Source organism: Ktedonobacteraceae bacterium, from assembly GCA_035653615.1.
Taxonomy (GTDB): Bacteria; Chloroflexota; Ktedonobacteria; order Ktedonobacterales; family Ktedonobacteraceae; genus DASRBN01.
The window spans coordinates 115,344-173,014 of record DASRBN010000039.1 but is presented as its reverse complement, the minus strand read 5'-3'; the positions used below and the strand labels follow the sequence as shown (position 1 = coordinate 173,014).

Annotated in this window: 57 protein-coding genes (2 of these 57 cut by a window edge); 31 read left to right on the top strand and 26 right to left on the bottom strand. The window is 52.2% G+C overall.

What is annotated here, in order from left to right; all coding sequences use genetic code 11:
• The 4 genes in view from VFA09_24460 to VFA09_24445 are tightly spaced (at most 28 nt apart) and all read left to right on the top strand, a layout consistent with a single transcriptional unit that may run on beyond the window.
• On the top strand, window positions 1-269 hold the 3' portion of the coding sequence (locus tag VFA09_24460; GenBank protein HZU70447.1) for a hypothetical protein. The gene continues 769 nt to the left of window position 1, outside the view; 269 of the gene's 1,038 nt are visible here — the last part of the coding sequence; its start codon lies off the left edge, out of view; it ends in the stop codon at window positions 267-269.
• 28 nt (window positions 270-297) lie between these two features.
• The gene (locus VFA09_24455) at window positions 298-432 is read left to right on the top strand and encodes a hypothetical protein (GenBank protein ID HZU70446.1); all 135 of its coding nucleotides are present in this window, start codon (window positions 298-300) and stop codon (window positions 430-432) included.
• Between the two features lie 11 nt (window positions 433-443).
• Complete coding sequence (locus VFA09_24450; protein HZU70445.1) at window positions 444-1,973, top strand: hypothetical protein; 1,530 nt, start codon at window positions 444-446, stop codon at window positions 1,971-1,973.
• Window positions 1,964-3,184 (top strand): glycosyltransferase family 2 protein, encoded by a 1,221-nt coding sequence (locus VFA09_24445; GenBank protein ID HZU70444.1) that lies wholly within the window; start codon window positions 1,964-1,966, stop codon window positions 3,182-3,184. Before VFA09_24450 ends, VFA09_24445 begins: the two co-directional genes overlap by 10 nt.
• Window positions 3,185-3,416: 232 nt before the next feature.
• Here the strand turns inward: VFA09_24445 and VFA09_24440 are convergent, their stop codons facing one another.
• Both VFA09_24440 and VFA09_24435 read right to left on the bottom strand, forming a co-directional pair.
• Window positions 3,417-4,337 (bottom strand): class I SAM-dependent methyltransferase, encoded by a 921-nt coding sequence (locus tag VFA09_24440; protein HZU70443.1) that lies wholly within the window; start codon window positions 4,335-4,337, stop codon window positions 3,417-3,419.
• Window positions 4,334-4,477, bottom strand: coding sequence for a hypothetical protein (locus VFA09_24435; GenBank protein HZU70442.1), 144 nt, complete (start codon window positions 4,475-4,477; stop codon window positions 4,334-4,336). The genes VFA09_24440 and VFA09_24435 overlap by 4 nt, the downstream gene beginning before the upstream one ends.
• Before the next feature lie 165 nt (window positions 4,478-4,642).
• Between VFA09_24435 and VFA09_24430 the strand changes: the two genes are divergently transcribed.
• Window positions 4,643-5,680 (top strand): hypothetical protein, encoded by a 1,038-nt coding sequence (locus VFA09_24430; protein ID HZU70441.1) that lies wholly within the window; start codon window positions 4,643-4,645, stop codon window positions 5,678-5,680.
• Between the two features lie 263 nt (window positions 5,681-5,943).
• Here the strand turns inward: VFA09_24430 and VFA09_24425 are convergent, their stop codons facing one another.
• From VFA09_24425 to VFA09_24410, 4 genes are all read right to left on the bottom strand, one after another.
• The gene (locus tag VFA09_24425; protein HZU70440.1) at window positions 5,944-7,413 is read right to left on the bottom strand and encodes a hypothetical protein; all 1,470 of its coding nucleotides are present in this window, start codon (window positions 7,411-7,413) and stop codon (window positions 5,944-5,946) included.
• 160 nt (window positions 7,414-7,573) lie between these two features.
• The gene (locus tag VFA09_24420) at window positions 7,574-8,740 is read right to left on the bottom strand and encodes a glycosyltransferase family 4 protein (protein HZU70439.1); all 1,167 of its coding nucleotides are present in this window, start codon (window positions 8,738-8,740) and stop codon (window positions 7,574-7,576) included.
• Window positions 8,741-8,820: 80 nt separating this feature from the next.
• Window positions 8,821-10,470: a flippase gene (locus VFA09_24415; protein HZU70438.1), complete on the bottom strand. Its 1,650-nt coding sequence runs from the start codon at window positions 10,468-10,470 to the stop codon at window positions 8,821-8,823.
• A 16-nt stretch (window positions 10,471-10,486) separates the two neighbouring features.
• On the bottom strand, window positions 10,487-11,080 hold the full coding sequence (locus tag VFA09_24410; GenBank protein ID HZU70437.1) for an acyltransferase: 594 nt from the start codon (window positions 11,078-11,080) through the stop codon (window positions 10,487-10,489).
• Window positions 11,081-11,429: 349 nt separating this feature from the next.
• On the opposite strand from VFA09_24410, the gene VFA09_24405 reads away from it, so the two are divergent.
• The 4 genes from VFA09_24405 to VFA09_24390 all read left to right on the top strand — a co-directional run bounded on the left by VFA09_24405 (window position 11,430) and on the right by VFA09_24390 (window position 15,119).
• Complete coding sequence (locus VFA09_24405; GenBank protein HZU70436.1) at window positions 11,430-12,677, top strand: glycosyltransferase; 1,248 nt, start codon at window positions 11,430-11,432, stop codon at window positions 12,675-12,677.
• Between the two features lie 66 nt (window positions 12,678-12,743).
• Window positions 12,744-13,463: a nucleotidyltransferase family protein gene (locus tag VFA09_24400; protein HZU70435.1), complete on the top strand. Its 720-nt coding sequence runs from the start codon at window positions 12,744-12,746 to the stop codon at window positions 13,461-13,463.
• 5 nt (window positions 13,464-13,468) lie between these two features.
• The gene (locus VFA09_24395; GenBank protein ID HZU70434.1) at window positions 13,469-14,512 is read left to right on the top strand and encodes a hypothetical protein; all 1,044 of its coding nucleotides are present in this window, start codon (window positions 13,469-13,471) and stop codon (window positions 14,510-14,512) included.
• A complete protein-coding gene (locus tag VFA09_24390; GenBank protein HZU70433.1) occupies window positions 14,484-15,119 on the top strand; it encodes a D-sedoheptulose 7-phosphate isomerase in 636 nt (211 codons plus the stop codon). Before VFA09_24395 ends, VFA09_24390 begins: the two co-directional genes overlap by 29 nt.
• Window positions 15,120-15,146: 27 nt before the next feature.
• Here the strand turns inward: VFA09_24390 and VFA09_24385 are convergent, their stop codons facing one another.
• From VFA09_24385 to VFA09_24370, 4 genes are all read right to left on the bottom strand, one after another.
• Window positions 15,147-16,349 (bottom strand): glycosyltransferase family 4 protein, encoded by a 1,203-nt coding sequence (locus VFA09_24385; GenBank protein ID HZU70432.1) that lies wholly within the window; start codon window positions 16,347-16,349, stop codon window positions 15,147-15,149.
• 23 nt (window positions 16,350-16,372) lie between these two features.
• Window positions 16,373-18,310, bottom strand: coding sequence for an asparagine synthase (glutamine-hydrolyzing) (asnB, locus tag VFA09_24380; protein HZU70431.1), 1,938 nt, complete (start codon window positions 18,308-18,310; stop codon window positions 16,373-16,375).
• A gap of 31 nt (window positions 18,311-18,341) precedes the next feature.
• A complete protein-coding gene (locus VFA09_24375) occupies window positions 18,342-19,040 on the bottom strand; it encodes a class I SAM-dependent methyltransferase (protein HZU70430.1) in 699 nt (232 codons plus the stop codon).
• A gap of 260 nt (window positions 19,041-19,300) precedes the next feature.
• Window positions 19,301-20,683 (bottom strand): polysaccharide deacetylase family protein, encoded by a 1,383-nt coding sequence (locus VFA09_24370; GenBank protein HZU70429.1) that lies wholly within the window; start codon window positions 20,681-20,683, stop codon window positions 19,301-19,303.
• A 252-nt stretch (window positions 20,684-20,935) separates the two neighbouring features.
• On the opposite strand from VFA09_24370, the gene VFA09_24365 reads away from it, so the two are divergent.
• The 3 genes from VFA09_24365 to VFA09_24355 are packed head-to-tail and all read left to right on the top strand — an operon-like array spanning window position 20,936 to window position 23,388.
• On the top strand, window positions 20,936-21,538 hold the full coding sequence (locus tag VFA09_24365) for an acyltransferase (protein ID HZU70428.1): 603 nt from the start codon (window positions 20,936-20,938) through the stop codon (window positions 21,536-21,538).
• Window positions 21,539-21,593: 55 nt separating this feature from the next.
• A complete protein-coding gene (locus tag VFA09_24360) occupies window positions 21,594-22,487 on the top strand; it encodes a lysophospholipid acyltransferase family protein (GenBank protein ID HZU70427.1) in 894 nt (297 codons plus the stop codon).
• A 10-nt stretch (window positions 22,488-22,497) separates the two neighbouring features.
• Entirely contained in the window at window positions 22,498-23,388 is an 891-nt protein-coding gene (locus VFA09_24355) for a lysophospholipid acyltransferase family protein (protein ID HZU70426.1), read from the top strand.
• Here VFA09_24355 and VFA09_24350 read toward each other — a convergent pair.
• From VFA09_24350 to VFA09_24325, 6 genes are all read right to left on the bottom strand, one after another.
• The gene (locus VFA09_24350) at window positions 23,369-24,157 is read right to left on the bottom strand and encodes a CehA/McbA family metallohydrolase (GenBank protein HZU70425.1); all 789 of its coding nucleotides are present in this window, start codon (window positions 24,155-24,157) and stop codon (window positions 23,369-23,371) included. The two genes, VFA09_24355 and VFA09_24350, sit on opposite strands and share 20 nt — an antisense overlap.
• Window positions 24,158-24,172: 15 nt before the next feature.
• Complete coding sequence (locus VFA09_24345) at window positions 24,173-25,342, bottom strand: glycosyltransferase family 4 protein (GenBank protein HZU70424.1); 1,170 nt, start codon at window positions 25,340-25,342, stop codon at window positions 24,173-24,175.
• Window positions 25,343-25,810: 468 nt separating this feature from the next.
• Entirely contained in the window at window positions 25,811-27,787 is a 1,977-nt protein-coding gene (locus VFA09_24340; protein HZU70423.1) for an acetoacetate--CoA ligase, read from the bottom strand.
• A gap of 197 nt (window positions 27,788-27,984) precedes the next feature.
• Window positions 27,985-28,815 carry a phosphatase PAP2 family protein gene (locus tag VFA09_24335; protein HZU70422.1) on the bottom strand — a complete coding sequence of 277 codons (831 nt, stop codon included), beginning with the start codon at window positions 28,813-28,815 and terminating at the stop codon, window positions 27,985-27,987.
• A gap of 134 nt (window positions 28,816-28,949) precedes the next feature.
• Window positions 28,950-29,546, bottom strand: coding sequence for a hypothetical protein (locus tag VFA09_24330; protein ID HZU70421.1), 597 nt, complete (start codon window positions 29,544-29,546; stop codon window positions 28,950-28,952).
• 288 nt (window positions 29,547-29,834) lie between these two features.
• Window positions 29,835-31,130: a phospholipase D-like domain-containing protein gene (locus VFA09_24325; protein HZU70420.1), complete on the bottom strand. Its 1,296-nt coding sequence runs from the start codon at window positions 31,128-31,130 to the stop codon at window positions 29,835-29,837.
• A gap of 310 nt (window positions 31,131-31,440) precedes the next feature.
• On the opposite strand from VFA09_24325, the gene phaC (VFA09_24320) reads away from it, so the two are divergent.
• The 5 genes from phaC (VFA09_24320) (at window position 31,441) to phaC (VFA09_24300) (ending at window position 37,028) form a co-directional block, all read left to right on the top strand.
• The gene (phaC, locus tag VFA09_24320) at window positions 31,441-33,273 is read left to right on the top strand and encodes a class I poly(R)-hydroxyalkanoic acid synthase (protein ID HZU70419.1); all 1,833 of its coding nucleotides are present in this window, start codon (window positions 31,441-31,443) and stop codon (window positions 33,271-33,273) included.
• A 23-nt stretch (window positions 33,274-33,296) separates the two neighbouring features.
• Window positions 33,297-34,358 (top strand): phosphotransferase family protein, encoded by a 1,062-nt coding sequence (locus VFA09_24315; protein ID HZU70418.1) that lies wholly within the window; start codon window positions 33,297-33,299, stop codon window positions 34,356-34,358.
• A 129-nt stretch (window positions 34,359-34,487) separates the two neighbouring features.
• Window positions 34,488-34,892 carry a poly-beta-hydroxybutyrate-responsive repressor gene (gene phaQ / locus VFA09_24310; GenBank protein ID HZU70417.1) on the top strand — a complete coding sequence of 135 codons (405 nt, stop codon included), beginning with the start codon at window positions 34,488-34,490 and terminating at the stop codon, window positions 34,890-34,892.
• Window positions 34,889-35,896, top strand: coding sequence for a hypothetical protein (locus tag VFA09_24305; protein ID HZU70416.1), 1,008 nt, complete (start codon window positions 34,889-34,891; stop codon window positions 35,894-35,896). Before phaQ ends, VFA09_24305 begins: the two co-directional genes overlap by 4 nt.
• A gap of 58 nt (window positions 35,897-35,954) precedes the next feature.
• Complete coding sequence (gene phaC, locus VFA09_24300; protein HZU70415.1) at window positions 35,955-37,028, top strand: class III poly(R)-hydroxyalkanoic acid synthase subunit PhaC; 1,074 nt, start codon at window positions 35,955-35,957, stop codon at window positions 37,026-37,028.
• Between the two features lie 35 nt (window positions 37,029-37,063).
• Here the strand turns inward: phaC (VFA09_24300) and VFA09_24295 are convergent, their stop codons facing one another.
• Complete coding sequence (locus VFA09_24295; protein HZU70414.1) at window positions 37,064-37,201, bottom strand: hypothetical protein; 138 nt, start codon at window positions 37,199-37,201, stop codon at window positions 37,064-37,066.
• A 305-nt stretch (window positions 37,202-37,506) separates the two neighbouring features.
• Between VFA09_24295 and fabG the strand changes: the two genes are divergently transcribed.
• The 4 genes from fabG to VFA09_24275 all read left to right on the top strand — a co-directional run bounded on the left by fabG (window position 37,507) and on the right by VFA09_24275 (window position 39,775).
• A complete protein-coding gene (gene fabG / locus VFA09_24290; protein ID HZU70413.1) occupies window positions 37,507-38,253 on the top strand; it encodes a 3-oxoacyl-[acyl-carrier-protein] reductase in 747 nt (248 codons plus the stop codon).
• Between the two features lie 218 nt (window positions 38,254-38,471).
• Complete coding sequence (rpsU, locus tag VFA09_24285) at window positions 38,472-38,657, top strand: 30S ribosomal protein S21 (GenBank protein ID HZU70412.1); 186 nt, start codon at window positions 38,472-38,474, stop codon at window positions 38,655-38,657.
• 135 nt (window positions 38,658-38,792) lie between these two features.
• Complete coding sequence (gene ybeY / locus VFA09_24280) at window positions 38,793-39,377, top strand: rRNA maturation RNase YbeY (protein ID HZU70411.1); 585 nt, start codon at window positions 38,793-38,795, stop codon at window positions 39,375-39,377.
• Entirely contained in the window at window positions 39,374-39,775 is a 402-nt protein-coding gene (locus VFA09_24275) for a diacylglycerol kinase family protein (GenBank protein HZU70410.1), read from the top strand. The genes ybeY and VFA09_24275 overlap by 4 nt, the downstream gene beginning before the upstream one ends.
• Here VFA09_24275 and VFA09_24270 read toward each other — a convergent pair.
• The 4 genes from VFA09_24270 to VFA09_24255 all read right to left on the bottom strand — a co-directional run bounded on the left by VFA09_24270 (window position 39,704) and on the right by VFA09_24255 (window position 43,185).
• A complete protein-coding gene (locus VFA09_24270; protein ID HZU70409.1) occupies window positions 39,704-40,972 on the bottom strand; it encodes an MFS transporter in 1,269 nt (422 codons plus the stop codon). The genes VFA09_24275 and VFA09_24270 overlap by 72 nt on opposite strands.
• Before the next feature lie 7 nt (window positions 40,973-40,979).
• Window positions 40,980-41,546 (bottom strand): elongation factor P, encoded by a 567-nt coding sequence (efp, locus tag VFA09_24265; GenBank protein HZU70408.1) that lies wholly within the window; start codon window positions 41,544-41,546, stop codon window positions 40,980-40,982.
• A 155-nt stretch (window positions 41,547-41,701) separates the two neighbouring features.
• Window positions 41,702-42,496 carry a hypothetical protein gene (locus VFA09_24260; protein ID HZU70407.1) on the bottom strand — a complete coding sequence of 265 codons (795 nt, stop codon included), beginning with the start codon at window positions 42,494-42,496 and terminating at the stop codon, window positions 41,702-41,704.
• Window positions 42,497-42,597: 101 nt separating this feature from the next.
• Entirely contained in the window at window positions 42,598-43,185 is a 588-nt protein-coding gene (locus VFA09_24255; protein ID HZU70406.1) for a hypothetical protein, read from the bottom strand.
• A 363-nt stretch (window positions 43,186-43,548) separates the two neighbouring features.
• On the opposite strand from VFA09_24255, the gene VFA09_24250 reads away from it, so the two are divergent.
• From VFA09_24250 to VFA09_24235, 4 genes are all read left to right on the top strand, one after another.
• The gene (locus VFA09_24250; GenBank protein ID HZU70405.1) at window positions 43,549-44,025 is read left to right on the top strand and encodes a MerR family transcriptional regulator; all 477 of its coding nucleotides are present in this window, start codon (window positions 43,549-43,551) and stop codon (window positions 44,023-44,025) included.
• A gap of 40 nt (window positions 44,026-44,065) precedes the next feature.
• Window positions 44,066-45,400 carry an MFS transporter gene (locus VFA09_24245; GenBank protein ID HZU70404.1) on the top strand — a complete coding sequence of 445 codons (1,335 nt, stop codon included), beginning with the start codon at window positions 44,066-44,068 and terminating at the stop codon, window positions 45,398-45,400.
• Window positions 45,375-46,160: a hypothetical protein gene (locus VFA09_24240; protein ID HZU70403.1), complete on the top strand. Its 786-nt coding sequence runs from the start codon at window positions 45,375-45,377 to the stop codon at window positions 46,158-46,160. The genes VFA09_24245 and VFA09_24240 overlap by 26 nt, the downstream gene beginning before the upstream one ends.
• Before the next feature lie 79 nt (window positions 46,161-46,239).
• A complete protein-coding gene (locus tag VFA09_24235) occupies window positions 46,240-47,076 on the top strand; it encodes a PIG-L deacetylase family protein (GenBank protein ID HZU70402.1) in 837 nt (278 codons plus the stop codon).
• 70 nt (window positions 47,077-47,146) lie between these two features.
• On the opposite strand, the gene VFA09_24230 is transcribed toward VFA09_24235, so the two are convergent.
• Window positions 47,147-47,503 (bottom strand): hypothetical protein, encoded by a 357-nt coding sequence (locus tag VFA09_24230; protein ID HZU70401.1) that lies wholly within the window; start codon window positions 47,501-47,503, stop codon window positions 47,147-47,149.
• Window positions 47,504-47,552: 49 nt separating this feature from the next.
• Window positions 47,553-48,350, bottom strand: a complete 798-nt coding sequence (locus VFA09_24225; protein ID HZU70400.1) for a sigma-70 family RNA polymerase sigma factor — start codon at window positions 48,348-48,350, stop codon at window positions 47,553-47,555.
• 201 nt (window positions 48,351-48,551) lie between these two features.
• Between VFA09_24225 and VFA09_24220 the strand changes: the two genes are divergently transcribed.
• The 6 genes from VFA09_24220 to VFA09_24195 all read left to right on the top strand — a co-directional run bounded on the left by VFA09_24220 (window position 48,552) and on the right by VFA09_24195 (window position 53,207).
• On the top strand, window positions 48,552-48,740 hold the full coding sequence (locus VFA09_24220) for a hypothetical protein (protein ID HZU70399.1): 189 nt from the start codon (window positions 48,552-48,554) through the stop codon (window positions 48,738-48,740).
• 216 nt (window positions 48,741-48,956) lie between these two features.
• On the top strand, window positions 48,957-49,220 hold the full coding sequence (locus VFA09_24215) for a glutaredoxin family protein (protein HZU70398.1): 264 nt from the start codon (window positions 48,957-48,959) through the stop codon (window positions 49,218-49,220).
• 23 nt (window positions 49,221-49,243) lie between these two features.
• Complete coding sequence (locus VFA09_24210) at window positions 49,244-49,819, top strand: DUF2085 domain-containing protein (GenBank protein HZU70397.1); 576 nt, start codon at window positions 49,244-49,246, stop codon at window positions 49,817-49,819.
• Between the two features lie 155 nt (window positions 49,820-49,974).
• Entirely contained in the window at window positions 49,975-51,453 is a 1,479-nt protein-coding gene (gene mtaB, locus VFA09_24205; GenBank protein HZU70396.1) for a tRNA (N(6)-L-threonylcarbamoyladenosine(37)-C(2))-methylthiotransferase MtaB, read from the top strand.
• 27 nt (window positions 51,454-51,480) lie between these two features.
• Window positions 51,481-52,008: a GNAT family N-acetyltransferase gene (locus VFA09_24200; GenBank protein HZU70395.1), complete on the top strand. Its 528-nt coding sequence runs from the start codon at window positions 51,481-51,483 to the stop codon at window positions 52,006-52,008.
• 5 nt (window positions 52,009-52,013) lie between these two features.
• A complete protein-coding gene (locus VFA09_24195; protein HZU70394.1) occupies window positions 52,014-53,207 on the top strand; it encodes a hypothetical protein in 1,194 nt (397 codons plus the stop codon).
• 294 nt (window positions 53,208-53,501) lie between these two features.
• Here the strand turns inward: VFA09_24195 and VFA09_24190 are convergent, their stop codons facing one another.
• The 3 genes from VFA09_24190 to VFA09_24180 form a co-directional block, all read right to left on the bottom strand.
• Window positions 53,502-55,547: a S9 family peptidase gene (locus VFA09_24190; GenBank protein ID HZU70393.1), complete on the bottom strand. Its 2,046-nt coding sequence runs from the start codon at window positions 55,545-55,547 to the stop codon at window positions 53,502-53,504.
• Window positions 55,548-55,631: 84 nt separating this feature from the next.
• Complete coding sequence (locus tag VFA09_24185) at window positions 55,632-56,462, bottom strand: hypothetical protein (GenBank protein ID HZU70392.1); 831 nt, start codon at window positions 56,460-56,462, stop codon at window positions 55,632-55,634.
• A gap of 77 nt (window positions 56,463-56,539) precedes the next feature.
• Window positions 56,540-57,671: the end of a hypothetical protein gene (locus tag VFA09_24180; protein HZU70391.1), read on the bottom strand. The gene runs 2,339 nt beyond the window's last position; the window shows 1,132 of its 3,471 coding nt (coding positions 2,340-3,471); the start codon falls outside the window, past its right edge — the gene reads right to left on this strand; it ends in the stop codon at window positions 56,540-56,542.

The following is a 57,671-nucleotide window of genomic DNA, read 5'->3' as shown; positions in this document are numbered from 1 at the left end:
TGCATCATATCCAGCGCGTTGGTCTGCACAATATCTTTAGCGACAAGAATCGCCTGCTGGTCGTTGATCTCCCTGCCATGCTTACCGCCGGTTATAGCTACCTGGCCGCCTGTTTACCCGAGTCGATCATTATCGTTGCGCATTCGCAGATCATCTCTGAGAGCATGTTGAAAGAAACCTATGCGAGGATTAAAGATCTCCCTGTTCGAGGCGTCATTCTCAATCACATGGAAAGCCACGTTCCTCATTGGATACGGCAGATTCTTTAACAGGTACTCGCGTAGCAAAGGAGTCATTATGCAAGCAATTCTGGTATTGTTCGCCGTATTTATTAGCCTGGGCTTGATTTCTCGCGACTATGATAAGAAAACCCGCCTGCTCGTCTTGCTCGTAACCATCAGTATGATCGCCTATGTCACGCTAAAAAAATAAGAAGGGCTATCATGGAGCTTCTTCAACCAACTGCATCACCAAAAAAGCGAGACACCGTCGCTCTCTTGCTCTCTGAGCGCAAGCGGAGTGACCTGGTGCTGTTTCTGTCACTTTTTAGTGGCATGCTCGGCCTTGTATTTTTGCTGGTTGTCGCCGCGGTATCCACCGGATTCTTTCTTGCAGTGCAACTCCTGGTGGTCTCAATCATTCTCGTCCTCACCTTTCGCTGGCCTGTAATTGGCTTCTTTGCCGTACTTAGTTGTACGCTCCTCATTGAGCAAAATCCCTTGCTCGTTTTCGGCGGCACACCCAATGTGTTTGTCTTCTACTGGCCACTGGCCCTCCAAGGATTGCCAGACCGGCCAATCGGTTTCTTCATGCTGTTCGTCTTGCTCGTCATGATCGTTCAAAACCTCCTCAAGCGGCAAAAAATGGTGCAGGGCGGGCAACTCATCCTTCCATTCACTCTCTTCTTGCTCTGCATTGTATGGGGCATAGTACACGGCTTGGCGACCGGCGGAAATTTGAAAATCACCGTCAATGAAGTCAGATCGTTCTGGTATCTATTCCTGGGATATCTCCTGGCCTATAATCTGGTTCGCTCTCGATTACATCTACGCTACTTCTTCTGGCTCGTCATCGCCTGCGCCGGCATCAAAGCCCTGGAAGGTGTGTACATCTACTTCATCGTCATACATGGCGACCTTGCCGATTATCACCAGATCATGTCACATGAGGAGTCCTATTTCTGGATATCCATCCTCCTGCTGATCGCGCTGTTCAGCCTGTACTATAAATACCACCCGCAATTCTATACAGCCCTCGCGCTTCTACCGTTCCTCCTTATTTCGCTGATCGCCAATAACCGGCGCGCGGATTTCATCGCCCTTCTCGTCGGACTGCTGGTCGCCTGGGCGCTTATTTTTGCCATCAAGCCAGAAGCGCGCAAATTACTGGCCGTCCTCCTGCTACTCACCCTTTTGCCAGGCAGCACTTATGTAGCACTCTTTTACAAAGGAGCAGGGGGCTTCAGCGAACCCGCGCGCGCCATTGTCTCAGTTTTTCACCCCGACCCCTCCGATGCCGCCTCCAACCTGTACCGTGACACCGAAAATTTCGATCTCATCTACACCGCCAGGCTCAATCCATTAGGACTCGGTTTCGGCAAACCATTCCTGGAGCCAATTCCGCTCATCGACATTTCAAAGGACGACCCGGTCTACAACTTCATACCCCACAACACCATCTACTGGGTGTGGATGCGCTTAGGCCCGCTCGGTTATCTCGCCCTCTGGTATCTTTTCGGAGCCATCATCGTGCGCGGGTGCCTCTACGCCCGCCTGTTGCGCGACCAGTACCTGCGGCTCATCGCCATCTATGTTGTCTGCATGATCATCATGGAGATCATGGTCGCTTTCGCGGATTATCAACTCTCTTTCTATCGCAACGTCATCTATGTTGGCATGTTGGCCGGCATCTTGATGAAACTCCCGTCGATAGAGAAACAACATGCAAAGGAAACGTCCCAACCATGTCCATGATCCAGCTTCTCAGATTGCTTCTGCTGGCAGCAGAGGTAGTGATCGCGGCCCCCATTCTTTACCTGATCGTCCTCTCGCTCACCGCCATCGTCGCCACGCAAAAACGCAAGGCCGCTGGTACTCGCCCCAGCGCCAAAGAAACGCCCCGTTACAACTTCGCCATCCTCGTCCCTGCGCATAACGAAGAGCTGCTGCTGGGCAACCTCTTAACGAGCCTTGCCAGGCTTGCCTACCCCAAAGACCGCTACACCGTCTACGTCATCGCCGACAACTGTACCGACACCACGGCAGAACTGGCACGCCGCTTTGACGGCGTTAGCGTCTATGAACGATGCGACTCGGCCAGGCGTGGCAAGGGCTATGCGCTCAACTGGATGCTGCAAAAGATCGCGGCAAGCCCCTCAACGTATGACGCATATGTCATCATCGATGCCGATTCCGAAACAGAACCAGCTTTTTTGCAGCATATGGCAAGAGAGCTAGCACGCGGAGCAGAGGCGCTGCAAGGACGCTGGACGGTGCTGAATGCCAGCGCATCACCCGGCAGCGCCCTGCGCTGGATCGCCGTAGCCCTTCATGCCCACGTGCGTCCCCTCGCCAGGACATACCTGGGCGCATCCTCCACACTTACGGGCAACGGTATGTGCTTCAGCAGCGGCCTCTTACAACGTCATCCCTGGCAGGCATACTCACTTGCCGAAGACTACGAATACTACCTCTCCCTCGTGCGGCAGGGCGAACGCGTGCGCTACGTACCGGAAGCCATTATCTATTCGATCATGCCAACCACGTTCGCCGCCATGCGCACGCAGGACATACGATGGGAAACATTGGGAAACGGCAATACTACCTGGCAGATCGCCATCGACCTGCTCAAAGCAACCCTACAACGCCGCACATGGGCCTGCTTTGAAGCTATGCTAGAACTCCTGACCCCGCCGCTTTCCTTTTTAGCAGGCTCGTCTTTACTGGCGCTCGTCCTATCGGCCCTGTTATCGTTTCCGCCGGCACTCCTGCTGAGTTTCGCATTTATTGCCGGCCTGGCCTTCTACGTCAGCACAGTATTCCTGCTGTTGCGCCCCCCCGTAACGGTTTATAGGTCTCTGCTTTACGCGCCGGCATTCATGCTTTGGAAGCTATGGGTGCTTCTCGTACTCAAGCACAGCAAAAAGCACACCGCAGAGTGGATACGCACTAGCCGGACAGGCTGACCACACACTCTGATGAATTTTGATGACCGCATCGGGCCATGTCATGCTGAGCGCAGCGAAGAATCTCACTCGCCCGGCTGAGATTCTTCGCTGCGCTCAGCATGACATGCCCCTGTCATTGAAGGGCCATGGGATTCTGAGCGCAGCGAAGAATGACATGACCCTTCAATGACAGGGGCACAGAAGGCCTCTCATTGCCTGATTCGATTGGCAAAATTCATCAGGGCGCCGATTAATGAAGCCGTGGTTTGTGATGCACAACCCTGAGCGTCACACAGCGCAAATCCTCGTTGTCCAGGTGCTTGTAGCCTTCGTCAATGTCCATGCTTCCGATGTCCGCCGTTATCGCCTCCTCCTCAACCAGGTCAAGCCCCGCGTTACGATACAGTTCAAGCCACTCGGGCCGCTGCACCCTGTTGATATACTGCACCTCGTTCTCGAAATACCGTCTCCATACCTTATCCGAATATCTTAAATAGTTCTTAATAGAAACATGCTCGTCATACCAGTACAGGTGATCACTCAGATCAATCAGATCAATGGAATGGCCGCCCGGCTGCAATACACGCCGGTAGTCGTGAATAAAATCCGGCAGTATACGCCTATCTATATGCTCAAGCACATTGCTGCTGTAAATGAGCGTAAAAGACTCGTCCTGAAAGTGCTTGAGTGTTCCACCTGGATTAATGACATAATGAAAACCCAGCATTTCGTAGACTTCATCGAATGAATCAGCGTTTAGAATACGCCACAGTAAATCATGCACGCGCTCATGTTCTGCCGCCGTCATCTCTACCACTTCATCAATCACCTGCTCAAGTTGTCCAAGGTAGTGCTTGTAAGCCGCCAGCTGGCGATTATCCACGATATCAAATAACGTAATCTCCACATCATAGAAAAGCCGGATGATCGTGGATTCCCAGTGCAGCCAACCGGTGCCTACCTCTAATAGCTTCCCTCCTGGCTGAATCACGTCATGCTGCCTGCATACATCCAGCACAGACCTCACACGATCCAGGTACATTTTATTGAGGCCGATATGCTTTCTCACCCTCGGGCCAATCGCATTCCCCAGCTGGCGGTAGAATCTCCTCGTTTGCGGCGTAGCGGAAAACAACTTCAGTGCCGTCGCCGTCATCACATACTTGATCATCGTACACTACCTTTCTGTGTCACCGCGCCACGCTCATCCATTTCTCCTGCTGCCACCCGCGCTACCGCTAAGCGTAGCAGCACCTGGTAATGCTCCCGTGAAAATGGGCATGTAAAGCCGGTGATGCCCCGCGCCGGCAAGTACAGCTACCTCAACCTCGCATAAAGGAAGCTCAACAGCTGGTTGTGGCTTCTATCGAAACGGCGGCATGTTTCAACCGCATCACGACGCGCATCGCTATCTCCTCACCACCCCCGTCTCCTACAGTTTGAGCGATGAACAGATCGCCAGAAAGAGAGGGGTACATGCCGCGCGTGAAACCGCTTCTTGCTCCCGTATGGAGACAACGTCGCCAGCTTGTAGTCATATTCACCTGTTACCTTGTATGCGCCGCCTGTTCGCATACAGGGCAGGGTTCTACACAGGCATCTCAAGCGCCGCCAACATTGCTTCCGGGCCAGCAGCTCTGGAAGGACAACATCTCTTCCTTCCTCTTCGGTACAAATGACACCCAGGAATGGAGCGCCAATAACATTGAAACCAGCACGCCCATGCAGCAGGCATTGCAATCTGCCCATTTCACCCTTATGCGCACCTTCTTCTTTGATAGAAGCCTGGTTGATCATCGCGCCACAACCGATTCGCAGATCGAACAACGCTTAAAAACCATCGAGCGTAGTGGCATGACCTGCCTTGGCGTCTTAGTCAACATCTTCAATGCCCCGTTTGATACCCATGTTGTTTCCTATGCCGGCTCGCGCTGCGACCTGTATGAGTTTGGTAACGAGCCGGATTACAGCGGTATCTCCGTTGACACCTACCTCAAACAATGGAATACGCTCATCCCGCGCTTGCGCAAGATCAACCCGCGCGCTCGATTTATTGGCCCGGTTACCGGCAACATGGGCTTTCTCTACGCATTTCTGCAAGGGGTCAAGGCTTCGCGGGTGTTGCCGGATGCCATCAGTTTTCACTGGTATGCCTGCTGGCAACGTATAGCGCAGGTTTGCCTGGGCCAGGCAGGAAACGTGCGTCAACTCGCGCGACAAATCCGCGCCCTGATACGCGAAACGCTCGGTAAGGAGTTGCCCATCGGCGTTAGCGAATGGAATGCTGATGGGAGCAATCCACCGCCCGCTTATGGAAACGACGCCACGTTTATTACCACATTCACAGCTCTCGCCATTCAAGCCATGGCCCTGGCAGGTGTTGCTTTCGCCTGTCAATTTGATGCCGCGAGCTACGCAGGTTATGGGCGACTTGACCTGTTTGATGTCCACAACAATTCGCCCAGACCCCAGTATTACGCCTTGAAAACCCTGATCCAGCAGTATCGAACTTGAAACACTCTATGAATCGACCCTTTCGCGGGGACGCCGCTTTTGCCTATCCCATCGCATCTCTTGCATCGAACTTGAAATACTCCATGAATCGGCCCCTACCAGTCCGCCAACCTTCGTTTGGCGCTTTTGGCAACGCTGCTGAAGCTATTTCAAATCGGTCAAATGACGTTTGACGGACTGCTACGGCCCGTAGGGGCCGATTTATCGTACACATCGCCGATTGATCGGCCCCGTCCTCACACACCGCTTTCTATAGCTCCATATCAGCCGGCAACCATCCTCAGAAATTGAGAAACCGAGGTAATCCTGGAGCCTGCCCCTTTACAGGGTGAGCCTGCTTGCAGGGAGAAATCCGCGTGATCGAGAAAATCTATCGTCGGATAGCTATCCGTACCACTCAGGTTCGGGTCGGTCCCGTTTGCGTGCGCGGGATAGGACGAGAGATCTGTCATAAACTCCGGATTGGCTATCTGGCCCTCTATCCCGGCCACATCATTCGCTGTTTGCCATTGGCAGTTATTCACCGATAGCGCGACACTATTCAAAGCGCCTAGCGGCCCGCCAGAATTATGTTCATACATATATCCATCATAAAAGATGGAATTCATCACGCTATTTCCGCTACCTGCCAGGGCCAGGTTCCCGTTTTGCGCGATAGATGTCACGTGATCAACGACCCAGTTTGTCACTTTTGCCGTATCGGGAAAAATGCCGTTACTGCCCGGGTCCAGGATCAAAACATTGCTCACTCTCACGTTTGAGGCGTGCCCAGAGTCACTATTGATAATCGCGTTGGTGACACCCGGCCCGATGATATCATCCTCAAAATCCAGTCCGGAATTCCGGTTGGCGACATTAATGATTTGAAACCCATCATTATGCGTGCAGAGATTATATGACGTACTCGGGTGACCTGGAAACGTGCGTAGAAAATGCATCCAGGTATCTCGTACCAGCATTCCATTGAGCGGCCCACCCGATTGAAAAGCGTTGGCCCCGTTATCATGAATGTCCATGTCCTCAAACGTCACATTTGCCCCTTGCGGATCTATTCCCGGCCCAAAAGGATTCCAGCCATCTGTCTGCGTGAGAAACGCCGAGCCATTATCATAAATCTCCATATCGCGGAAAATATCATGACCCGATGTTATACTCATATTTCTCATACTTATACCGCCCAGCCATCCGGCGCCGTGTATTTGAATGCCGTGCCATGCCATGCCATCAACCGTCACCCATGAGGCGTTGCCTGCCTCGATACCGGTACTCAGCACCGGACTGCGCAGGTGATACGAAGCTGGGGATTCACCACAATACGGCAGTGGTTGCGATCTACCGCCGAAGATAACCACCGTCCCATTATGCCCCAGGTCGGTAGAGCGTTTAATGGTAATCGGCGCTCCAGGCAAGCCGCTTTTCTCTAATGTGAGCGTGGTGGTATAGACCATTTGCCTGGCACCTCCATCTAATACAATGGTATCTCCCGGCTTGACCACCATCCAGTTTATGTTCCCTAACTCAGACCATGCCGTCTTCCATGATGTACCACTGGTATTGTTTCCATTTTTAGAAACATAGTACACTGTCCCTTTTCTTGCCGTATGCTGCCCGGCTTGTTGTGACGGGGACGTTACCGCCATGCCGGACGAACATCCCACAAGGAAGATTGCCAGCATAGGGATCACACCGATTTTTAAGCGCCTCATGATCGTCTTCGCGCCTGGCTTATACATGAAAAAAAATCCTTCCGTAGGGGCAATTGATCGTGCCCACCGCCGATTCATCGCCCGCTTAGGGAACCAACCATTGCTGAATTATTTTGTGAAAAACAATCATCGGCCCGTCTCTGTTGCCGGATTATTTTATTACATTCCATGATATCGCTACCTGGAATCACCGGCCCAACAGTTGCGCAATCAAATCTGCCACCGCCATTCCCCAGCTATCCCAGGTCAATCTTGTATCAAAAGCCGCTCTACTCGACCTCACCAGTTCCTTATAGCGCTGATCATCGCGGTAGATGTCCGCGATCACTTTTGCGTACTCGGCGCCTCGTGCATGATATGCTAACACAAAGCCGTTTTCACCATTTCTCACTACCTCAGAAACACCTCCCGTATCACTGGTAATGGAAGGCAATCCAAATGCGCTTGCTTCAGCAAACACCATCCCATAACTTTCACTTCTGGTCGGCAAGAGGAAGAAATCGGATGTCATATACAGCTGTTCTAGCTGCTCGCGCTGTTTTTCGTCGCTCTTATACAAGTAAGGGATAACCATCATCCTCTCATGGGAAAACTGCGGCGGGGGCACGCAGCCGCACACGATTAGCTCTGCTTGAATCCCCAATTCCTCAAGCCGCAAAAGGGTCTCAAAAGCTATCTCGCCCCCTTTTCTTTGCCAATCGACCCCCACGAATAATAAGCGGCAGCGATCAGACTTGCGCTTCCGCCAGACCTCTTCCCTCGCGGGCGGATGCTCGATATTTGTGCCCTGAGGAAGCACATGTACTTTCCGCTTCTCCGTATGGTAATCCTCAAGAGCGGAACGGGCCGCCCATTCTGAACTACATAGAACCAGGCTCGCCTTCTTGAGCGCCAGTTCCTCCAACGTATTCAACTCATAGATCGACCGCTTCAGCAGGTTCGAGTAAGCCGGGTAATAATTCATCAATTGACCATAGGTCGCATCCTCAAACAGCACGATAGGAATATCTGTTTTCAGAAAGGCTATTTCTGGCTCGCCTACCGGGGTAAAGATCACATCAAACGTCCCTCTCGCCAGTCGCCGCGCCGCGACTTTCGCGTACTTCCTGGCGACCAGGAAGTTGTGATATGACACATAGTTCTTCTTGAGTAAAAGCGATGAACCCTTGCGAATCACCCGCGCCGCCACCTGTTCCCAACAATTTATTGGGCCGATGTGAGATACCTCTCCGCAGTACTTCTCAAGAGCTTGAGCCATGAAATAAAACGTGCCGGCCCATGACCAGGCCTGTATATCCTCAAGGTCAAAGGCCGTCAAAAACGCGATGTTGATACGCTTCGCCTCACCATTCATCTATCGCTCGATCTCCCTTCAAAACATCACTCACCCTGCTGAATCAAACCAATCACCGCCTGTCTGTCGTCTAGGTCGTGTCATTCTTCGCTGCGCTCAGAATCCACGTGCGGCAGAGATTCTTCGCTGCGCTCAGAATGACATGGCCAGTCTCTCAGAATGATACGTCCATGATACGGTTCCTCCCCAGCTATCTGTGACGCTTCTTGCGTCTCGACGGGATTCTTCGCTGCGCTCAGAATGACACGCCTATGGCGTACCGCGTTGTAAAGAGCCTGCATGTCTTGAGCAGGTATTGTTCTCAGTAGCGTGGCCATGCCAAAATAGACCAGCATAGCGACCGGGAGTATGACCAGAATCTGATAGCTACTCATGAACATGATCACTACCGCCATCGCCAGGCTTGCCGCGAGCGATTTGACCGCGACAGGCAAACTACCTACCGGCAGCAGGCGCTTTGGCAGAAAGACTATCGCCATACAGGCTAAGAGCATTTCGGTAAGAGAGGTCACTATTGCCGCTCCCACATGCCGATAGATGGGTATCAATAGCAGGTTGAGTCCAAGATTGAAAACGAGAGCAATCGCGGCCATAACAGGGAATGTTTTCTCTTGCTTTGTACTCACGATGATCGTACCCAAAACCGCGTTTATGTAGAGCAGGATCAAGCCTGGCGCCAGACCCTGAAGCGTAGGGATGGTATGCGAGAATTCCGCTCGATGGTAAAGAAAGCCCACGATATTTGGAGCCGCCACGATCATTCCCACAGCCATAGGTATACCGAAGAAGAGTAAGAAGTTCATCGTCTTTTCAATCGCCACCTTCAGCCTCTCATCGTCCGTGCTAGTAGAGAGTTTCGAAAAAACGGGATACATAATGGGCGTCATGAGGATCGTCGGTAAAAAGTTCAGCGTATCGAACAGGCGATACGCAGCACCATACCAGCCCACCACAGCTGAGTTTGTCATAACAGAGAGAAGAACAGTATCGATACGATAATAGAGCACGCCCAATACGCCATAGGTCACAAACGGTATACTTGCGCGTATCAGGCCACAGATAAGTTTCCAATCAATGTCAAAGCCAACTCCTACCAGGCGGATAAACCAGCTGGCCTGCCAGATTGCATTGACGATAGAAGCACCTAGAAGCACACAGGCCATTACTTCTACCCCTGCCCCGTGTCGAAGTACAAGATAGCCAACCAGCGCGGCTACCCCTTTTTCGCAGATCGAACCAACAACCGGGTAGATCACTCGCTCAAAAGCTACATGCAATGATGCGAAAGTACTGGCTATAGAAGTGCTCAGCAGCGTAATTCCGCAAATCGCAACCAGGACACCTTGCTCCCTATCATAGCCCAGCAGGTGGCTAAGGAATACCAGCAGGCTAAACAAGCCCAGCCACAGCGCAACTTTTAACAGCAGCGCGTTCGTAAGATAGCTTTTCGCCTTGCTCGCATCTTGCGCCACTTCACGCGTCAGTTGCTGGCTAAAACTAAACTCAACAGGAAATCCAACCAGCCCGACCAACGTAATTGCCAGGTAGAGTTCGCCAAATTTCGCAGCGCCCAGAAAACGCCCATAAGCGATCAGCAGCACAAGCGTTGAAGACCATGTCACTACTTGCCCAGCCAGCGAAATAACCGTATTGTTTACGATATGCTTCACGCTTATATGGATAGCGCGCCCTTTCTGGCCGTGTTGCTGGTTTTCCGCGGCAGCATTCATCAGCGCATGTATCCTTTCATTCAAAAAGCGGACGGAAATCCAGCGTGTAGGAAGGATCGCAGAGCGCTCGATTCCCAACCACTCTGGCCGGCACACCGCCTACCACCGCGTAAGGTGGAACATCACGTGTGACCACCGCCCCTGCCATAACGACAGCTCCCTCGCCAATAGTCACGCCCGCCAGTATCGTCGCGCGCATGCCAATCCAGGCGTAGTTGCCAATGATGATGGGCTTGTAGCTCACAGCAAACCCCGCATCGTTCATATCATGCATACCTGTTACCAGCCATACCCCACTCGAAATACTCACCTGGTCTCCAATCACAATTCCCCCCGTCGTATAAAGCAAGCACCCGTAGTTGATGACCGTCCCCTTGCCAATCACCACCTTGCGCCCGCTACTGCGTACGCCCGCCATCTGAATATGCTGGTTTAAGAGAATCGAAGCTCCCGGCCCGATGCTCCAACCCAGCACATCGCGATACCAGGCGTGACGTATGGTATAAGACGGAATATGATTCACTACATGGTTCGTCAAATATTTCATGGCAGCTGCCAGCCCCCGCTTCATCACGTCACCTCTCTCATTTCCCTTTTCCTTCGTCAACATTCACCTGCCCCTCGTCCCTGTCCCGCTCTAGATAAGAAATACCACCTCCATGTACCCAGGAGATGTCCATCAGGGTAGAGAAGGAGTAATTTCGCGCACGAAAACGTAGAGAACCAATCCCACCTTCAGGACAGCAAGGCGAGGGATATATACCCTGCATGGTTTTCGTCACCTCATCTCAACATCCAGAACAACCACCTTACCAATATGCGCGCTGTACGCTTAAGCCGGAAAAACGTTGGTGAAGAAACACGAAGGCCGATTCTTCGCTGCGCTCAGAATGACATGCCGCAAGGCATGTCATTCTGAGCGCAGCGAAGAATCTCTGCGGCCACGAAGGAAGCTATCCATGAATCTGCTCATGATATCCGCCCATCTACCAGACCCGCGAACTACAGCCGGCGAGCGAAACTACCATTTTTTGCAAGCCCTGGCACAACACCATACCATCTCATTACTCAGCCTGGTAGATAGCGGCGATCTTCAAGCCCATGATGTGGGAAAAGCATTGCAAGATCTCGCCTATCCCGTGCAATTGATACCGTTTCAGACTCCTTCTCTTAAGCGTTTACGGCAATTGTTGAGCGTGGCTCGCGGAAAATCTTTCCTGCTGCATCTCTTTCTCCTGCCAGCAATGCAATCCGCCCTGGATAACATGCTCGCCAGCCGCCACTACGACGCCGTGTTTTTCGAAAGCTCGCACGTAGCCGGTTATCGCTTGCCGGCAGGCATCAAAATCATCATCGACCAGCATAATATTGAGCACGAACTCTTGCAGCTTACCTACGAACACGAAAAGAACCCGCTGCGTCAATGGTACAATCGCCACGAATACCAGCTCGTCAAACCCGCTGAACTGCAGCGTTGCGCCAAAGCCAACCTCGTCCTCGTCACCAGCGAACGCGAGCGCCTGCTCTTACAACAATCCTTGCCGCAGCAGCGCATCGAAGTCGTTCGCACAGGAATCGACGTTGAGACCTTTGGCGAGATTGACGCCGTACAAGTAATCCCCCACCAGATCGTCTTTACAGGAACAATGAACTACTATCCAAACACGAACGCAGTGATCTTCTTCGCCCAACACTGCTGGCCCATCATTCGACAACACATACCCGACGCCACCTGGCACATCGTCGGCAGAAATCCACCGCCGGAAGTTTGCAGCCTGGCCGGACTACCGGGCGTCACCGTCACAGGTCCCGTCCGTGATATACGCCCCTACCTGGCCTCATCCGCCGTAGCCATCGCCCCCTTGCAGATTGGCAGTGGCACGCGCGTCAAGATACTTGAAGCCCTCGCCATGCGCAAAGCCATCGTCTCCACCACTGTTGGTTATCAAGGGCTGGTCGTAGAGCCGGGCAAGCACCTGCTGGTAGCAGACCAGCCGGCGGAATTTGCTAGCGCAGTAGTGGAACTGCTGCGCAATCCCCAGCTGCGCATGGCCCTTGGAAATGCAGGTCGCGCCCTGGTAGAGGCCGAATACAGCTGGAAAACAGCCTGCGCCCAATTGGTGCGCATTCTAGACGAATTCAGCAATGAAGCGGCCCTGGCAAGAACTCATGCACGCCGGGACGAAAAGCAAGGCAGCGATCACTAACGCCAGATCGATAGAGTCAGGCGCTGTTACGATCTTTTGTTTGACGAACTATCCTTGAGGAATACGATGCAAGCTCTCATCCTGGCCGGCGGCGCTGGCACCCGCCTCCGCCCGGTACTGGCACAACTGAATAAGCCAATGGCTCCAATAGGTGGCAAACCTTTTCTGGAGTACCTGCTCCTACAGCTTAAGAAGCACCAGGTTGATGAAGTTATTCTCTGCCTCGGCTATAAAGCTGATCTTATTCAATCACATGTTGGGAAGGGAGATCGTTGGGGCATCAAGGTTAACTACTCCTACGAGCCTGAACTGCGTGGAACAGCAGGAGCGCTTAAGCTCGCCGGAGACCTGATTCATGAGGAAGACTTTTTTGTCATGAACGGCGATTCTTTGTTCGATATTGAGTTGCAAGCATTGATGTCCTATCACCGCGAGATGGAAGCGCTAGCAACATTAGCGCTCACCGATGTCGACGACATGCAACGTTATGGCGCAGTGGGCTTGAATGAAGCAGGCCGCATCACAAGTTTCATTGAGAAAGGCCAGGGTCATACCAGGGGCCTGATTAATGGCGGTGTCTACGTTTTCGCGCGCAAGTTACTCGATTTCATACCCGCGGGAAAGCCGGTTTCCCTGGAAAATGACATTTTGCCCAGACTCATTGGGCAAGGCTTATATGGTCTACCATTGAACGGCTTTTTCATCGATATCGGCATGCCCGCGGATTATACGAGGCTTCAATCTCATCCTGTACCACTGTTGGCCGCAATAGAACAAGGAAGGTAGTCAGCATGTTCATTCGCGCCAGGGCGCCACTGAGAATCAGCCTTTCCGGGGGAGGAACCGACGTACCGCCCTTTCCTCAGTTAGAAGGCGGCTGCGTCCTGAGTACAACCATCAATCGCTATGCTTATGGGACGCTTCAACCCCGCCGCGACGGGAATATTTGCGTTCATTCTCTCGACTTTGGCGTCTCGGTCACCTACGACCCCGAGGACCGGCTCATCTACGATGGCAAACTTGACCTCGTCAAAGCCGCCATCCGCAAGCTGGTAGCGGCGGAGCATAGGGGCTTCGACCTCCTGCTGCATAGTGACGCGCCTCCCGGTTCAGGGCTGGGCGCATCATCTGCGATGATCGTAGCGCTGGTTGGTCTGCTGAAAGAGTTTGAACACCTGCCGCTCACAGATTATGAAATCGCGGACCTGGCCTGCGTTATCGAGCGCGAAGAACTGGGTATCGAGGGAGGGCTACAGGACCAGTATGCTGCTGCTTTCGGGGGCTTCAACTATATCGAATTTCTGCCTGACCACGTGGTCGTGAATCCACTCAAGCTTAGCCCCAATGTGTTGAACGAATTACAGTATAATCTCATGCTCTGCTATACGGGTACAATGCGTCTATCGTCTCACATCCTCTCGGATCAAATTGATCGCTATGAGCGGAAAGAAGCAATGACAATGCTGGCGCTACACGAACTGAAAGCGCTCACCGTTGAGATGAAGAATGCCTTGCTCCGGCAGCAACTTGACAACTTTGGAGAACTACTTCACAGGGAATGGCAGTGTAAAAAAATGTTGTCTAGCCGCATAACCAATCCACAGCTTGATGGTCTTTACGCAACCGCGCGCAAGTACGGAGCTTTGGGCGGAAAGATCACAGGGGCAGGCGGTGGAGGATACCTGCTGCTTTATTGTCCCGCCGAGAGGAAACACACCGTGGCAGCAAAGCTCAAAGAACTTGGTTGTACAATCATCGACATGAGTTTCGAGCCTCTGGGCTTGCAAACATGGAGGGTGAACGCATATGCTCCTCAGGTCAGCACAACAGAGTAAAACACAAATCGAGTCTATCACACAGTTTCAAGCTCTCTTTAAAGAGCGCATCGAAGAAAGTATTGCCGCCAAACAACGACTTCTGAGCTATACCGAGGTCTGTGCTGAGGTGGCAGAGAGGATCATTGGAGCCATCCGAAGCGGCCACAAGCTGCTCTTCTTCGGCAATGGTGGCAGCGCCGCTGATGCACAGCATCTTGCCGCCGAGTTTGTCGGAAGATACTACCTGGATCGACCGGCACTCCCGGCACAGGCTTTAACGGTCAATCCCTCAGCTCTGACCGCCATCGGCAATGACTACAGCTTCGACCTGGTCTTTTCTCGTCAGATCGAGGCATTCGGCCAGGCAGGAGATGTGGCCATTGGTCTCTCCACCAGCGGCAACTCACGCAATGTTGTAGAGGCGCTACGGGCCGCGAACAAGAGAGAAATGCTGACTATCGCAATGACAGGAGAACATGGCGGCCTGCTCAAAAGGGAGGCCGATTATTGTCTCTGTGTTCCCTCTACCGATACCCCTCGTATCCAGGAAGCACACATGCTGATCGGCCATATTTTGAGCGAACTTGTGGAACGAGCGATCTTTGCCGGCACAAATGGTTCGTAGGAGCGTACCCTGGTGGTCGCCCGCCTTTCACTTTCTCCTGGCAAAACAGGTCTCGTATGCTCGCAAAAGGTTCTTCCTGCTATGCTCCCAGCTCAGTTCCTCCTCAACACGCCTTCGCCCTATGGTCCCCATCCTACAACGCAACGCTTCATCGCCCAGCAATACTTCGATCTTGTTCGCAAAGTCGCTCGCCAGGTTTGGCACGGCATACAGCGCTGCTTCCCCCGCCGAATAGCGCGTCTCATAGAGGTCAAATGCCACGATAGGCTTCCCCATCGCCATGTATTCCATCGTCTTCAACATTGTGCTGTACTCATTTACCCCATTCAACGGATCGGGTATCAGGCAAATATCCGCCACACTCAGATAGCGCGCCACATCTTTGATAGGAATCCAGCCGGTAAAATTGATATACTCATCCAATCCTAGTTCGTGAGCAAGCGCTTGAAGCATGCACAGGCTTTCACCCTCGCCCATCAATATCAGCCCGACATCTCTCCTCCCACGCCTGTACACCAGTTCATACAGCGCTCGCAGCGCATACTCAACCCCATCCTGTACGCCCATAATGCCTACATAGCCTAATACATAGCGCCACCCGTTCTTTAGCCCAGGCTCGGGTGAAACCGGTTTCAGTTGCTCGAGATTCGGGCCATTACGCACCACAACCAGCTTCCCATCATCACAACTCCCACGTTCGATGGCGTTTCGTCTCTGCGATTCATTTGTCACGAGCACCAGGTTAGCCATCTTATACGTACACCATTCCAGAAACACCATCAATCTGTACAGAAGCCTGGAATTTCTCTTGAAGAGCGCCTGGAAAAGCTCTGGCGCCAGATCATGCTGGTCAAACACAAACTTCTTTCCCAGCAGGCGATAGCACATCCCGACGATAAAAAATATATCCGGGGGATTGGCGACATGAATGACATCAAAGCCATGCCGCACCAGCACCTTCAAGCTCAACCAGCACGTCATGACCAGCGCCACCGTGTACTCCACCACGTGGCTAACATACTTGCCCCTCACCGCCGGCAGATGGTACCTGTAAATATGAATGCCATCAATACAACTATATGACTCTCTATATGCCGTCGCCCCTTTCGGGCTAATAATGCTTACCTGGTATCCATGATCTCGCAATGTTATCGCTTCCGGCCACACCCGTCGATCCTTAGGCGCGGGCACATTTTCCACAATCATCAGCACTTTCAGCACGTTTGCCATCCCCGATACGCTCCTGTGTTCATCTACAAAGCCGGCACTAGCGTTTGCTCTTCCAACAGTTCTTCTAGCGATAGCGCCGGATATTCCAGGGACTCGTTATCTATAAAAACCCGGAACCAGATTTCTAGACTGGCAAGGATAAACAACTGGTTCTGGTAGTTCGTTTTACCATGCAAATGATCTCTCAGCAGCGCCGCGACGAAGTCAGTATTCAGAAAACCACGGTCGCGGGCGCGTTCAGAAAGCAGCAATCGTGTCATCATACCGCGCTGACCCTCGCGGAACCAGATACCTGTTGGAACGTTAAATCCCATCTTCTTGCGCCTCAAAATTGCCGCCGGAAGAACGTCCGCAAAGGCTCGTTTCAGCAAATACTTGGCCTGAAACGGTCGAATCTTCATCTCCGAGGGAATACGTGCCGCGTATTCGATCAAATGATAATCTAGCAGCGGAATGCGCGCCTCCAGAGAAGCGGCCATCGTCATCTTATCGGCCTTCATCAGCAGGTTATCGGGGAGCCAGATCTTGGTATCCAGGTAGAGCATCGACGAAAGGGCATCCCGCTGCGGATTCTTCTCAAGCCAGCGTCGAAACACGCGACTGGCATCAGCATCAATCATTGCCATCACGTGGGCAGCAAGGACCTGCTCTTTCAATCTGCCATTGAAAATGCCGAACCAGGACATCCAACGTTGTGGCGCCGGCTGGCAAAGGTTGTGCGCCGCCATCTTCAGCTTGCGCATAGAGTACGGCAAATGATCAATAACAGGCAGCAGCATATTTTCGCGTACAGAAGGCGGAATGAGATGAACGTAACGGGCCATTCCATCAACAAGATACTTGGGATAGCCGGCAAATAGCTCATCGCCCCCTTCACCCGAGAGCACAACTTTGACATACTGGCGCGCAAGTTTGGCAAGTAAATAGACCCCCAGATCAGAAGGCTCGCTGACAGGCTCGTCCCTGTGCCATGTCAACAACGGCCAGTAGCGCATCATATCCGCGGATTTTGCCACCAACTCGTGGTGTTCAGTACCAAAGTGTCCGGCAACCAACCTGGCATAAGGCAGCTCATTATAATCAGGATGATCGAAACCAACCGAAAAGGTCTGCACAGGCTGTGCCGTCAAACTGCTCATCACACCGGTCACAATACTCGAATCTACTCCCCCGCTCAGCATAGCTCCCACCGGCACGTCAGCCATCAAACGCTCTTCAACCGCGCGCGATACATGCTGTTGAACCCCCTGGAGATACTCCGCTATTGGGCGGCGCTCGACTTTGCCAAAGCTAACATCCCAGTAGCACTCCTCGCGTACCACCTCATTCTCATAGAGCAACCAGTGACCTGGCAACACTTTGTAGATATTCGCGAAGAGCGTGGCAGGGGCCGGAACATAACGTATACTCAGAAAATCGGCCAGCGCTTGCGCATCAACCTCCCTCCTTACACCTGGATGGCACAGGAGCGATTTGATCTCAGAGGCAAAGAGTAGATTCCCATCTACGAGTGTATAATACAGCGGTTTCTTTCCAACGCGATCACGCGCTAATAACAAACGCTTCCGCAAGTTATCCCAAAGCGCAAACGCGAACATCCCATGCAAGCGCGCCACACAATCCACACCATATTCTTCATAGGCATGGACAATCGTCTCCGTATCGCTACTGGTAGAGAAAGTATGTCCTTTCTCGATAAGCTCTTTACGCAAGGTCTGATAATTCCAGATCTCGCCATTGAAGACAAGCCAGATATTCCCCGTTTCATTCGCAATTGGTTGATGCCCGCCGCTGAGATCGATGATGCTCAAGCGTACAATACCCAATCCTACCGGGCCATCGAGGTACATTCCATGCTCATCAGGGCCGCGATGAACGATAACACTCCTCATTCGCTCCATCAATCCCGGCGCGACCGGTTCTTTACTCCGCGCGTTGAACACACCACAAATGCCACACATAGCGATTGCCTTTCCGTTATCTACTCAGGCCTCATTTCAGCAGTGCCAACAGGCTGTAGCCGCCTAAAATGCGTACAGCCAGGTCCTTGTGGATAGCATAAAACAGCATCCGTGGGGGAATGAGCAGCTTCTTCGCAAGCGTATCAGCAAGACCTATTGATCGCGGCGCATAAAAGTAGTCCAGCAGTTCGTAGCCAACCTCTTCGAACATTGCAAGGGCAAGACCTTTATCAAAGTAGTGGACATGCCCATATGCCCTGCGCACACCGAGTAAGCCGCCGGGACGTAGTAGTGACTGTACTGACAGATCCAGGGGCAGGTGAATTATTTTGTATCTACTCTTTGGTTTTAAGGCGCGTAGAAAACTGAAGTAATCTTCCACGTGTTCAATGACATCCAGAATGAGCATGAGATCGAAAAAGACTCCCTCTTCCTTTGTCAGATCCGCCAATTTGAAATGCAGCCTCTCGTTAGCCCTGCTCTCCGAAAGAGCGAACGCCTGTGGAGAAATCTCATATCCCCAGAACGAGCAAGTAGCCGCCATTTTTCCTTGCAACTGATTCAACACCTCCCCGGCCCCACATCCTGCTTCACAGATCGTATCCGGCGCGATGCCATTTCGCCTTATCAAGCGCATAATCTGCTTTGCTTTCCACGGAGATTCTTCCACGTGCCAGGTTGGATTTTTCTCTAAATATTCACCTGAGGTATACATCTCTTCGAGTTTCATCCTCGCCTCCTCAAAAACGTACCTGCGAATAATTATCCCCATCTTGCCAAGCATAAAATGCCGGTTATGCTCTCCAGGTTGATGTTTCCGTTGAAATTACGTTTCAAAGATATAGGTAGCGTCTACATTTCTTGATATGCTACATGTGCTTGCCGCAGATTCTTCGCTCCGCTCAGAATGACAGCCCGCACATGTCATTCTAAGTGAGGCGAAGAATGACAGCCCGCACATGTCATTCTGAGTGAGGCGAAGAATCTGCATTAGGGCTTGCCGCGGATTCTGAGCGAGGCGAAGAATGACATGTGCGATGGGCGGAATACTTCCAGGATGCGCAAAAAGAAATCCTGTACGGTCACCGAGTCGATATCCCCTGATATACAGAGAGCAGCACGATATCCATCAGGCCAGCAGCCAAAATGGAGTAATGGACGCTCGATTGACTCAACCTGCTCCACCAGCGCAATCTTCGTCGCATATCGCTCTTGAGATGTGTTGCCCAAACCCCCGGCTCTATCGAGATATATGGCATAGAGGCCGGCATCTTCAACCGCACACCTTATTGTTGGATACCCCTGTTCGTGCAGGAAGTTCATCACCTCATCCGGCGTTCTCTCCGAGAGTCCGATACAGGGACAGGTTGAGGCATGTACCACAAAATGGTCTGTTGTCACCCGTTCATCACTACCAAACCACCGCGGAACCGGCTGGTCTTCTATCGTGAGGTGGCGGGCCAGAACCGTCGCTTTAGCGGGACATATTGCCTCTACCTGCCAACGCGTGTCATCCACTTTGATCAATCTGAAGCGGAACCGGCTGCGTTCCTTCCACCATTGAGCAATATCGCCAATGCGAGTAACCCAGACCGGCAGCGGGCGACTGCAAGCATAGGTCAACAATAGCTGAAGTGCCTGCCTGCACAAGATGCCGCGTTCCGGGTGTAAATTGAGCGTGTACAGGCCACCCAGATCATAGACACGTTGCATCACCTGGCTCCATATGTCGCCAACTTCACCGGCGCTGGTGATACGCAAACGGTCAAATAGCATCTCATCATCTGGAATGCTGGTTGGAATACGCAGCAACGTTCCCTCAAATTGAGGGCGCAGCGCGTATGCATTGCAAGCAGTAGCTTGAAAGAGTTGTAATGATTTCTCAAACCCGCTCCTGATACGAGGTGAAAGTTTCTCGACATCGATCACCTTATGCAAGACCGCGAGGTTGCTTTCATAGGTGAAATCCAATGCCGCGTAGACGCGCAGCGAGGTATCATTCCAGCCGAGATAGGGATTGCGAAACCCCTGGAAAGGCACCTGTAACCGTTGAAAGACAGAGACCGCTTTCCGCGTTTGTTTATATTGCTCATAGTTTGTCAGAGTTCGATAATCATTATGGACATAGCCATGGACGCCTATCTCAGTTCCAAGACGCGCGATTCCTGCTATCAGCCTGGCATGCCTTTGCAGAACAACGGCCGGTATGAAGAACGTCGGTGCGGCATTGTAGCTCCGCAGGGTATCGATAATAGCCTGCAAAGCTCGCCGGGTTTGCGCTTCGGTAAAACCAAAGCGCGTAAAAACAGTTCGCAGGCGACGAGCAAAGTTATGCACGCCCTTGGTCTTGATAGAGAAAGCTACAAGGTTCATAGCGTTACTATCCACTCCCGGCTACATTGTGAAAAACAGGTCTTTTATAACCTTAGCTTTTTCTCAAGAGGAATATCGTTTTGATGGATGTTCAGAAAACGTAGCAATCAAGGTTACACGGTGCATATTTGTAGACACTGACCTTGTTATAAGGATAATTTCGGTTATGACGGAAATGTGATATGTTTGGTGAGGCATCCCAAACACGTATGCTGACTCATTCACCGATCTATATTTGGAAGGAAGACATACATGCCGGAAGTATCATTCTATGTTCATCCCACTGCCGAAGTATCACCTGACGCGCATATTGGTACGGGAACACGCATCTGGCGGCAAGCGCAGGTGCGAGAACACGCGTCTATTGGCGAGACCTGCAACATCGGCAAGGGCGTCTACATCGACGCGCACGTGCGAATCGGCTCAAAAGTGAAAATCCAGAATCATGCGTCTATCTTTGAGGGCGTGACGCTTGAGGATGGCGTCTTTATCGGCCCCCATGTCTGTTTCACCAATGATTTGTTGCCGCGTGCCATCACACCCGGGGGAAAGCTGAAAAGCGCGGATGATTGGGAAATTACGCCAACACTGGTGAAGTATGGAGCATCGGTAGGAGCAGGTTCGATCATTGTTTGTGGTATTACGATTGGAGAGTTTGCGCTGGTGGGCGCCGGTTCGGTTGTCACACACAATGTAGCTCCCTACGCGCTTGTTTTTGGCAATCCGGCACGGCACCATGGATATGTCTGTCGCTGCGCGCGCCGTCTTTCACACGTGGAAGAAGAATCGGGCAGGCTCGTGGGCTGGTGCGAGCTATGTGGCCAGGCGCAGGTACTACTTGAGACTCTGCATTGACACGTGCTGAGCTAAGAGGATAGTATTAGCAGGAAACAATTTTCTGGAGGATTTCGTGTCAATTATCTACAATATATTGCGGGGGGCAGGCAGTATCGCCGGCTGGACGCCACGTAATGTGAGGCATTTTGTTGGCTCGGCTATGAGCGGGGCTATTTACTTTGGCTGGCGTTCCAAACGCATTATCACCCGGCAGAACATGGCTCAGGTAACAGGACTGCCGGCACATGATCCCCGCGTGCGTCGCCTGGCTTTTCTCTCCTGGTGGAATTACGGCCGCTACGTTTCAGATTTTTTATATTTCCCTCATATCGATGTCGAAAGCGTTGAGCAAAATATACTCGATTTGACGCAGGGCGCGAGTCGCTGGCAAGATTATGTCGATCAGGCGCTCAAGCCAGGACGAGGAGCGTTATTCGTCACAGCGCACTTCGGAAACTATGATCTGGGTGGGGCTATTATGGCCCGCTATGTACACCTGTATGCTATTGCCGAGACGTTCAGCGACCCAAAGTTAAATGTGCTGGTTCAAAATCAGCGCATGGAGAAGGGCATCGATATTATTCCGCTTGAGGGTTCAGCGCGAAAAATTTTACGAGTACTCCGCGATAATCAATTCGTGGCTCTTCTTATTGATCGTCCCTCGCAGGCAAGCGAAGGCATACCCATCACATTCTTCGGTCGCAAAACCTACGTGCCGGCCGGTACCGCAACGCTGGCGCTGAAAAGTGGTGCCGCGATTATGCCCGGCTATATCTGGTATGGGCATCATAACCGGTTTTATGTGCGAACGTTTCCGCCGATTTTCCCCAGGCAGGGGAAAGACGTGGACCAGGCTGGCGAAGTGATACGATTGACGCAATACATGTTTGATACAATGGAAGAGGTGGTACGCGAGTGGCCCAAACACTGGTATATGTTCCGTCCATTCTGGCCCCCGGAGAGCTGATTGGACATGTATGATGTATAATCTGTTTCGCCTCGGCTCATTTATCATCCCGCGCCTGCCACGGCAGCTCATACTGGTCATCTCCATTATAGCGGGTACGCTCGCCTGGCTTATTGCAGCTAAAGCTAGAAAGCAGGCGACGATCAACGCGCTGCATGTCCTTGGGCCTGAGATACGCTCAACACGAGCCGGACGCCGCCGGTTACGGCGCACGGTACGCGGCATGTTCCAGAACAGCATGCGTAATTACCTCGAAGTGTTCTATTTGCCTTATGAATCGCCAGAAAGGTTGTTACGGCGTATGCCCGACATTCGTGGGATAGAACACTTCGAAGAAGCTCTGGCGCTGGGAAAAGGCGTTATTCTCTTTTCCGCGCATTTTGGGCCTTTTGATTACGTATCCCAGTGGTTCTCCGCGAAAGGCTATCAACTGACGATACCCGTGGAACGCCTGAAAGATGAACGAATGCTGAAGCTGATGGTCTCATTACGCAGCAGCAAAGGCGTGCATTTTGTGCCCCTGGGCGGCAGCGCTCCAATGCGAGCAATTGTGCAGGCCCTGCGGAATAACCAGCTTGTGCTGATTACCGGCGACCGTGCGGTGCAAGGAGAGAGCGTGGAAAAGCCCTTTTTTGGAGCAATTGCGCGCCTGCCTCTGGGACCCGTTTCCCTTTCACTGCGCACAGGAGCGCCTCTCGTTGGAGCCTTTAGCTGGCACGCTTCGAGAAACGAAATCAAGGGCGAATTTGTGCCCCTCACACTTGAACTGCCGCAAGAAGAGCGGAAGAATCCCGATGCCGTGATGGACGGCCTGATTAAAAGGATGGAGCGGATCATCAAAGCGCATCCCGAGCAATGGGTCGTTTTTTCCCCCGTCTGGATTACTGACCCTCACTCCTGAGCGAGCGCATCATGCGACGTGGGGGATCAACAAACCAGCTCCAGGCACATTGCGCCACGTAGACCCCCGGCGAAAGGCGAACCGGCGGGATTTCCTGTCCACCGGAGCGAGCGGTGCGTTCAAGGATGGCCCGGCGGAAATCACCGGGAGTACGACCCGGGAAAAGAGTATAGGCGGCTCCAATATGCTGCCAGAAATGCGCATCACTTCCGCCTGTTTCGGCAAAATGCCATTGTTGATTGGCCTCGCGCACTTTTGCGCGCACCCAGGCATTCGCCGGCGTGGGATTGTATATTTCGATGCCATCGATGGCGTAGCCCCTTTCCAGCAACTCATCGATCTTCTTGCGATTCAAACTGGGAACGAGTTGCCCAAACGGATGAGGGACAACTACCAGGCCACCCTGTTCTTTGATCGCATCGATGCTTTCCTCGACAGGACGCATCGCCCTGGGCGCCTTCTTGACGAACAGACCCAGCAGATGTCCCTGGCGTGTCGAGACTTCGACACCGGTTATCATTTGTAGCGGGCTATTCTGCTTTGCGATTAACTCCTCCACCCGTTTTGCGCCTTCGAGATGATCGTGATCGGTAACGGCGATCAGGGGCAAACCCTTGCGGGTAGCCACCTCAATCACGCGCGCAGGACTGGCCCAACCATCGCCAAGATTGGTGTGCATATGAATATCGGCCCGGCTATATCCAACAGGCGCTTCCAGAGGCTTTTTGTACTCTTGCTGATCCACTACATTCTTCGAAGCATGTTGCATGATCTGCGTTATCCTTTACAGGGCGCGCGAGATTTGTCTGAAGTACGGATTATCTCGCTCTTCCATTAATTCATAATAATAGTCGAGAATATGCTGCGCGACACGCGGCCAGGCATAATCAAACGCTTTTTGCTTGCCCACCTGAATAAACTTCTGCCGCAGAGGCTCGTGCTCAAGCAATTGGCCTATGGCCCAGGCCAGTTCTTCACTATCACGTGGAGCGGTCAAAAGCCCATCGATGCCATTGCTGATCACAGTACGATATCCACTGATATCCGATGCCACCACAGGAGTACCCGATGCCATCGCTTCCAGCAGCACGACGCCCATACTTTCTCCTCCGGTAGCAGGCGAGCAGAAGACATGCGCACTGGCGAAGTAACGCCATTTATCTTCATCCGGGACATAGCCGGTGAAGATGACATCCTGCCACCCATGCTTCTCGACAAACTTCTGAAAACCTCGTCTCAGGCGGCCATCTCCTACAAAAAGAAATCGCGTGTCCGGGTACCTTTCGCGAATGTAAGGGATAGCGCGTAACAGATACTTCGCTCCCTTTCGCTTCTCAAAGCGTCCTACGAAGAGGATATTACGTTTGCCATCCATATATTGCGGAAACGGCGCAACCTCCGTTTTGCAGCGTTCGAGATTGACACCGTTAGGAATGACACGATAATCACCGGGGAAGTAGCGCGAAACGAACTGGTAAGCGGCACTGGAAACGGCGATGCGCCCGGCAAGTCTGCGAAAATAGGGTCGCAAGAATGGAAAGGCGGACGCGTATGCAAGGTTAGAAGTAGAATACAGGCGCGGATACGATGAGGCATGAAACGTTCCGACGGTCAGTGTGCGAGAACACCGCAGGGCAGCCAGCGAAAGGCCAGGAATCAGCGGTTCATGAACGTGCAGCACATCGAAGTGTTCCCGCTGTAATACCCTGCGCACACGCAAGACCAGCGATGGATCAAGCATGATACGCGCTATCGAACCATTGATCGGTATTGGAGTTGTCCGGCCCATTTTGAGGACATTCCTTTCGGTTAGCCTCCCTTTCGAGCCGGATGCTGGTGCCAGCACACGCACATCATGCCCCATTGCTATGAATTCGTTAGCCAGATGCCAGACATGGTCACGCACCCCACCTGGATAACTCCAATCGTAGGGCGTCACTATGCCAATTTTCATGCGCAAAATCTGCTTTCTAAAACGTGGTAAAAAAGGAGTTTACCACCCTCCAGTGCCTGCTTCACCGCAGCAAGTTTCACCCTATCCACCGAAAGCCACCGCTTGCTGCTCTACAGGCGAATTTGCGTGCCGGCGAAGCCAGTTCCGGCACGTCCGACAGCCATCAGAGTGCTTCATTTCGAATACTCAAGGCCGCATTGAGATCACGGTCAAGCGACAAGCAACAGCGCTTACAGACAAAAACCCGATCAGCAAGCGTCAAATCTTCATCTACCCAACCACAAGCAAAGCAAAGCAAACACTGTCGATAATCTCCCTGCGCTCCCTATATACAGTTCTATGTATGACATTCTCGCACTATCGCGCGAAATACATCTTTAATACGCCCGCCGTTTCAAAATGGAAACAACTTCCCTCCACGTAAACCATTCTATCACGTCTGGCTACTGTTGTGTTACCGGATCGTAGTTAACCTAACCGGCGCGCGAACTCGACGAAGTACTGCATGGATTGCGGATTGCTCATCGAGTCTACGCTGATGGCTTTTTCCATTGGGGCGCCCATGAAGATTTTCTTCACCGGGACCTCCAACTTCTTGCCATTCAGAGTGCGCGGCACCTCTGGGATGACGAACACATCGTCAGGCACGTGATGCGGCGAAAGATTGCTGCGAATCTTATCGCGGATGCGCACCTTGAGCGCATCATCTAGCTCTACCCCCGGCCTGAGAACGACAAAGAGGGGCATGTAGTATCCTCCTCCTGGACGTTCCATACCGATAACAAGACTATCGAGTACTTCTGGCAGGTCTTCTACCACACGATAAATCTCGCTGCTGCCCATGCGAATGCCCTTGCGATTGATCGTGGAATCCGACCGGCCATAGATGACGGCGCTTCCCCTGGAAGTAATCTTCACCCAGTCGCCATGTCGCCACACACCAGGATACATCTCAAAGTAGCTTTCGAGATAGCGCTTATTGTTCGCATCGTTCCAGAAAAACAGCGGCATGGATGGCATCGGTTCGGTAATGACAAGCTCGCCCATCTCATCGATAAGCGGATTCCCATTGTCATCGAACGCCTGCACATTTGCTCCCAGCGCGCGGCACTGCAATTCGCCCGCGTAGACAGGTAGCAGTACTGAGCCGCCCAGGAAAGCCGAACATACGTCAGTACCGCCACTGACCGAAGCCAGCCAGAGGTCCTCTTTGACATGCTCGTATATCCACTGGAAACCTTCGGGTGGCAACGGAGAGCCGGTCGAGCCAAGGCCGCGCAGCTTGCTCAGGTCGAATGTTTTGCCCGGCTCAATCTCCGCTTTCATGCAGGCGAGTATAAATCCGGCGCTGGTGCCGAAGAATGTCATGCCAGACTTTTCGGCGTATTCCCAAAGCGCATTCATACTGGGATAGGATGGACTGCCGTCATAGAGCAAGACCGTTGTTCCAAGCAACAATCCCCCCAGAAGCAGGTTCCACATCATCCAGCCGGTTGTGGTATACCAGAAAAATCGATCTTCCGGCTTGAGATCGAGGCTCATATACAATTGCTTCAAATGCTCAAGCAGAATTCCGCCCTGGCCCTGCACAATAGCTTTGGGCAGGCCGGTGGTGCCGGATGAATAAAGCACCCACAGGGGATGACTGAACGGCACCTGCTCGTAGGTCAGTTCGGCATTGCTGGCCGGCATATCATCCCACATCATGGCATTAGCATACCGTTCAGCGCCCGAGTCTTTGAACACATAGGGAACGACGATGGTTTTTTGCACTGTAGTCAAAGCTTCTTGCAGCTCTGATATGATAGCCCGCCTGTCAATAATTTTGCCGTTATACATGTATCCATCTACGGCGAAAAGAACCTTCGGCTCGATCTGCTGAAAACGATCGATGACGCTGCGCGTGCCAAAGTCGGGCGAGCAGCTTGACCAGGTCGCCCCAATGCTGGCACAGGCCAGAAACGCGATTGCCGATTCCGGAATATTCGGCATATAGGAAACTACTCTGTCACCCGATTGTACACCCATGCCGCGCAGCGCAGCCGCGACGGTAGCTACTTTGCGGTACAGTTCATCCCACGATATTTCCGTTAAGGGCTGCGATTCTGACTGGAACAACAACGCCGGACGCTCTGTCGTAGCATTGCGGAAGACGTGTTCCGCGTAATTGAGTTTCGCACCTGGAAACCACTGCGCGCCGGGCATTTTTCTTTCCACCAGTACGGCGCTGTAAGGCTGCGAGGCCTTGATTTGAAAAAATTCCCACAGCGAAGCCCAGAAGTCTTCAAGTTTGTCGACCGACCATTGCCAGAGTTCTTCGGGGTCGTCAAAATGCAGGCCCTTCTCTTTTTCAAGCCACTGCATATAATGGGTGAGATTAGCCTGTCGTTTCATCTCCTCGGATGGTTCCCAGAGAAGCATTCCTTCGGTTACTGGAGCTGCCATACTTATCCTTCCTTTACCAAGCAAATAGTTCTCTAGCCATTGGGGTGAACGTAGGGGCCAGATTTATCGCGCCCCAGGCCGGGGCTTCCCCGAATCACCTCAAGGTTAGAGAGCTGACAAATATGTAGCATGAGGTGGAGTTACTTACGAATTTAGTATATTACATTTTGGCGCGGGTGAGAAATACGCTTTTTACGTTAGCCGGCAATGGTCGCCTTCATTTCAAGCTTTTGCTTTATCCAGTAAGTGATCAAGCGATAGAGGAAGATGCAGAGGGCGAGCCAGAGCGCACCGGAGAGGTAGCCCGCGAGAACATCGGTCAGCCAGTGTTCGCCTTCCAGGATGCGCGAATATCCAATCAGCAGAATATCTAACGCGGCAAACACCTGTAATGGGATCAAGAAATGATAGTAGCGCCACTGACGTATCGCGGGCGTGAAGCTGAGATACAGCAAAAAACCATAATAGGCTACATCCGTTTCGGTGTGACCAGAGGGGAAGCTATGAACCGGAATAGTACTCAGAACTTTCACACAGTCATGGGGTGCGAGACAATCATCCGGCAGCGGACGCGGGCGAGCGACGAGGGTGTTGATAATAAAATTGATTCCAGAGGCAATGGCAACTGTGCCCACAATACCGGCAGCCGACTCGTAGCACGCAAGCGCTGATTTACCCTTGAGGTGCCTGATTATGCCGGCAGTGACTAAGCCGACCAGCCATAGCGCCAGGGCCACAAGAGTAGGGGTCGGATTATTAAGCGCGCTGACAAATTCGATGAAGTCGTTGACCCAGGGATAAGGATGCAGGTGTTGCACGGTCAGGGTCGTATCCAGGTCGAGCGGGTAGGGCTGTGGATGACCATGAACAAGCACAGACGCGGTTGATAACAGTATTACACCCGCGACAAACAGGGCAATGCCGATAGGATGCGGCCTCAACCTCACCTGTTCAGATCGGCTTTCCCCGGAAGTTTCAGAAGGAGAAATCGCAGGACATATTCCTTGAGAATCGGCTGTCCCATCCATAGCAAATATCCCTTTATGTTAGAAAACGCATCAATCAAGATCTCTACGTATTTTAACATGAGGATAGAGGGCCGGAAACTGCAGCTCCGGCCCTCTATCAACGAAAAGCAATACTCTGGAATCGCCCGGATTTTTTACCCCTGATGCGTGCCGGTCTGGACAGCCTCAGTCGCCTGGCGAGCCGCGGTCTGGGCAGCATCCCATCCCTGGCGAGAAATTCGCTGCGCAGTCTCAACACCCTGGCGTGCGATAACCTGGGCCGTCTCTACCGCCTGCTGGTAGTAAGCGAATGGAGCATAGAGGAAATCGATGTAGGCGTTCATTGATTCACGAGCAATGGTCTGAAAAGCCTCTTGCTGGGCATGCGACTGCTCTACGAGGGTCTCCATAAGACCACGCGCGCCGCCCGCGTGACTCCTCAACAGTTCGGTCCCATTCTCATAGATGCTCTGGGCATATTTCAGGTTGTGCTTCTGGGCGGCAATTACGCTCTCGGTAACCGTCTGTAGCGTTCCCTGCTGTTTCTGGGGCTGCTCCACAAATTCCTGCATAACGGTGTGAGCATCTTCGGCCTGATTCTTAAGAACCTCTACACCGCTCTCAAAAACGCTCTGAGCAAAGCGCAGGTTGCGCTCTTGCGCGGCAACAAGACTATCCGCAATGGCTTTGTTCGTCTCCTGCCAGGATTTGGTCAAATTGACCGTTGCTTCGTTGATCTCTCTGGTTGTCATTTTTCGCTCCTTGTTTCTTGTGCATGTACGTACTTGTAAGACTGTATTCACTCCACAAATGTGCGCCGCACGCGTGGATCGTCGTCGATGTTCACACCGGTTATTCGCGGCCAGATGCGCCCGGTCACTTACGTTTCTCCCGGTAAGGTTTCTTTTAGCATCTATATGCATTTTACATATAGATGCAACATTTGTCAAGGGGGTCATGGGGAATTTTTGGGGCAAATCATAGCCAACCATTTTCCAGTTTCCTCGAAAATGGTTGACTACGGCTCTGAATAACCACGCTCACATCATAAAACGCAGCGGGGCCAGAATGCGTTCGCTCAACTTCGTGTACCAGTGCCGGTGTACCCACTTATCGAGTGTTAGCTCTTCAGCATCGGTCAGGTCGCATTCGAAGAGTTCCTGCATTTGCTGCGCGAACTCAGCACTGTACACCTCGACATTGATTTCAAAATTTCCGATGGAACTCAAACGATCAAGGTTAGCGGTACCGATCGTGGACCATTGACCATCAATTGTACATGTCTTAGCGTGCAACATATGCTGATAACCGAAGATGCGAATCCCTGCTTTGAGACACTCATGAAAGTAGCCTCGCGCTACCCAGTCAACGTCGATATGATTGGAGACCCAGGGCACCAGAATTCGTACCTCCACTCCACGAGCGGCGGCAGATTTTAAAGCCCCCAACAAAATGTGATCGGGAACAAAGTACGCATTAGTGAGCATGATCGAATGTTCCGCCTTGTCAATCGCATCGATATACATATCGCGAATAGGAAAGGTCAGGCGTATGGCATCATTTCCACGCAAAGAGATGAACGGATCAAACTTTCGCTGCATACGCCGGTTGATAGTGTCACCTTTAGGGCTGGAGCGGTTCCAGAAGTCGATGAACGCGCGCGCCAGGTCGGCAGCGAATGGCCCGGTGATACGCAGGTGTGTATCTCGCCATTCCGTCGCGTAGAGACTACCCAGGTTGAAGCCGCCGATGAACCCGATCTTGCCATCAACCGAGAGCATTTTGCGATGATCGAGCGCATAGCGCCGTGGATCAAAGAGCTGCCATGGGTGTTTGATAGGGTGATAGGCCATCTTATGGATCGAGGAAGGAAACGATTTGAATGCCCGTGGTACGACAAGATTGCCGAACCAGTCGAAGACGACGTATACTTCTACTCCCTCGGCAGCTTTTTTTGCCAGGTGTTCTTTAAACTTCCTGCCGATCTCATCATCTTTCCAGATGTAGGTTTCAAGGTAGATATATTCCTTAGCGCTATCGATAGCGGCCAGCATATCTTCATAGAGATCGCATCCATAGTCATAGAGCTGGAGTTCATTACTATCGACATGCACAGGCTGAAAGCGCCGGTGTGGAAAGGGCTTTTGATCGTTCTTTCGCTTCCGCCGGTACACGATTGCCACTACCCGCAGCGCTGCTACTGTGATTGCTTGCAGTGCAACCATTATGCCGAACGCATGCAGCGCAATGCGGCGAATAGAAATCCGGGGCCTTCTATGAACGATAGGTCCCTTCTGCCTTGCCTGTACTTGTTCCTTTAGCGCGTTTTCGCTCATTCAGATTCACCCACGCGATGTTTTTTCTTTCATTACACCGCTCTGTAATTGGCATTGCTCATTTCGTTTACCGATTTTGACAGTTTATACGGCGAATGTCAAGCTGGATTAGCTGATGATATCGCCTATCGCGTTCAGGGGTAGGCGAAAAGAGGTCCTTGAAAAAAACGCTGTAGAAACTAATTATACCTCTTCTCGTGAGATATAATACAGTGTAGACAGACAGAATCATCCCATTCATCAGGTAAGCTCTCACAAGAGCTTTCAGGTATTGCCTCAGCTTTTTTGAGTATATAAAGGAGCCTGCATTATGGCAGATACATACACTTCACCATCCGAACCGGGTGCATTCGAGGCCTGGAGCAAGCTGTTTGAAAGCACGATGAAACCTTACACCGACCAGGAAACGACCGTTAAACAGGCTGCGGACGGCAAGGATGATCCCTGGGCCAATTTCATTGACCAGCTCTGGAAAGCTAACCCCTATAGCAAATTATTGCCCATCGACCCGGGAGAAATAGCGCGCGCCTTCCAGCAGATCTGGCTGGACGCCCTGAGCAACCCGGCGCGTTACTGGGCCAATTACACCAATTTCGTCCAGGAATATACGCAGTTAGTGACCTCGACGGCGCTCAAATTCTGGGGTATTAAAACGGATGCTGAGCCGGTTGCCGTCCCGGAGAAAGGCGATAAACGTTTTAACGCGCCCGATTGGCAGCTCAACCCGGCCTTCGATGCGCTCAAACAGGGCTATCTTCTGGCCGCGACGACATTGCTGAAAACCGCCTCGGAGGTTCAGGGACTGGATGAGAAACAACAACGCAAGTTAATCTTCTACCTGCGCCAGTTCCTCGATGCGATCAGTCCCACCAATTACGTTTTCACGAACCCGCAGGTCATTCATGAGGCGATTACAACGGGTGGTAAAAACCTGGTAAATGGTGTGGAGCACCTGCTACGCGATATTGAAGCAGGTCAGATTAAGATGACCGATACCGGGGCTTTTGAACCTGGACGCAACCTCGCGCTTACTCCCGGGCAGGTGGTCTATCGCAACAAGCTGATCGAACTGATCCAGTACACACCCTCGACCGAAAAGGTCTACGCGATCCCCTTGCTCTTCATCCCGCCATGGATCAATAAGTATTATATCCTGGATATGCAGCCACAAAATAGCCTCATCAAGTTTCTGGTTGACAATGGCTTCACCGTTTTTGTCATCAGCTGGAAGAACCCGGACGCCTCGATGGAGGAGACCAGCTTTGAGGATTATCTCACATTGGGGCCGCTGGCCGCCCTGGATGTGATTAAAGAGATCACCAGATCGCAAAAGGTCAATATGGTGGGCTATTGTATCGGTGGCACGCTGCTGTCAATGGCATTGCCTTATATGAAAGCCAAAGGAGATGAAACGGCTAACTCAGCGACGTTCTTCGTCTCCCTGCAAGATTTCAGCGAGGTTGGCGATACATCGGTCTTCATCGACGAGCCACAGGTGAGGTATATCGAGGGACAGATGATGGAGCGCGGCTACCTGGATAGCCGCTCGATGGCGACGATGTTCAACATGCTGCGCGCGAATGACCTGATCTGGAGCAATGTCGTCAACAACTACCTGCTGGGCAAGGAGCCACCTGCCTTTGACCTGCTCTACTGGAACAATGATGGGACACGTATGGCCCGCAAAGCGCACTCCTTCTACCTGCGCAATACCTACCTGGAGAACAATCTTATCAAGCCCAATAAGATTGTCTTGAAAGGAGTGCCTATCGATCTGGGCAAAATTGACCAGGATATCTACGCGGTCGGCACGCAACAGGACCATATCGTCCCCTGGAAATCGGCCTGGAGAATTACGCAGCTCGCCAGTGGCAAGTCGCGTTTCGTGCTGGGCGGCAGCGGTCATATCGCCGGTATCATCAATCCACCGAGCAAGGGAAGAGGCTACTGGACGAACGATAAGCCCGTAAAGAGCGCCGATGAATGGTTCAAGTCGGCAGAGCATCACGATGGTAGCTGGTGGGCAGACTGGCTGGAGTGGCTAAAACTGCGTTCAGGCGAACTGGCAGCGCCACCAACAATGGGCAGCGCTGCTTATCCACCACTTATGCCGGCGCCGGGCAGCTACGTGCTGGAAAAGTAAAAGAAAAGGGGCAATGTACAAGGATGAACGTTCAGGACGAGACAATTGCTATTCGCTCAGGAGAGGATTTTGACGTTCCAAAGGTGGAACAATACCTGCGCGAGCATATCGAGGGCTTAGGCCCCGGCCCATTGCGTGTCAGGCAGTTCCCATCCGGGGCTTCTAATCTGACATACTTGCTGCAAATAGGCGATTGGGAAGGTGTGCTGCGCCGCCCGCCGTTTGGCCCGGTTCCACCAAAAGCCCACGATATGGAAAGGGAATCCGGCCTGTTGCGCAAGATTGCTCCCGTCTTTCCCCTCGCGCCCATGCCCTACTTCTTCTGCAACGACCTGAACATTTTAGGTGCGCCCTTTTATGTGATGGAAAGACGCAGAGGGGTGGTTGTCAATGACAGGTTCCCGCCCGGCGTCACACCTACAGAAGAATTATGCGCCCGCATGTCGCAAACGGTCGTCGAGACATTGGTGCAGATACACGCTATCGACTGGCAGGCGGCAGGATTGAGCGAGTTTGGGCATCCCGAAGGTTTTCTCGCACGCCAGGTAAAGGGCTGGATCGAGCGCTATTTCCGCGCGCAAACCGATGAAATTCCCCAGGTTGTACCTCTCACCAGCTGGCTGGCAGAACACGTGCCACAAAGCCCACCGGCAACGCTTATTCACAATGATTTCAAATTGAATAACATGCTGCTGGCTGCAGATGACCTGACCAGGGTAACAGCAGTGCTGGATTGGGAAATGGCGACCATCGGCGATCCACTTTTTGATCTCGCCATTACATTGAGTTACTGGGTGAATAGCGATGATCCGGAAGAACTGCGCACAGTCCTGCCCGCGGTAACCACGATGCCCGGTTTCATCAACCGCGAGCAATTTATGGAAATGTACGCGCAAAAGAGCGGGCGCGATCTCTCCTCGCTCGATTTTTACCTGATCTTCGCGTATTTCAAGCTGGCCGTAATTATCCAGCAGATTTATGTACGCTGGAAGCGCGGGCAAACGCAGGATGAACGCTTCGCGGCTTTCGGCAATCGTGTGCGTGCCCTTATAGAATACACAGCCCGGCTTGTGGAGAGGAAATAACCAGGACGTTGTCTTGACAAAGCGTGCATCTAGATGTAAAATGCATATAGATGTAAAATGTCAATTCAAACGCAAGCTAAAGGGCTATTATATTACTGAATAATGGGTGGTGGCATTATTATGGTGCATATGAACGAGGATCAAGAGAAGGATCAGGAAAAAGAATTTCAAAATTCTGCCACGGATGCGTGGTCGAAGAACTGGGTTGTGCCGGTCGTGCTGCTCATGCTGCGCGAGTGGAGTTCCTATGGGTATGAATTGATGGAGAAGATGGCAGCATTTGGCCTGGCAGCGATGAATCCGGGGACGTTCTATCGAACACTGCGGCAAATGGAAAAGCAAGGCATGGTCAGTTCCAGTTGGGATACCTCAGAGGGCGGCCCTGCCAGGCGCATATACAAGATTACCGAGGCTGGTGAGGCTTACCTGAAGTTCTGGGCAGAGTCATTGGACCAGTACCAGAAGATGATGGATGCGTTCTTCCGCATCTATACCGGCAGGCCATCGCCAAAAGAAAAGAAGGATGAAAAGTGAAAGAGGCTAACTCAGACTCCTACGGCTTTTACCAGCTCTGGTTAAAAAACCTGCAAGAAGGGCAAGATCAGGTTCTGAAAGCGACAGCCCAGGGCATGCAAAATTCAAGAGAAGCCTGGAAACAATGGCTTGATGCGACGATGTCTACCTGGCAAAAAACTGCTGAAATGGGAACCGACCCGTTAGGACTTACTTCACAATGGCTGGAGATGATGGAGGCGATACAGGAGAAATTGCTGGCCGGAGGAACCGTCCCGTCCGACCCTTTCACTTTCCTGAAAGAGTGGTACGACGCTATTAGCGAATCCTGGTCTAGCATAGTCGAACGCATCATCGCTTCCGAACAATTCCTCGAATTCAACAAGCAGTTTCTGGAAAGCTATGCCAGTTTCTCGCGGGCATTCCGGCGCGCCAACGAAGAGTACCTGCGCATCTTGCAATTGCCCTCGCGCTCCGATGTATCGCACGTATCCGAACTCGTTGTTGCCCTGGAAGAGAAGTTTGACCGGCTAGACGAGAGGTTTGAGGATGTTGACGCTGCCCTCGCTCAAACCGTAAAGCGCGAGGCGATTGAGGGCATTGAGCATCGCCTGGCAGCTGCCGAGAGTCGCCTAAATCAATCTATTGCCAGCGTAGAAGGAAACGTGCAGCAGGCTGGGAGCCAGCTAACTCAGGCGATTTCCAGTATCGAAGTATACTTGAAGCATATTGAGAGCCAGGCGGCCACGATTGCTCCAGAGCTGGAGAGTCGCTTAGCCACGGTTGAGGGTAAGCTGGATGCGCTTCAAGAGCAAGCTGGACAGTTCAGGGCAATCCAGGACCTGGCCCAACGCCTGGAACAGGTTGAAGGCAAGCTGGATACTATCTTGACGAAGTTTTCAAAGCTCGAGGCTTATGAGCCTGACGGCCATGGCGAAGCGAAAGCGCGGGCACCTCATAAGCCTCAAAGGAAAAAGGCGTCTCAAACAGAGGCCGCCGGTCAACCTGCTGAAGCCGGGTCGTAAGGTCGGACATCGTAGTCCTATCGCATGATATTAAAAAAGAATAGAGGGGAAAAGCTTCATGGCTATTGAGCATAGCGCATCACCGTTTAGTGATATCGAAAGTACATTAAAAAAGCTTAAAACTGGTATGCGGATTGTTCTGGATGGAGCAAAAGCCGACACAGGACAGACGCCGAAAGAGGTGATCTGGACAAAGAACAAGGCTCAACTCTACCACTATCTATCCCCGGTGAAAAAGCGCTTCCCGGTGCCGATTCTGCTGATTTATGCATTGATCAATCGCTCCTACGTTTTAGACCTGATGCCCGGCAACAGCCTGGTAGAATATCTTGTCAACAAGGGTTTTGATGTCTATATGCTTGACTGGGGCACCCCCGGCGATGAAGATAAAGACCTCACATTTGAAAACTACGTACTGGACTACATCGCTCGCGCCGTGAAAAAAGTATTGAAAACGTCCCAGGCCGATGAACTCACCCTCTTTGGATTCTGCATGGGTGGCACCATGTGCGCAATGTATGCCGCGCTCTTCCCCGGTAAACCCCTGAAGAATCTGATCCTGCTGACCGCGCCCATAGATTTTACCGAGGAAAACATGGGCTTGTACGGAGTGTTCACCAGCGAGAAACATTTCGATCCCGACGTGCTGGTAGATCTCTATGGTAATGTGCCCGGTGAACTTGTTGATACGGGCAATCGCCTGGTGAGGCCAGTTACCAACTATGTTGGAACATACGTGACCATGTGGGACCGCATCATGCACGATAAGCCGATGGAAACATGGCTGGCGATGAACAAATGGGTAAACGACGGTGTGCCTTTCGCCGGAGCCACGTTCAAGCAATGGATTCGCGAGTTTTACCAGCAGAATAAGCTGGTCAAGGGCGAGATCATGCTGCGCGGGCGAAGAGTAGACCTCTCAAATATTACCTGCCCCGTCCTTGATATCGCGGGAAAAAAGGATCACATCTGCACTCTGCCGCAAGCCGAGGCCATTATGCGCCTGATTAGCAGCCAGGATAAGGAATTCTACGTTCTCAACGCCGGACATGTGGGCCTGCTGACGGGCGCCGATGCCAGGAGGAATCTCTGGCCCAAGATCGAGAGCTGGTTGGAGCCTCGTTCAGTTTAGCTGATGCCTGAAGAAGTCTGAACAGCCACTCCTCATCAAGGCGTGCTTAATTTACCGGGCGTGACGTTTACCGTCGAAAGCCGACTGCCACAGTAGACCTGTAGCGCCACCCTGTCGCCAGGATTCTTGTTCAGCACGCTATCCAGCAGTTCGGCTTCATTCGTGTTTGACATGCTGCCCCTTTGCTTGCGAAATCTCATTTCATTTTTCTATGTGTTACAATGTTTCCGGGAACCACTCAGAACAATTGTCACATAGAGAAATGATGAGTGGCAAAGCATAGCTCTTCATTTCTAATACACCACCATTCTTGTAGTTACCATTAAAGCATGAGCGTGTTTTTGCGAGCAAGGCATGGAGATAGTAGTGGCATCTGGCAGACCTGCCGGTCAATGGCCGGATCCTCTCTTTTCTATGCTTGCCCACGCTTAAGCGTTGAATCGATATCAGCAAGTTATTTCACGCAAGGAGGAGACTTATGTGCAGACGACTGGACGGTAAAACTGCCATTGTAACTGGAGCGGGCCGCGGTATTGGCCGGGCGATAGCGAAAGAACTGGCCCTTACAGGGGCAAATGTGGTTATCAACTACGCGCGCAGCGCCGAGTCCGCTGAGCAGCTGGCCGAGGAGATTCGCGAGACCGGTGTGCAGGCGCTGCCGATTCGCGCTGATGTCACCGATTACGACCAGGTCGGCGAGATGGTACGGCAAACTATCGAGACTTTCGGCCAGATCGATATCTTAGTAAACAACGCCGGCATCACCCGCGACAAAACGCTGAAGAATATGACCAGGCAGCATTGGGACGAGGTAATCAACGTCAATCTTGGCAGCACATTCAATTGCACCAAGCAGGTTTTACCCTTTATGCTAGAGCGCAAGAGCGGCAAGATTGTCAATATCAGTTCTTTTGTGGCCCTGGCAGGCAATATTGGACAGGCAAACTATGCCGCGACCAAGGCAGGCATCATCGGATTCACCAAATCAGTAGCGCTTGAGGTTGCTCGTCACGGCATTACGGTCAATGCGGTCTGCCCAGGCTTCACAGAGACCGATATGTTGTTTGAAGTACCGGAGAACATACGCCAGCGTATCCTGGAAAAGATTCCCATGGCGCGCTTCGGCACGGCAGAAGAGATTGCCTCGTGCGTGAGGTATATTGTCACTGAAGCCGATTACATGACTGCCCAGGCTATCAGTATTAACGGAGGCGTTTACATCTAGTCCTGCAAGAAGATCAGGCAAACGAAGCATCAAAGCCGCGGGGATTCTTCGCTGCGCTCAGAATCCCCCGTCACTTATGAGCAATCACCACGGCCAAAAATCTTGACATGGCAATGAGCCTGAACTATAATTTTTCAGCAGGTCGTGAGGGTTCAGGGCTGCGTAGGTTTTGTGTTTCACCTGCACCCTCAAAACTGGCCACAAGGGGGTGAGCCCTGGTGTCGGAAGTCAAGATCGGCGAAAACGAATCGTTTGAAACTGCTCTCAAACGGTTCAATCGTAAGATTCAGCAAGATGGCATACTGGCTGAAGCTCGCCGCAGAGAGCATTACGAGAAGCCGAGCGTCAAACGGAAGAAAAAAGAAGCAGCCGCGAGACGGCGCAGAAACGCTCACAAAGCATAATTTCGCACATAAGAGATTTGCCTCCACCTGTTCGGGTGATGCGGTAGTAGTTGTACCTCGTATCATCTTTTTCAGGAGGAGGCTTCATTTTTTACCAGGCCCTATACGCCTGTGGTTGAATGTTCCCGGTGAATTATGGAAAAATACAAATCAGAAATAGAACTTTCTATCGACACAGGAGACGAAGAAACCGATTCGATCATTCATGAGTTACTTGCCTCTCTTTCACTAGAAGAGCTTCTTGAGAAGACGCTGCGCGAAGCGGGTATTTCACAAGCTGCGCTGGTGACACTTGTCGTAACAGAAGATGCAATGATGCAAGATTTGAATAAGCGTTATCGACAGCAAGATAAACCAACCGATGTGCTTTCATTTCCTTTACTGGATAAACCATTGGTGAAGGCGCCCGATGACCAGCTCTGGGCATTTGCCGAGGGCAACAATGGCGAAGTAAGCGCAGAGACAAGCAATCTACCAAAGTTTATTACCCCATCTGAATTACCTCTGAACTTAGGTGATATCGTCATTTCATGGCCGACAGTCGTGCGCCAGGCGGCACAAGCAGGGCATACGCCTGCTTATGAACTACTCTACCTTTTCGCTCACGGTATTTTACACCTCGTTGGCTACGATGATGCGACAGAGGCCGGGTACAGCGCAATGGTGAATTTACAACGAGCGGTATTGGAAGCGATGGGGTGGAAAGCGCAAAACCAATGAGCAAATCGCCACTACCGGCGGGTTCGCCAAAAAGCGAATGGGCGAAATTCATTGCCAGTTTTGGTTATGCCTTCGCCGGACTGTGGTATGCGCTTCGCACCCAGCGCAACATGTGGGTACACATCATTATAGCGGTTCTCGCGATTGCCCTGGGTATCGTGCTGCGCATTTCAGCAGTTGAGTTTGCGATGATCTTCGTGGCAATTACCGGTGTCTTCATCGCCGAGATGTTCAATACGGTTATCGAGTTATGTATTGATCTGGCCTCGCCGGAATACCATCCCCTGGCGAAAATCGCGAAGGATGTGGCAGCGGGCGCCGTACTTCTAAGCGCCATTCTCGCTGTTGTGATTGGCCTGTTCGTATTCGTACCCCACTTGTGGGAATTGATTCACTAACTGCCACAAGCAGACCATCACAATCGCCAGAAATACCACCAGGGGCATCAATGTCCATAGTCCGACATGCTGTGCCAGAAAGCCGGTAAGCCAGGGAAACATTGCCGCGCCGGCGCTGCCCAGGCTGGCAAGGAAACCAACCGCACCAGCTAGAATATGCGCTGGCACGCGGCTTGAGAGAAAAGCAATGGTGATGGGGTAAATAGGCCCGAAGCTAAAACCTAACAGGCAGAGGCCGAACGCGGAGACAGAAAACAGCGGTACGAGCCAGAATAGCAGAGCCGCGACAATTGTCCCTAGCAGGCAATATTGTACCAGCCGCCGAGTGCCGATACGCAAAGCAACTCTGGCCAGCGCCACTCGTCCCAGCGTTAGCCCCAACCAGTAGCCACTGACCATCCAGCCTGAATAGAGAATAGAAAAGTGCCGCTCCTCGGTCAGCAAACTATAGACCCAGCTGCCTACACTCACCTCGGCGCCCACATAGACAAGCAGGAAAAAGGCCGCAATCCACACCACCGGCAGCTTGAGGGTGTTGACAAAAATGTTGCCCTGCAGACCCCCGGTCACTTCCGTTTGCTGGTCGTTCTGGCGCTTGGCGAAAATTTGTCTGTAGCCAACCAGCAGAATCAGGACGATGGCAACCCATACGAAGTAGACGCTGTTCCACCCCCACCTGATCGCCAGGATAGTCGATGCGATGAGCGGACCGAGCAAAGCCCCACTGCCGTAGAAAGCATGCAGATAGTTCAAGAGAGCGGCATTGCGTGGTAATCCAGCGATGTACGCATTGAGGCCCGCATCGATAATGGCTACGCCAAAACCGAGCATGAGCATCGTAACCAGCACGATGTCAAATGGAAGCATGAAGCCAAGGGCCAGCGCGCCCAGCAGAAAACTGAACGCGCCCAGTACCAGGAAGCGCCTGTTCCCCAATTTCTGGACAAGCAATCCGGTGTTGAAAGCAGCGATCAGATAGCCAAGAGTTGACGCGAGGAAGAGCAGGCCAACGGTAGCCTTATCGATACCATAATGCGCCTGTATGCCCGGTATCAGAACGCCAAATGCTCCGTCGTTCGCTCCAATTAAGATAAATGAGAAAAAAGCAAGCCCTATTTGGAGCCGCGCAAACCTCACTTGCTGCGCTACAGCCGCTTCTACATGCTCTTTATCTTGATGATGAGCAGGCGAATTCAATGTATTGTTACTTCACACGCTCGACGTATTGCCCGGTACGGGTATCGATGCGAATCTTGTCGCCGGGATTCACGAACAGGGGCACATTGACCACGGCCCCGGTCTCCAGCGTCGCGGGCTTTGTGACATTGTTGGCAGTATCGCCACGCACACCCGGCTCAGCGCTCTCCACCGTCAGTTCGACGAAGTTTGGCAACTCAACGGCAATGATATTATCGCCATCTACCAGCATTTCCACGATATCCTGCTCTTTGATGAACTGCACGGCACTGCCAAGCATCTCCTTAGGAATGGGCTGCTGATCAAACGTTTCGGTATTCATGAATATGTAGTCATCGCCATCGATATACAGGAACTGCCAGTTCTGATGTTCGACGCGGACAGCCTCAATCTCTTCGCCCGCGCGGAAGCGCTGCTCAATGACACGCCCGGTCCTCAGATTCTTCAAACGCGCACGCACGAAAGCGCGCCAGTTCCCCGGACTAACATGATGGAACTCAGTAATAGTATATAATTCGTTGTTATAACGTATAACCATGCCGTTATAAAAATCGGCTGTTGTTGTCGCAGCCATTGGTGGATTCTCCTTTCAACCAAACACAAAAAAAGATAGCATTTCTTTGAATTATTTAGGGTCACTTCAAAGTTTAGCAGAGGACTGTATCCGCTTCACCCCTAACATTCGCTTCACCCAATAGTTTATCATGCCATGCAAGATGATGAGAAGCATCAAGCTAGCATTCTGGATAGTTTCTCCGTATGTTCGGCGAATTTTGCCAGGCGCTTCTTTTTGAGGTTTTCGCGCAGTATCCAGTTGATGTCGGGATCATTCCAGGACGCCGATTGGCTCATCAGCGCGAAACCTTTTTCGGGCGCAGCCGCTGTCACGACGCTGAGTGTGTACCCCAGGGCCTGGCGCAATGCTCGGAAATCCTCGCGTTTCCGCTCAGCGATAGGAACGGAGTGCATACGCTCTAACACCAGACGCTGGATTGAGAGGGCGGCATTGACGATTTCGGGAGCGTGAAGCAATGGAGGTTCGGCGACGGCGGCAATACTTGCTCGCTGCTGAAAGTTGTCCCCCTCAGCGGCCAGCGTCATTAAATAGGCAATGGTCTCTTCGGGAGCGGCGGGCAAAAGCTGCTGAAAACCCATAGCGACCGCTTCGCGCACACGCCAGGAAAGGCTGCTCGCATAATGACCCAATAATTTATAGATTTCCTCGCGCCAACCGGGTAGAACGGCCGCACACGCACCCGAAGCCACGATACCACAAAGCACAACAAACTCACCAGGAGTATTTACCTCAATATGTTCGCCATCATGCAAGAGATACGTCAATAACTCGCGTGTTTGCCTGGCATATTCCGGGACGACGGCCCCCAGAAGGTTGCTGAACTCAATCGCCAGTTCCAGGTTAGCACGTTTCCCGGGTAAACGGCTCTGTTCGCGTAGATAAAACTCCAGGGGACGACGATTACCATTTAAAGCTCTTTCAACCAGGGACGATAGCGTTTCATGCATATTTCTCTATCCTTGAAATAATTCGGAGCTTATAAAGCCAATTTTATAGCACTTGTAATTACCCGCTGATACATTCCGGGAGCCAATTTTATTTTATCATATTATGAGGCAGGCTTTTCGCGCTTATCTAATCCCTGGGCAATTGAACCATATGCTTTCTGTAAATACTCCTCCAGTTTGCGCCAATCCTGTTCAATGTTGGTCGAGGTCCTGCTGGTAATCAGGTCTACGGTATCGGCTGCTAGCGTGCGCCATTCCGCCGATTCGCGTACCTGCTCCGCGGTCAATCCAAACAAGGCGCTATGCAGTTCGACAAGTGTTTGTATCAATTCCTCTTTTTCTGGTTTGCCCGATAAGCGCCGGTGAACTTCGAAGTACTTCAATTCAAGGTTGGCTACCTTCTTGACATCATAATCCAGGCCCGAATAGCGATGCGCGACGCCATAGAATTTTTCAAGGTATCTCAGTACCTTCTTTTCGTCATGCTCCACAGGCACCCAGGCCAGCGATGCGCGTGTCGTGTAATAGGCTGCGAGCAGGGACATGGGGAATGGGATATGAAATTGCTCCTGGCACAGGCGAACGAGCAACCACAACATCTTGAACCACTTACGATCATAATACGCCTTCCACCCGGCAGCTTCGAAATAGGCGATGCGCTCAGGCTGCATAATAAATTTCCTCGCCATACTCTTTCTGGCTCCTTTCTAACACCTTTAAAGAGAGGACATTTGGGGATTACCTGCTTCCCAGGCAGGGGTTTCCAAAACTCGCCAGGGGAATACCCCTGCCCCTACTATACCAGAAATTGATCGGAAAGGGATGAACGCAGTTGATTTGCTGTGTATAACGCGAGGCAGACAGGGCATATTCCCTCCGCGTGACATCACTAATTTATCTTTAGAGTACGGAATTACTCTTGAGGGGGATTACCATTCCCGACTGTGATTTGGGAAGCCTAACCTTGACGTAAACGGCAATCTTGTGATATAGTATAGGTGTATTCTGTGGATTACTCCGTCTCCTATCCCTTTCCGGGAGGATTATAGCATATGATTGCGGCAAACGATGAATTTGTATCAACGAGCACAGAAGAACCTCAGACGTTCACCATTGAGCAGGTAGCGGCCAAAACAGGTTTGACAAAGCGCACGCTGCGCTATTATGAGGAAGTTGGCTTGCTTCCTCCGACAGATCGCACCGAGGGAAACTACCGGCGTTATACTAAAGATGATATCCAGAGGCTGGAGAATATTAAGAGACTGCGTGACCTGCTGGGATTTTCTCTGGCCGATATTCGCGAGATTATGGAGGCCGAGGATGAACGCGGGCAGATTAAGGTCGCCTATAAAAACGAGACTGAGGCCGCGGCCAAGATAGCGCAGTTAGATCGCTCCGATGAGCTTATTCGCACACAATTGCACTTAATCGAACAAAAAATAATCGGCCTGGAAGAGATGCGTACAGCACTGCAAGCTAAGATAGAACGTCATCAGCAAGTACGCGAAGCATTAATGAAAGATAAATAACTACCAAAATTTTTTATACTAGATTGGACTTTTATGCCTTATGAAAGCATTATCACCTGACTCTGCGGAACTTCCCGTTGTTGTCGGAGTCACCACTGAGGAAACGCGGCAGGCGAGGGGCCTGACACGGACATTTGTAGCGCTGCGCCACCGCAATTTCCGCCTTTTCTGGTTCGGCCAACTTATTTCGTTGATCGGAACCTGGATGCAGACCACCGCTCAGGCCTGGCTGGTGCTGGAGCTAACCAACAGCGCATGGTGGCTTGGTGTGGTAGGCGCATTGCAATTCCTGCCGGTGCTGCTGTTTGCGCTCTTCGGCGGCGTTCTGGCGGACCGTTTGCCAAAACGGAGGGTATTACTCTTTACACAATCATCTGCCATGCTCCTTGCTCTTGTACTCTGGATACTCGTTGCTACAGGAGCGGTGCAGCTCTGGCATGTACTCATACTGGCAACCTTGCTAGGTCTGGTAAACGCGCTCGATATGCCGACGCGCCAGGCTTTTGTAGTTGAGATGGTCGGGCGCGATGATTTACCGAACGCGGTAGCTTTGAATTCATCGCTGTTCAATATGGCGCGTATTATTGGCCCGGGTATTGGAGGCATCCTGATCGCGTGGTTGGGAGTCGCACCCCTCTTCCTGCTCAACGGCATCAGCTTTATCGCGGTGATTATCGGGCTGGCGATGATTGATATGCATCAATTGCACGCGCAAACCATTCATGAGAAGCCAGAGCATGGCAGGCATGGAGCAGGAACTATGAAGAGCCTGGTTGAGGGGCTTGCCTATGTGCGCAATACGCCCGTGGTTTTCCTGGTCATCGCGGTCGTTGGTATAGTCTCGCTGTTCGGCATCAACTTTAATGTCGTGCTGCCGCTGTTTGCCACCAACGTACTGAATGTAGGATCGATAGGTTTTGGCTTCATTTCCGCCACCTTTGGCGTTGGATCGCTGCTTTCGGCGCTCTGGTTGGCCTGGGGCAATAAAAAGCCCGGTATGCGCCAGTTGCTGCTGGGAGCAATCGCTTTCAGCTTTTTAGAAGCGCTGTTTGCCCTATCGCACCTCTACCTGCTGTCGCTCGTCCTCATAGCAGGGGTAGGATTCGCCCAGATCGCATTTTCGGCCCTGGCGAATACAACGTTACAGACGGTTACGCCTGATCACCTGCGTGGAAGGGTCATGAGCGTTTATATGATGGTGTTCGCGGGTAGCACTCCACTAGGCAATCTCTTTATCGGTGGACTGGCTCACCTGTATAATGCACCTATCGCATTATTAGTTGGAGCCTTGCTGAGCCTGGCCGCGGCTGTTGGCGGCTGGATACTACGCAAACCGGCGGAGAAAAGTCTTGCAGAGTCTGCACTCATCGATTAGCAACTGGCGCGTGCTGCCGCTCACCATCGCGGATCAACAAACTCATATCGAGCGAAGTGAGCGGCTACTTGCCGGGATGTCACCAGGCGACCGGCCTGTTCTGTACTGGTCGCAGGCAGATAAGTTGGGACTCGTGCTTGGTTATTCCCAGAAGCAGGACATGCTTCATCCGCTCATCAACGGTGTGGCAGGCCCGTTCCAGCATATCCCTATCTATCAGCGACGCGCCGGTGGAACAGCGGTGCTGGTAGGACCTGACCTGCTTAGCCTGGATGTGATTTTGCCCGCCGATTCTCCTCTGGTGCTGAGCGATATCGTGAAATCCTACCAATGGCTGGGCGAGGCCTGGGTGGAAGCACTGCATCTCCTGGGAATAGAAACACGCGCGGTTCTGCCGGACGAGGCCCACGAATTGCGCAAGCTGCTGAAACAGGAGGCAACACGCGAACGTGAAGCGATCCTGCGTAGAGCATGTTATGGCTCGCTTTCTCCTTATGAAGTCGTCGTGGGGCAGCGTAAAGTAGTGGGGCTTGATATGATACGCCGTCGCAATGCAAGTTTGTTACAGGCGGGTGTACTCCTGCGCTGGGAAACGGAAACGCTGGCCCAATTGCTGGGCCACAATTCTCAGGAACAGGCGATTTTGCGTGAAGGACTGCTGGAACGAGCAGTTGGAATAGATACATTAGCCGGGCGCGTTATAACACCACAGGAAGTGATTGGCGCATTTGAAGAAGTTATTTTTTCGCTGCCAACTTGACATCCAACTTTTGCATGTTCTATAACAATGTCAGACTTTTGGAAAACACGTTCAAATTTTCTTTTGAGAGGTTAGTATTATGGCAGACAGAAATGCTCCTGGCGCGTTGCAGGTCGTGAAAACTCCCGATTATGAAGCAATGGTAATCGGCGCGCATCCCGACGATAACGACTTTGGGGCTGGTGGAACAAGCGCGTTGTGGGCGAAGCAGGGCAAAAAGGTCGTCTGGGTTATTATGACCGATGGAGCTGAGGGCAGTGAAGTCCCCAGCCTGATCGATACTGAATTGATGCTCCTGCGCGAGCAGGAGCAGCGTATGGCCTGCGAAGTGTTAGGCGTGCAGGCAGTCGAATTTCTACGCTTTCACGATGGGCACCTCACAAACAGTGAAGAGGCGCGCAAGGCAATTGTGAGATTGATCCGCAAGTATCGCCCGCGCCTGGTGGTAACGCACGACCCGACCCAATTCATCTTCGCTCCCGATCCCAATGAAAAGCCCGAAGAAACGGCTTACATCAATCATAGCGATCACAGGGCGACCGGCAATATCGTGCTTGATGCCATCTTCCCGCCGGTCGGCAATCCCCGTTCGTACCGCGAGCTACTGGCGGAGGACTTACTCCCTTACCAGGTTCACGAACTGTACCTGTATCATGGTGAACCAGCAAATACCTACGTTGACATCACCGAAACGATTGATCTGAAGGCCAGAGGGTTGATGTGCCACGTCACACAGTTCGGGCCAGAGGCAAAGATGACTGATCGTATCCGCGAATGGGCTGCTGAAACGGCAAAAGAGGCTAAAGAGAAATATAATCTCGATATGCAGTATGCCGAGTCTTTCCGCAGGATCAAGCTCTACGTTCCTAAGAAAGAGGAACCAGAAACAAACAAGGAAGCACAAGTCGAAGAATAAATTTCAGAGAGAGCAACATGGCCCTGGCGCTGTTCGTTCGGCACCGGGGCCATGTTGCTCTCTCTGAAATTTATAAGTCAGCCATCTCATCGCGCTCTTCCAGTTCTGAAAGCAGCACGAACGACTCGTATTGATCTCTACAGGCGTCACAGGAGCCAAGATGCAAAGCCATCTCGGTCATTTCTACGTCAGGCATTTTTACCAGTGGATATTCGGGACGAGCCGCCTCATAATAGGAAGGGAAACGATTGCGGCACTCCTCGCAGGTAAGATTGTCCTGCTTTTTAGCAAGTAAATCGGCGGTGAGTCGATCAACACCGTGACTACAGATTGGGCAAGAGCGGATATGAGTGGCGATAAGGCTGCAAGCGATATCTGACTCAGAGCCATATAGACGTAAGACGCGACGCAATTCGTCACAACCCATGGCCTTCTTCCTCTCAAACTGAATCCCCTATCAGCTCAACGAGAACTTGCTACCGCAGCCATGGCCAAAGAGCCTGCATCACTTCCGGCTTGCTACGGAGCGCTTTCAACGCCCGATGTCGCCACATGTAGACATCCTGTACCTGCACACCTAACCGCGACGCCAGTTCACCCTCATCAATACCTGCCAGGTAGGTGCAGAGAAGCACGTCCCGGTAACGGGGGTTCTTCAAGGATAGAATAGCATTTTTAAGAGTTTCTTGCAATTCCTTTCGCACTACTTGCTCCTGGGGGTCGGCATTATTGCTGTCAACGAACTGCTCCATAAACCCCTCGGGCTGATTATCCAGTGAGATATGTTGCTCGCGCCGGTTTTTCTGCAAAAAAGTGTGTGCCTGGCGGAGTACAATTGTTTGCGTCCATTTCAGGAAAGCTGCCGGGTCATCTGGTCCGGCAGATGTGGTGCGAAGCAGGGCTTGATGAAGTTCCACCAGAGTCTGATTCAGGACATCATCCACGGCATGCGCAAGTTGTGCGAGCTGCTGAGCGTAGCGGCTATGAGATAATGAAAATTCCAGGTAGCGCCTGAGATTTTCGAAAGCCAGTTCGCTCAGGTGGCTGTCAGAGGAGCGCCAGGCCTCGTATAATTTCTGGCTACAAATCCTCTGCGCGATGCGTATCAGAACTGAGCGTGATGGTGGGTCTTCTCCGCAGCGCCTACCCTCCCAGTCCATCAAAATTTGCTCTTCTAGCCATTCCGCTGAAACTATGCTCTGTGCGTAAGCACGCACAGCATTTCTGGCTACACCTTTAATATCTGAACGAAGATCACTGCCTGACTCGATCATGGCCTCACCTTCTATCCTGACGATTACACACTCCGCAATGACAGTTTGTCTCCTAAAAGCCTCTAATTTTTATTCCCCCCAAACTGCAAGATTTTGCCATTTTTCTCTCACCTACCTCAATAGACGGAGAGAAATGGCCCTCATCAAAACGGGGAGGGCGGAAGGAAGCCCCTTTCGCTCACAAAAGAAAAGGAGACTTCGATGGTACTTTCTATGAAGAAATTTATTGTACTTGTAGCAATGGCTTTAGCATTGGTAGCAGGATTGTTTGGCTGGACGGTACGTATGGCAACGCTTCAAGCTATGCCTCAACATCACACGAGCATTCATAGCAGCCAGCTGGCAGATGATCCCAACTGGTACTGCCCGGCTCCGCCCAGGATGTGCTAAACAGCACAAAGTCTGACTGCGCCAGGGCAGTACACAATCTTTGCCAAACAAACGCGGCATGGCCGGAAAAGCGGATATATCTGATGACCTGCTTTTCCGGCCATGCCGCGTTTCTTCATGCCGCAAAACTGACGAATCTGGCATACAGACCCTACCATCTTGTCTCTAAGTATGGTAAGATGGCGATAACAAGCAAAGTTGTATGGAGTCATATTTTTGGATAAGGCAAAACGACCGGCAACGACCCGGGTGGTGTTCTATACGAAGGCAGGCTGTCACTTATGCGAGGAAGCGCGTGATATGCTCGAAGATATCGCGGCGCAAACCGAATATGAACTGACGGAGATCGACATTCGCAGCGACCCACAGGTATTCGAGCAATATCGCTATCGCATACCGGTGATTATCATCAACGACAGTACGCTGCTCGAAGGCCGCATCCAGTACGCCGAGCTTTCAGAGGCTTTTCACCTGGAATAAATTGTGTAAGAGAGAAAAATAGCATGGCGCTACAACAGGTTCAAGACATCCATAACACGTATTCACCACGCAGGCAGGCACTGAACAACTTTATGAATAGCCTCGGCCTGTATATAGGTGATTTTCTGCTGAATCACTGGGCCACCCTGCTCACTTATATATTGGGAATCATCGTTTTCGCGGCACTGAGCGTTCCTTTTCTCTCGTACTTTGGCCTTGATGCGCTCTCCAAACAAATATTCTTTGCCCTGCACCTGGTTTGCGCGCAGATCCCCTCGCACTCGTTCTACATTTTCGGGCACCAGCTTGGCATGTGCGAGCGTAACTTCTCCATCTATAGCTCGATGTTCGTTACGAGCCTGATTTTTGTGTTGAGCAAAAAACGCCTGCCCGGTATTCCATGGTGGCTATGGCTATTATTGATCCTGCCCATGGCTATAGATGGGACAACACAGATGTTCGGCTTGCGCGAAAGCACCTGGCAACTGCGAGTGCTCACCGGAACGCTTTTCGGGCTGGGAAATATCTGGTTCGCCCTGCCATTGATCCATAAGACAATCCTCGAGACAACCCCAGTCCAATCCCAGATAGCACGATGAACCAACTTGAAATTATGATGCCCGCGTAACCTGCTCAGGTATTACTGAGTAGGGGACATATCGCCAACAGGCGTGGAATACGGTATAATCAGCCAGTAGTATAAACGAGAGAACATTTTCCCATTTCGTGAAAAAATCCAGAAGAATACAGATATATGCGAGATCAATCATCATCAAAAACAACTTTTGCCGTAGCCACGTTGGGCTGCAAGGTCAATCAGGCCGATAGCGAAGCCATCAGCGAACAGATGGACGAGGCAGGCTTCGAGCAGCGCGATTTCAGCGAGATCGCCGATGTGTATATCGTCAATACCTGCACTGTAACGCACCTGGGAGATCGCAGTTCGCGACAGATGATCAGCCAGGCGCGTCGCCGTCATCCCGGTGCGTTACTGGTCGTCACCGGTTGCTACGCAGAAATGAATCCTAAAGCGGTCGCAGCCTTGCCCGGAGTAGACCTGGTAGTAGGCAACACAGGCAAGGACCAGTTAGCAAACGCTATCAAGGAACAATACGAGACCGCAAGTAAATCAAAAAATCCATGGAGTGAATCATCAAGCACGGGGTATGGTCGTGCCTTGCCGGTGCTTCACCTCGATGCGCAACATATCGGCAGCGACCGCTCGCTATCCATTGATCCTGCTGAACAAGAGCCACAGCCAGACAATCCATCCACGCTTGCGCTTGTTACGGATAGCGTGAGCGTGGCCGAAACAGCCGGTGCGCGACTGTTATCACGAACACGCGTACAGATGAAAGTGCAGGATGGTTGTAATAATCGCTGCACATACTGTATCGTTCCCTATGTACGGGGAGCATCGCGCAGCCGCAGCATCGAATCGATTGTCGAAAACGTGAGGCGTAAGGCACGAGCCGGCTTCCAGGAAATCGTCCTGACAGGCATTCACCTGGGAGACTACCATCCCGAAGATGATGAAAAGCGCGACCTGGGAGACTTGATCGCAGCCCTGCTGCATGAAACCGATATCGCGCGCATTCGCGTCTCTTCGTTGGAGCCGGAAGATTTTCGCCTGGAATGGCTAGAATTGTGGGAAAATCCCCGCATGTGCCGCCACCTTCATTTGCCGATGCAGAGCGGTTCGGATTATATCCTGCGACGCATGGCCCGGCGCTACAATAGCGAACGCTACGCCACGATCATCACCACAGCCAAACGTCTCGTCCCAGGCATTGCCATCAGCACCGATATCATCACCGGTTTCCCGGGCGAGAGCGACGATGATTTCGCGGCGACCTACCAGCTTGCCGCACAACTTCAATTTGCTAAAGCGCATGTTTTCCGCTTCTCCCCAAGGCAGGGTACGGCAGCAGCGCGTATGAAAGGGCAGATTCGAGAGGAAGTAAAGAAGGCCCGCAGCGAACGATTACTTGCGTTGAACGATGAACATGCCCGGCTCTTCCGCCAGCAATTCCTGGGCGAGACGATGCAGGTACTCATCGAAGCTCGCAAACATGGCCGCTGGGAAGGATTGACCGACAATTACCTGCGCGTCGAAATCGATGGTCTCCCTGACCATCCTGACCATACAGATCGCAACTGGCAAAATAGGCTTGTTAAGGCCCATTTGAACGAACTGGTTGATGATGGTATTCGAGGAATCGCTGTGGAATGATCGTCAATATAGATAATGGAAACGTGTATGATTATTCGAGCAGCACGTGTTGAAGATGCCGCCGGTATCGCAAGGGTGCATGTCGATACATGGCGAACAACCTATCGCGGTATTGTGCCGGATGATTACCTTGCAAATCTTTCATATGAGGAACGTGAAAAGGAATGGAAAACAGGCTTAAGTAGGGCCAGAGAGGACAGATTCACTTTTGTCGCGGAGGACGAAACGGGCCGAATCATTGGTTTTGTGACAGGGGGGCCAAATCGCTATAACGAACCACAATACCAGAGCGAGCTATATGCCATCTACGTTTTGAAGGAGTACCAGGGACAGGGCATCGGACGTGATCTTACGCGATCATTGATAAGGAGCTTTCTGGCGATGGGTTCACAATCGATGATGTTGTGGGTATTTGCCGGAAATACATCTTCGCGGCGCTTTTATGAGGCGTTAGGCGGGCAATTTGTAAAGTCGAACCACTTCGAGATCAGTGGAGCCGTGATCGAGGAGATTGCATACGGCTGGACGGATATAAGCGTCTTGCTGAAGGAATGATAGCTATGAGATTTCTGATGAAAAGGGCAGTAGAGACCAGGGCGACCGCCAGGGTGCGCCCTCGATGGAATGTTAAAGCCTTGTCCGCTATTCTTCCCATTCTGTTGCTCTCCCTGCTCCTTGCGGCCTGTGGAGACCCTGTCACCCAATCTTCGGCCACCGGCCCCATCGATTCTCCGACCGCTTCCAGCCAGCAAGCCGCCACTCCCGCCGTTATGGCTACAGGAAATTTCCACGAATATGCACTGCCACAAACCAATAGCGGGCTGATGCGGCCTGCCATCGATCACGAAGGGCGCATCTGGTTCGGCGAAATGAACAAGAATTTCCTGGCCGTTTTTGACCCGCATACAGGTAAGTTCCAGCAGATAAAGCCGCCCCATGGACAATCAGGCATGATGGGAGTGGAAGTTGCAGATGATGATACGATCTGGTTCGCAGAGCAATACGCCGATTACATTGGACATTACTTCCCAAAGACGGGTCGTTTCCAGATTTATCAATTGCCTTCGATCACTGTCCCTGATCCCAGCAATGCCGGCAAAACGCTCACGTTGCCCAGCGCTCCCAATGATCTTGCGCTTGATAAGAATGGAAACATCTGGTTCACAGAATTGAATGCCGGCGCTATCGGGCGGCTCGATGCAGGCAACGGTTCCATTCGGCAATATCCCCTTGCTACGAAGCAAAACATCCAGACAATCGATCCATATGGAATCACAGTCGATTCACAGGGCATAGTCTGGTTCACGGAATCTGGTCAAAACCGCGTTGGTCGCCTCGATCCTTCAACAGGTCAGATGCAATTTTTTACCGTTTCAACAGCGAAAGATACCGCGATTATGGAGATTACGAGCGGCTCTCACGGCCTGCTCTGGATCACGACCTTCAATTCCATGCTCTTGAGCCTCGATTCAGCGACCGGCCAGTTCAAGACATATGATGCGCCAACGGTAAGCGGCTCAGGCAGTGGTTCGGGTGGACTCTATGGAGTGCTGGCCGACTCAAACACGGGCAACGTCTGGATGACGGTTTCTGCTCAAAATGTGCTTGCGCGTCTTGATCCCGCGACCGGGCGATTTACCTACTACACCATTCCCACACCCAGCAGTTTGCCGTTGGGGCTTGTAGAGGGAAGCAACAACACATTCTGGTTCACCGAAGCAGGAAGCGACAAGATCGGGATGCTGCAAGCATAATGAACCTCAGTATTTTTAGGGCAGTAAGAGGTCGAGGCAAAAGATATATGTACTCGCCCACTCGCAAAGCGTTAAGTTCTCATCCCAGGGTAGATTACCGTTACGCTGAAAATAGTCCCAGATATTGAACAGGTACCCTCTGTACTGGTCAGAAAGACATTCTGTCCAAATAGGCCACATGGAATCGGTTCGGCGTGGAGAAATCTCCCCAAACCGAACCGATTCCATGCTGCCTGGAACTGATCGGGTGAAATCAGGCCCAGGTGTTTCGAGTATTCAAATGGAGGCATCAGATTACTTCAGGTACTTTTCAAACCAGTCCAGGATAAGCTCCAGCCGCCTGACGCGGAGTTTTGGATGGCCGCCGCGAGAAAGGCCGTGGCTCTGGCCCTCGAAGCGCACAAATAGCACTTCGCGTCCGAGGTATTTCAGGGCCGCGAAAAGTTGCTCAGCCTGCTCGATGTTGCAGCGCAGGTCCTGCTCGCTGTGCAAGATCAACAGGGGCGTATGCATCTGCTTCACATACTTGATGGGCGACATGTGCATGTAGGCATCCAGGTCATCCCAGGGGGTTGTTTCCAGCTCGTCATCGGCGAATGTCCAGCCGAAGTCGCAGGAGCCGAAGTCGGATGCCAGGTTGACGACACTGCGCTGGGTGACTGCCGCCTTGAAGCGGTCTGTGTGACCTATGAGCCAGTTCGTCATGAATCCGCCGTAGCTGCCGCCTGTGACGCCCATGCGCTGCTCGTCGATGTAGCCCTTCTGCAATAGCGCGTCCACCCCGGCCATGATATCCAGTGAGTCTTTTTCGCCCCAGGCCCCTCGTACTGCCAGCGAGAAGTCGCGCCCATAGCCGATGCTGCCGCGCGGGTTGGTGTAGAGGACAACGTAACCGGCAGCGACCAGCACCTGCATCTCATGGAAGAAGCCATAGCCATACTGCGTTGCAGGCCCGCCATGAATTTCCACGATCAGCGGATATTTCTTCGAGGGGTCGAAATTGCGTGGTTTGAGAATCCAGCCGTCCATGGGCCAACCTTCGGCTCCGGTATATGACATATACTCAGGCGTTGCGAGCGCCAGAGAATTGAACAGTTCATCGTTGAAGCCTGTCAGACGGCGCAGTTCACCGTTGGAAGCGGTTGAACGCACATAGATTTCAGGCGCTCTGGTTGGACTGCCGACCAGCATTGCCAGTCTACCGGCGGATTTATCGGCGCTAAAGTCTCGCACATGCACTTCGCCGGGAGTCAGCGTGGCAGGATGTGCGCCAGTTCCTTCGATGGGTATGGCGAAAATGCGGGTGGCTCCGCGGTGCGAGGCCAGTTCATAGAGCGTTTTGCCATCGGACGACCAGGCCGGGGCGGGGGAAAGATGCTCGTCGCCCATATCGCTGTTCGTCCAGTCCTGGAAACTGCCCTCGAACTCCTTAGTCAGGCATGTGGCGGCGCTTTCTTGCGCATTCGCTGCAATCGTGTAGACATCGACATGGCCGCCGGAGCGCAATTTGAGGGCGGCCAGAAATGCGATTGTTTGCCCATCAGGCGACCAGGCGGGTGAGTTGCAAGAAAGCGAGCCATCGGTCAGGCATTGGAGTGTGCCTGCCTTCCCATTCTCGATAGTCATGGTATAGACATCGGGGGCAGGCAGACGCCAGCGGTCATCGCGGCGACTGGAGACAAAGGCGATGCGCGAACCATCAGGCGACCAGGCAGGATCGCTATCATCCCAGTCCCCATCGGTCAGTTGCTGCGGCTCGCCACCGTTGATATCCTGCAGGAACAGGTGATTGCGCCTCTCGTAGATAAAGCCGACGCCATCAAGACGATACCAGAGCCGGTCTATGACGCGCGCCTTGGGCAGAGGCTTGCCATCTTCAGTTTCCTCATCGGCTGGCCCGACCTCGGCGTTAAATAGCAGGTACTTGCTATCCGGCGACCAGACCGGGTTAGACGCGCCGTGCTGCATGAAGGTCAGCTGGCGAGCTTCGCCGCCATCTGTAGGAATAAGCCAGATCTGGGGTTTATCCTTGCCCAGATCTTTCTGTCCTTTCTCGCTCTTACCGGTCGTCTCGCCTTTGCGCTCGGAGACAAAGGCCAGCCAGCGGCCATCAGGAGACCAACAGGGGCTATTGGCATTACCATCGCCATAGGTAAAACGCTTCGCCTCGCCACCCTCTGCGGCAACCACCCAGATCGAAGAACGGTACTCGTAGTTGCGCTTATCAATGGTGGTGACAACGAAAGCTACTCGCTGTCCATCGGGCGAAATACGTGGCCTGGCCACGAACTTGAACTGGTAGAGATCCTCAATAGTGATATCGCGTAAGTCAGCAGACATAGATATTTTCCTCATCCTCTTTTTCTAGTTTCTCAAACGAATGGAAGCAGGGTAATTCTGGCACCGAGAACCACCCTGGTATTTTCATGAACCGCGACGGCGACGGCTGCGCCTATCGCGCTCAAGAGCAACATCAAGCGATTCGTGCAAATGTTCGAAGTCGTCCACATCCAGCTGAAGCTCAATGGCCGGAAGATCATCGGCTTTGGCCCGGCCTTCTTCATACAGGCGCAAGACCAGCGCCAGTTCAACTTCGACCGGCATTATGCTCTCTTCTCCCCGCTCTTCAGCGGATTCATCCTCATCCTCTTCATCCTCTTCTTCGGTTGGATCGGCTTGAGTGAAGAAGATATCGGTGCGAGCACAGCGAAAGCGGGTGGTGAGTTTGAGCGCATCGGTCGAGAGTTCCTCGGCAAGTTCGCGCACGACCTCCATCATCTGGACAAAAGCATCTTGCAATTGTTCAAGGGCATCCTCTTCATCTCCGATTGATAGCTCGTTCTCAGTTATGGCGCTTAATTCTTCGCCGGGAGTATTCGTAGTACTCGCCGCATCAGGTAAACGCTGGCGAGCCAGGTCGTTCAGACGCTCAAGAGCCTGGGCAAAGGCAGGTGAAAAGTCGTCGCCCTCTGGATCGGTCTGGCTACCTTCTTCGTGCCCGGCCAGCTCATCATTCTCAATCTCGTCATCTTCCTCCTCATCCCCATCTTCAATTCCTAAGCCGGTTGCTTCCTCCACTGCCAGAACCTGCTGGTGCAGTTGATCGACGGCTTCCCGGCTCAAGTATGCCAGAATACGTGCCTGCCGCGATGCCGCCATCAGGAGAAAAGGGGGCCAGTCCCTATACCGTTCCCTACTCCGCAAGTAACGCATTTCCACAAGGCCGAGCGTATCAAGTCGTAGCGAAAGCTCCATAATTTCCTCCTCTTATTGACTTGACACCATCATACCACAAGGGAAGGAAATTATCATAACAATCAGCAATGTAGCATTTATAAGGACTTAGACTCCTTACCTGCCAGGAAACGATTGCTCGCCAGCTTCAAACCGGTAGCAAAGGCGATCAGGATCAATCCGCCAGATGTTAATACGACGGGAACACCCTGCCCTGTTAAGAATAAGGCGCGCATAGCTCCTACAATAATCATACTAACGCCCGCGTAGACCAGCGTGGAGGAAGTGAAGTTATCAACGCCGGTTGAATCTGGTAATGCCTGGTTTCGTACACGCGTCACAATTCCCAGGGCCAGCAAGGCCAGCGCTTCGCTCAGGAGGATGAGTGTTGACAACAGGTTGCTATCGTTAAAGCTCAACCACAATGATGGCAAGAGGAGAAGAACGGCACCCAGGAATGAGACAAGTTGCCCCACCCTGTGTCGTTGTGGCAATACCTCATCACGCGGTAAGAATGGCGCGACTACTAAGAGGTAGCTGGCAGGAGCAATGGATAACAGGTCAAGCCGGGTCTGGTGAAATGCCGAAAGCTCCCAGCTGACCACCAATGCAAGCAGTAATCCGGCTCCGTAATTGCACCAGTGACGCACTCTTATGGCCTGGGATAGGCGTGCTTCGCGTTTCCCTGCATCGCTTTCAGTGGCAAGCAGGCGCTTGATATTTCCGCTATGCACACTTCCATACCAGAACAGCAGGATTGCCAACTCGAGCAGCGCCCCGGCCCCAACATGTGCCAGCAGCCCGGAACTGGCAAAAAGCCCACCCTGCGCGATAATGTAGAGTATGACTACTACCTGTCCACCTATACCAAGGACAGTGTGTACAACCGGCGCAGGAATTCTGTTGGCTGCCGGTGGAATTACTCTCCAGATGTATTGTGACGCAAAGATCAGCGCGCACAGCAGGCTATAGGAAATCATCAATTGGACATTTGATAGAGGCGGCTGCCAGACAGCAATGCTCCAGGCTACCAGAGCTACCGGAAACACGAGCTTTTCAGGCAAGCGCTCCACCAGCATGATGAGCAGAGCAAGTACGGCATAACCCAGCAGTACCCAGGGCAATATTGACTGGTGATGCTGTATCCCTGCCGTGTAACCGGTCATCACAGCGCCAGGAATGGCTACAATCGCTAATGGCAACGCCCAATCTCTGCCCGCAAAACGATTG

Bases quoted from the DNA above. Each gene is read 5' to 3' on its own strand.
- phaQ (HZU70417.1), top strand. From the start codon at position 34,488: ATGAACGAGGATCAAGAGAAGGATCAGGAAAAAGAATTTCAAAATTCT.
- VFA09_24395 (HZU70434.1), top strand. From the start codon at position 13,469: ATGTTCATTCGCGCCAGGGCGCCACTGAGAATCAGCCTTTCCGGGGGA.
- phaC (HZU70419.1), top strand. From the start codon at position 31,441: ATGGCAGATACATACACTTCACCATCCGAACCGGGTGCATTCGAGGCC.
- mtaB (HZU70396.1), top strand. From the start codon at position 49,975: ATGCGAGATCAATCATCATCAAAAACAACTTTTGCCGTAGCCACGTTG.
- VFA09_24195 (HZU70394.1), top strand. From the start codon at position 52,014: ATGAGATTTCTGATGAAAAGGGCAGTAGAGACCAGGGCGACCGCCAGG.
- VFA09_24340 (HZU70423.1), bottom strand. From the start codon at position 27,787: ATGGCAGCTCCAGTAACCGAAGGAATGCTTCTCTGGGAACCATCCGAG.
- VFA09_24370 (HZU70429.1), bottom strand. From the start codon at position 20,683: ATGAACCTTGTAGCTTTCTCTATCAAGACCAAGGGCGTGCATAACTTT.
- VFA09_24255 (HZU70406.1), bottom strand. From the start codon at position 43,185: ATGGCGAGGAAATTTATTATGCAGCCTGAGCGCATCGCCTATTTCGAA.
- VFA09_24325 (HZU70420.1), bottom strand. From the start codon at position 31,130: ATGAGCGAAAACGCGCTAAAGGAACAAGTACAGGCAAGGCAGAAGGGA.
- VFA09_24315 (HZU70418.1), top strand. From the start codon at position 33,297: ATGAACGTTCAGGACGAGACAATTGCTATTCGCTCAGGAGAGGATTTT.
- VFA09_24455 (HZU70446.1), top strand. From the start codon at position 298: ATGCAAGCAATTCTGGTATTGTTCGCCGTATTTATTAGCCTGGGCTTG.
- VFA09_24210 (HZU70397.1), top strand. From the start codon at position 49,244: ATGGCGCTACAACAGGTTCAAGACATCCATAACACGTATTCACCACGC.
- VFA09_24200 (HZU70395.1), top strand. From the start codon at position 51,481: ATGATTATTCGAGCAGCACGTGTTGAAGATGCCGCCGGTATCGCAAGG.
- VFA09_24355 (HZU70426.1), top strand. From the start codon at position 22,498: ATGATGTATAATCTGTTTCGCCTCGGCTCATTTATCATCCCGCGCCTG.
- ybeY (HZU70411.1), top strand. From the start codon at position 38,793: ATGGAAAAATACAAATCAGAAATAGAACTTTCTATCGACACAGGAGAC.
- VFA09_24450 (HZU70445.1), top strand. From the start codon at position 444: ATGGAGCTTCTTCAACCAACTGCATCACCAAAAAAGCGAGACACCGTC.
- VFA09_24415 (HZU70438.1), bottom strand. From the start codon at position 10,470: ATGAATGCTGCCGCGGAAAACCAGCAACACGGCCAGAAAGGGCGCGCT.
- VFA09_24410 (HZU70437.1), bottom strand. From the start codon at position 11,080: ATGTTGACGAAGGAAAAGGGAAATGAGAGAGGTGACGTGATGAAGCGG.
- VFA09_24190 (HZU70393.1), bottom strand. From the start codon at position 55,547: ATGTCTGCTGACTTACGCGATATCACTATTGAGGATCTCTACCAGTTC.
- VFA09_24185 (HZU70392.1), bottom strand. From the start codon at position 56,462: ATGGAGCTTTCGCTACGACTTGATACGCTCGGCCTTGTGGAAATGCGT.
- VFA09_24400 (HZU70435.1), top strand. From the start codon at position 12,744: ATGCAAGCTCTCATCCTGGCCGGCGGCGCTGGCACCCGCCTCCGCCCG.
- VFA09_24385 (HZU70432.1), bottom strand. From the start codon at position 16,349: ATGGCAAACGTGCTGAAAGTGCTGATGATTGTGGAAAATGTGCCCGCG.
- VFA09_24230 (HZU70401.1), bottom strand. From the start codon at position 47,503: ATGGGTTGTGACGAATTGCGTCGCGTCTTACGTCTATATGGCTCTGAG.
- VFA09_24220 (HZU70399.1), top strand. From the start codon at position 48,552: ATGGTACTTTCTATGAAGAAATTTATTGTACTTGTAGCAATGGCTTTA.
- VFA09_24275 (HZU70410.1), top strand. From the start codon at position 39,374: ATGAGCAAATCGCCACTACCGGCGGGTTCGCCAAAAAGCGAATGGGCG.
- VFA09_24420 (HZU70439.1), bottom strand. From the start codon at position 8,740: ATGAATGGTGAGGCGAAGCGTATCAACATCGCGTTTTTGACGGCCTTT.
- VFA09_24425 (HZU70440.1), bottom strand. From the start codon at position 7,413: ATGTATAAGCCAGGCGCGAAGACGATCATGAGGCGCTTAAAAATCGGT.
- VFA09_24235 (HZU70402.1), top strand. From the start codon at position 46,240: ATGGCAGACAGAAATGCTCCTGGCGCGTTGCAGGTCGTGAAAACTCCC.
- VFA09_24365 (HZU70428.1), top strand. From the start codon at position 20,936: ATGCCGGAAGTATCATTCTATGTTCATCCCACTGCCGAAGTATCACCT.
- VFA09_24250 (HZU70405.1), top strand. From the start codon at position 43,549: ATGATTGCGGCAAACGATGAATTTGTATCAACGAGCACAGAAGAACCT.
- VFA09_24445 (HZU70444.1), top strand. From the start codon at position 1,964: ATGTCCATGATCCAGCTTCTCAGATTGCTTCTGCTGGCAGCAGAGGTA.
- VFA09_24260 (HZU70407.1), bottom strand. From the start codon at position 42,496: ATGCATGAAACGCTATCGTCCCTGGTTGAAAGAGCTTTAAATGGTAAT.
- VFA09_24430 (HZU70441.1), top strand. From the start codon at position 4,643: ATGCCGCGCGTGAAACCGCTTCTTGCTCCCGTATGGAGACAACGTCGC.
- VFA09_24390 (HZU70433.1), top strand. From the start codon at position 14,484: ATGCTCCTCAGGTCAGCACAACAGAGTAAAACACAAATCGAGTCTATC.
- VFA09_24330 (HZU70421.1), bottom strand. From the start codon at position 29,546: ATGACAACCAGAGAGATCAACGAAGCAACGGTCAATTTGACCAAATCC.
- VFA09_24405 (HZU70436.1), top strand. From the start codon at position 11,430: ATGAATCTGCTCATGATATCCGCCCATCTACCAGACCCGCGAACTACA.
- VFA09_24295 (HZU70414.1), bottom strand. From the start codon at position 37,201: ATGTCAAACACGAATGAAGCCGAACTGCTGGATAGCGTGCTGAACAAG.
- phaC (HZU70415.1), top strand. From the start codon at position 35,955: ATGGCTATTGAGCATAGCGCATCACCGTTTAGTGATATCGAAAGTACA.
- VFA09_24440 (HZU70443.1), bottom strand. From the start codon at position 4,337: ATGATCAAGTATGTGATGACGGCGACGGCACTGAAGTTGTTTTCCGCT.
- VFA09_24245 (HZU70404.1), top strand. From the start codon at position 44,066: ATGAAAGCATTATCACCTGACTCTGCGGAACTTCCCGTTGTTGTCGGA.
- VFA09_24345 (HZU70424.1), bottom strand. From the start codon at position 25,342: ATGAAAATTGGCATAGTGACGCCCTACGATTGGAGTTATCCAGGTGGG.
- fabG (HZU70413.1), top strand. From the start codon at position 37,507: ATGTGCAGACGACTGGACGGTAAAACTGCCATTGTAACTGGAGCGGGC.
- VFA09_24225 (HZU70400.1), bottom strand. From the start codon at position 48,350: ATGATCGAGTCAGGCAGTGATCTTCGTTCAGATATTAAAGGTGTAGCC.
- efp (HZU70408.1), bottom strand. From the start codon at position 41,546: ATGGCTGCGACAACAACAGCCGATTTTTATAACGGCATGGTTATACGT.
- VFA09_24350 (HZU70425.1), bottom strand. From the start codon at position 24,157: ATGCAACATGCTTCGAAGAATGTAGTGGATCAGCAAGAGTACAAAAAG.
- asnB (HZU70431.1), bottom strand. From the start codon at position 18,310: ATGTGTGGCATTTGTGGTGTGTTCAACGCGCGGAGTAAAGAACCGGTC.
- VFA09_24335 (HZU70422.1), bottom strand. From the start codon at position 28,815: ATGGATGGGACAGCCGATTCTCAAGGAATATGTCCTGCGATTTCTCCT.
- VFA09_24375 (HZU70430.1), bottom strand. From the start codon at position 19,040: ATGAAACTCGAAGAGATGTATACCTCAGGTGAATATTTAGAGAAAAAT.